General features: G+C 45.9%; 41 protein-coding genes and 1 tRNA gene. 13 read left to right on the plus strand and 29 right to left on the minus strand.

Features of this window, described 5'->3' with window-relative positions:
- Positions 1 to 453: 453 nt before the first annotated feature.
- Positions 454 to 897 carry a hypothetical protein gene (locus Q0393_RS02825; RefSeq protein WP_298782610.1) on the plus strand — a complete coding sequence of 148 codons (444 nt, stop codon included), beginning with the start codon at positions 454 to 456 and terminating at the stop codon, positions 895 to 897.
- Between the two features lie 115 nt (positions 898 to 1,012).
- Here Q0393_RS02825 and Q0393_RS02830 read toward each other — a convergent pair whose 3' ends face one another.
- The 6 genes from Q0393_RS02830 to Q0393_RS02855 form a co-directional block, all read right to left on the minus strand.
- Positions 1,013 to 1,294 (minus strand): barstar family protein, encoded by a 282-nt coding sequence (locus Q0393_RS02830; RefSeq protein WP_298977756.1) that lies wholly within the window; start codon positions 1,292 to 1,294, stop codon positions 1,013 to 1,015.
- On the minus strand, positions 1,291 to 2,088 hold the full coding sequence (locus tag Q0393_RS02835; protein WP_298977758.1) for a ribonuclease domain-containing protein: 798 nt from the start codon (positions 2,086 to 2,088) through the stop codon (positions 1,291 to 1,293). Before Q0393_RS02835 ends, Q0393_RS02830 begins: the two co-directional genes overlap by 4 nt.
- On the minus strand, positions 2,007 to 2,570 hold the full coding sequence (locus tag Q0393_RS02840) for a DedA family protein (protein ID WP_297914856.1): 564 nt from the start codon (positions 2,568 to 2,570) through the stop codon (positions 2,007 to 2,009). Before Q0393_RS02840 ends, Q0393_RS02835 begins: the two co-directional genes overlap by 82 nt.
- A gap of 404 nt (positions 2,571 to 2,974) precedes the next feature.
- On the minus strand, positions 2,975 to 3,562 hold the full coding sequence (locus tag Q0393_RS02845) for a lipid-binding SYLF domain-containing protein (protein ID WP_298977761.1): 588 nt from the start codon (positions 3,560 to 3,562) through the stop codon (positions 2,975 to 2,977).
- 10 nt (positions 3,563 to 3,572) lie between these two features.
- A complete protein-coding gene (rny, locus tag Q0393_RS02850) occupies positions 3,573 to 5,126 on the minus strand; it encodes a ribonuclease Y (RefSeq protein ID WP_298977764.1) in 1,554 nt (517 codons plus the stop codon).
- On the minus strand, positions 5,059 to 5,676 hold the full coding sequence (locus Q0393_RS02855) for a 5-formyltetrahydrofolate cyclo-ligase (protein WP_298977766.1): 618 nt from the start codon (positions 5,674 to 5,676) through the stop codon (positions 5,059 to 5,061). Before Q0393_RS02855 ends, rny begins: the two co-directional genes overlap by 68 nt.
- Positions 5,677 to 5,756: 80 nt before the next feature.
- Between Q0393_RS02855 and Q0393_RS02860 the strand changes: the two genes are divergently transcribed.
- Positions 5,757 to 6,338: a TlpA disulfide reductase family protein gene (locus Q0393_RS02860; protein WP_297949996.1), complete on the plus strand. Its 582-nt coding sequence runs from the start codon at positions 5,757 to 5,759 to the stop codon at positions 6,336 to 6,338.
- On the plus strand, positions 6,338 to 7,201 hold the full coding sequence (ftsY, locus tag Q0393_RS02865; protein WP_298977767.1) for a signal recognition particle-docking protein FtsY: 864 nt from the start codon (positions 6,338 to 6,340) through the stop codon (positions 7,199 to 7,201). The genes Q0393_RS02860 and ftsY overlap by 1 nt, the downstream gene beginning before the upstream one ends.
- Positions 7,202 to 7,434: 233 nt before the next feature.
- On the opposite strand, the gene Q0393_RS02870 is transcribed toward ftsY, so the two are convergent.
- The 3 genes from Q0393_RS02870 to brnQ form a co-directional block, all read right to left on the minus strand.
- Positions 7,435 to 7,875 carry a hypothetical protein gene (locus Q0393_RS02870; RefSeq protein ID WP_298099674.1) on the minus strand — a complete coding sequence of 147 codons (441 nt, stop codon included), beginning with the start codon at positions 7,873 to 7,875 and terminating at the stop codon, positions 7,435 to 7,437.
- A 34-nt stretch (positions 7,876 to 7,909) separates the two neighbouring features.
- The gene (locus tag Q0393_RS02875) at positions 7,910 to 9,520 is read right to left on the minus strand and encodes a hypothetical protein (RefSeq protein ID WP_298977769.1); all 1,611 of its coding nucleotides are present in this window, start codon (positions 9,518 to 9,520) and stop codon (positions 7,910 to 7,912) included.
- A gap of 187 nt (positions 9,521 to 9,707) precedes the next feature.
- Positions 9,708 to 11,039: a branched-chain amino acid transport system II carrier protein gene (gene brnQ / locus Q0393_RS02880; RefSeq protein ID WP_298977770.1), complete on the minus strand. Its 1,332-nt coding sequence runs from the start codon at positions 11,037 to 11,039 to the stop codon at positions 9,708 to 9,710.
- A 210-nt stretch (positions 11,040 to 11,249) separates the two neighbouring features.
- Between brnQ and radA the strand changes: the two genes are divergently transcribed.
- The 3 genes from radA to Q0393_RS02895 all read left to right on the plus strand — a co-directional run bounded on the left by radA (position 11,250) and on the right by Q0393_RS02895 (position 14,092).
- Positions 11,250 to 12,599: a DNA repair protein RadA gene (gene radA / locus Q0393_RS02885; RefSeq protein WP_298977771.1), complete on the plus strand. Its 1,350-nt coding sequence runs from the start codon at positions 11,250 to 11,252 to the stop codon at positions 12,597 to 12,599.
- A gap of 487 nt (positions 12,600 to 13,086) precedes the next feature.
- Positions 13,087 to 13,236, plus strand: a complete 150-nt coding sequence (locus Q0393_RS02890) for a hypothetical protein (protein ID WP_298977772.1) — start codon at positions 13,087 to 13,089, stop codon at positions 13,234 to 13,236.
- Between the two features lie 112 nt (positions 13,237 to 13,348).
- Positions 13,349 to 14,092, plus strand: a complete 744-nt coding sequence (locus Q0393_RS02895; protein ID WP_298977773.1) for a hypothetical protein — start codon at positions 13,349 to 13,351, stop codon at positions 14,090 to 14,092.
- A 233-nt stretch (positions 14,093 to 14,325) separates the two neighbouring features.
- Here the strand turns inward: Q0393_RS02895 and Q0393_RS02900 are convergent, their stop codons facing one another.
- The 10 genes from Q0393_RS02900 to Q0393_RS02945 all read right to left on the minus strand — a co-directional run bounded on the left by Q0393_RS02900 (position 14,326) and on the right by Q0393_RS02945 (position 21,945).
- Complete coding sequence (locus Q0393_RS02900; protein WP_298977775.1) at positions 14,326 to 15,132, minus strand: transporter substrate-binding domain-containing protein; 807 nt, start codon at positions 15,130 to 15,132, stop codon at positions 14,326 to 14,328.
- A 17-nt stretch (positions 15,133 to 15,149) separates the two neighbouring features.
- Complete coding sequence (locus tag Q0393_RS02905; protein WP_298977777.1) at positions 15,150 to 15,956, minus strand: transporter substrate-binding domain-containing protein; 807 nt, start codon at positions 15,954 to 15,956, stop codon at positions 15,150 to 15,152.
- A gap of 439 nt (positions 15,957 to 16,395) precedes the next feature.
- The gene (locus Q0393_RS02910) at positions 16,396 to 17,202 is read right to left on the minus strand and encodes a transporter substrate-binding domain-containing protein (RefSeq protein WP_298977779.1); all 807 of its coding nucleotides are present in this window, start codon (positions 17,200 to 17,202) and stop codon (positions 16,396 to 16,398) included.
- A gap of 171 nt (positions 17,203 to 17,373) precedes the next feature.
- Positions 17,374 to 18,069: a uracil-DNA glycosylase gene (gene ung, locus Q0393_RS02915; RefSeq protein ID WP_298977780.1), complete on the minus strand. Its 696-nt coding sequence runs from the start codon at positions 18,067 to 18,069 to the stop codon at positions 17,374 to 17,376.
- Between the two features lie 136 nt (positions 18,070 to 18,205).
- On the minus strand, positions 18,206 to 18,424 hold the full coding sequence (locus tag Q0393_RS02920) for a hypothetical protein (RefSeq protein WP_298977781.1): 219 nt from the start codon (positions 18,422 to 18,424) through the stop codon (positions 18,206 to 18,208).
- 180 nt (positions 18,425 to 18,604) lie between these two features.
- Positions 18,605 to 19,216 (minus strand): hypothetical protein, encoded by a 612-nt coding sequence (locus Q0393_RS02925; RefSeq protein WP_298977782.1) that lies wholly within the window; start codon positions 19,214 to 19,216, stop codon positions 18,605 to 18,607.
- 80 nt (positions 19,217 to 19,296) lie between these two features.
- Positions 19,297 to 19,893, minus strand: coding sequence for a DJ-1/PfpI family protein (locus Q0393_RS02930; RefSeq protein WP_298977784.1), 597 nt, complete (start codon positions 19,891 to 19,893; stop codon positions 19,297 to 19,299).
- A 222-nt stretch (positions 19,894 to 20,115) separates the two neighbouring features.
- A complete protein-coding gene (locus Q0393_RS02935; RefSeq protein ID WP_298977785.1) occupies positions 20,116 to 20,862 on the minus strand; it encodes a hypothetical protein in 747 nt (248 codons plus the stop codon).
- 33 nt (positions 20,863 to 20,895) lie between these two features.
- Positions 20,896 to 21,534, minus strand: coding sequence for an FAD-dependent thymidylate synthase (thyX, locus tag Q0393_RS02940; protein WP_298977786.1), 639 nt, complete (start codon positions 21,532 to 21,534; stop codon positions 20,896 to 20,898).
- 189 nt (positions 21,535 to 21,723) lie between these two features.
- Positions 21,724 to 21,945, minus strand: coding sequence for an EexN family lipoprotein (locus Q0393_RS02945; RefSeq protein ID WP_298977816.1), 222 nt, complete (start codon positions 21,943 to 21,945; stop codon positions 21,724 to 21,726).
- 193 nt (positions 21,946 to 22,138) lie between these two features.
- Here Q0393_RS02945 and Q0393_RS02950 point away from each other — a divergent pair, with 193 nt between their 5' ends.
- The 3 genes from Q0393_RS02950 to Q0393_RS02960 all read left to right on the plus strand — a co-directional run bounded on the left by Q0393_RS02950 (position 22,139) and on the right by Q0393_RS02960 (position 26,305).
- Positions 22,139 to 23,488 (plus strand): sodium-dependent transporter, encoded by a 1,350-nt coding sequence (locus Q0393_RS02950; protein WP_298977787.1) that lies wholly within the window; start codon positions 22,139 to 22,141, stop codon positions 23,486 to 23,488.
- 507 nt (positions 23,489 to 23,995) lie between these two features.
- Entirely contained in the window at positions 23,996 to 25,339 is a 1,344-nt protein-coding gene (locus tag Q0393_RS02955; RefSeq protein ID WP_298977794.1) for a sodium-dependent transporter, read from the plus strand.
- A gap of 138 nt (positions 25,340 to 25,477) precedes the next feature.
- Positions 25,478 to 26,305 (plus strand): hypothetical protein, encoded by an 828-nt coding sequence (locus Q0393_RS02960; protein ID WP_298977795.1) that lies wholly within the window; start codon positions 25,478 to 25,480, stop codon positions 26,303 to 26,305.
- A gap of 323 nt (positions 26,306 to 26,628) precedes the next feature.
- Here the strand turns inward: Q0393_RS02960 and rho are convergent, their stop codons facing one another.
- From rho to gpmI, 6 genes are all read right to left on the minus strand, one after another.
- Positions 26,629 to 27,975, minus strand: a complete 1,347-nt coding sequence (rho, locus tag Q0393_RS02965; protein WP_005873347.1) for a transcription termination factor Rho — start codon at positions 27,973 to 27,975, stop codon at positions 26,629 to 26,631.
- Positions 27,976 to 28,034: 59 nt separating this feature from the next.
- Complete coding sequence (accA, locus tag Q0393_RS02970; protein WP_298977796.1) at positions 28,035 to 28,973, minus strand: acetyl-CoA carboxylase carboxyl transferase subunit alpha; 939 nt, start codon at positions 28,971 to 28,973, stop codon at positions 28,035 to 28,037.
- Positions 28,973 to 30,190: a beta-ketoacyl-ACP synthase II gene (locus tag Q0393_RS02975; protein ID WP_297942612.1), complete on the minus strand. Its 1,218-nt coding sequence runs from the start codon at positions 30,188 to 30,190 to the stop codon at positions 28,973 to 28,975. The genes accA and Q0393_RS02975 overlap by 1 nt, the downstream gene beginning before the upstream one ends.
- Before the next feature lie 18 nt (positions 30,191 to 30,208).
- The gene (gene acpP, locus Q0393_RS02980) at positions 30,209 to 30,445 is read right to left on the minus strand and encodes an acyl carrier protein (RefSeq protein ID WP_005873350.1); all 237 of its coding nucleotides are present in this window, start codon (positions 30,443 to 30,445) and stop codon (positions 30,209 to 30,211) included.
- A 68-nt stretch (positions 30,446 to 30,513) separates the two neighbouring features.
- On the minus strand, positions 30,514 to 31,257 hold the full coding sequence (fabG, locus tag Q0393_RS02985) for a 3-oxoacyl-ACP reductase FabG (RefSeq protein WP_298977798.1): 744 nt from the start codon (positions 31,255 to 31,257) through the stop codon (positions 30,514 to 30,516).
- A gap of 100 nt (positions 31,258 to 31,357) precedes the next feature.
- Positions 31,358 to 32,824 (minus strand): 2,3-bisphosphoglycerate-independent phosphoglycerate mutase, encoded by a 1,467-nt coding sequence (gpmI, locus tag Q0393_RS02990; RefSeq protein WP_298977800.1) that lies wholly within the window; start codon positions 32,822 to 32,824, stop codon positions 31,358 to 31,360.
- A gap of 198 nt (positions 32,825 to 33,022) precedes the next feature.
- Between gpmI and mraY the strand changes: the two genes are divergently transcribed.
- From mraY to Q0393_RS03010, 4 genes are all read left to right on the plus strand, one after another.
- Positions 33,023 to 34,087: a phospho-N-acetylmuramoyl-pentapeptide-transferase gene (gene mraY, locus Q0393_RS02995; RefSeq protein ID WP_177386640.1), complete on the plus strand. Its 1,065-nt coding sequence runs from the start codon at positions 33,023 to 33,025 to the stop codon at positions 34,085 to 34,087.
- A gap of 113 nt (positions 34,088 to 34,200) precedes the next feature.
- The gene (gene murD, locus Q0393_RS03000; RefSeq protein WP_298977803.1) at positions 34,201 to 35,625 is read left to right on the plus strand and encodes a UDP-N-acetylmuramoyl-L-alanine--D-glutamate ligase; all 1,425 of its coding nucleotides are present in this window, start codon (positions 34,201 to 34,203) and stop codon (positions 35,623 to 35,625) included.
- 551 nt (positions 35,626 to 36,176) lie between these two features.
- A tRNA-Phe gene (locus Q0393_RS03005) sits at positions 36,177 to 36,252 on the plus strand.
- 117 nt (positions 36,253 to 36,369) lie between these two features.
- The gene (locus Q0393_RS03010; RefSeq protein ID WP_298977805.1) at positions 36,370 to 37,299 is read left to right on the plus strand and encodes a sugar transferase; all 930 of its coding nucleotides are present in this window, start codon (positions 36,370 to 36,372) and stop codon (positions 37,297 to 37,299) included.
- 3 nt (positions 37,300 to 37,302) lie between these two features.
- On the opposite strand, the gene Q0393_RS03015 is transcribed toward Q0393_RS03010, so the two are convergent.
- From Q0393_RS03015 to Q0393_RS03030, 4 genes are read right to left on the minus strand one after another with little or no spacing between them, the layout of a single operon-like run.
- Positions 37,303 to 38,436: a glycosyltransferase family 4 protein gene (locus Q0393_RS03015; protein WP_298977807.1), complete on the minus strand. Its 1,134-nt coding sequence runs from the start codon at positions 38,434 to 38,436 to the stop codon at positions 37,303 to 37,305.
- Complete coding sequence (locus Q0393_RS03020) at positions 38,433 to 39,497, minus strand: EpsG family protein (RefSeq protein WP_298977809.1); 1,065 nt, start codon at positions 39,495 to 39,497, stop codon at positions 38,433 to 38,435. Before Q0393_RS03020 ends, Q0393_RS03015 begins: the two co-directional genes overlap by 4 nt.
- Before the next feature lie 15 nt (positions 39,498 to 39,512).
- Complete coding sequence (locus tag Q0393_RS03025; RefSeq protein ID WP_298977812.1) at positions 39,513 to 40,511, minus strand: glycosyltransferase; 999 nt, start codon at positions 40,509 to 40,511, stop codon at positions 39,513 to 39,515.
- The gene (locus Q0393_RS03030) at positions 40,508 to 41,743 is read right to left on the minus strand and encodes an oligosaccharide flippase family protein (protein ID WP_298977814.1); all 1,236 of its coding nucleotides are present in this window, start codon (positions 41,741 to 41,743) and stop codon (positions 40,508 to 40,510) included. Before Q0393_RS03030 ends, Q0393_RS03025 begins: the two co-directional genes overlap by 4 nt.
- Positions 41,744 to 42,157: the final 414 nt, after the last annotated feature.

Here is a 42,157-nt window from a genome sequence, read left to right on the forward strand (position 1 = left end):
TGTATACACCGGGAAAAGGCAAGAAAGATATTCCGGTAACCTACACCGAGCACGAGCACAAAAGCGGCGAAATGATGTAGCCGCGGCAGGGTTAAATTTAAGCGCCCTAAAAAGCGAATTAAATTTAACCCCTCGTTTCTGCTTCTTTATCCGTAGCAAAATTTAACTCTCGTTTCGACCTCTTTGATCTGCGCTAAAATTTAACCTTTTATTTTCGCTTCTTTCATCTACACAAATTGAGCTTTTTTGCGAATTTAAGTTTGTGCTCACTGAAAGCAAGCTCCGCAAGCCCGAAATCCCTAAATTTTACAAAATACCCATTTGATCTGCGCTTTACCAGCGAATTTTTTTGATTTTCAACCGAATTTCACTTCAAATTCGCTAAACTGCGCTGAAATTTTAGCAGGCCGGTGCAAATACGGCGCAAAATAGATCATTTAGCGAGATTGCCGCATGGATAGCATTAAATTTTACCTAAACAATTACGAAATTGAGGGCGAAAGCTTTACCGAAGTCGTCGTTGCGATAAACGGCGAGCCTCTGCTCGAGCTGATTAAGAGGCGCGAGCAAAGCTTTGCCGCAAAGGACGGGCAGGCCAGCATCGCGGGAGACTACGCTTATTTGAGCTTGATTGATTTTGAGGAGCTATTTTTACGCGCGGCGCTTGAGGCTGATCTGGCGCAAGATGAGCAGGACGTCGTGCTACTTGGCTGTCCGTGCGGGATCTGGAGCTGCTGGTATCTCGCGCTCAGGATTAAATTTGAAACGGAGACGGTTAAGCTTTACGAGTTTAAAAACCTGCGCCGCAAAGATTGGCAATATGGGCTTGAGTTTAAATTTGACCGCGTGAGCTTTGTGAGCGAAATTTCTAAAATCGCCTCTTTTAATAAGCTCTAAAATTTAGATCTAAATTTAGGAAATTTTAACGGCGCGATCGAAACTGCGGCGAAATAAACTCGTCTTAGGCTCGGTAAAATTTGGCTTTGAAGCCATAATAAGCTGTCGCGAGAGCTTATAGTATTAAAATTTTCGCCTTGCCGCTTCGCAAAACCTCGAGCAAAATATCATAAAATTTGCCCAGTCTTAGCTTTAAAATTCCGCCCTTTTTAATGATCACGAAGACCTGTCCGCCTCGCTCGCCAAGCGCATCGTAAAGCGCGTCTAAATTTGCGATGTATTCGGGCTTGAAATCCAGCGCTGCGGCAAACAGCGCGAAAATTTGATCTTTGCGCCTAATCTTTGCGCCATCGATGATGATCTTTGCCGCGCTGCGCGTTTTAAAATTTAAACTCATTGCACGCGCTCGAAGCTTTCGTAATGATCGGCGGTATAGAAGATCAGCCCGTCGTTTGAAAATATCAGCCGCTTCGCGCCGCGCGGGCCGCCGCGATACTCGATGTCGCATTCGCGCCAAATCCGCCCCTTTTTATCAGGTAGCCTGCGCTCGAAATTGCCGAAACGATCGCCACCTATGCTCTTGCCGCGCGCATATCGCCACAGATCACCGCCCTGCCAGCCAAGCTCACCGGCCTGCTTTTTCGTGATGAAATTTTGCGGCAAAGACCCCGTACGGCGGATATGAGCGCTCACGCACTCCCTGCTTATGCAGGGCTCGTCCGCGAGCTGATTTTTAGAATTTGCAGCGGGATTTTGAGATTGCGAAGCTTCATAATCTGCGCTACGCCGCCTGTGGACGTCCGCCTCGTCTTTAGGATTTGCGGCGGCGGGCTCGTTTGCTTGCGGATGAGATTTTAAATCTCCTAGGTCTGCTCCGCCGTCTGCGCTTCTTGCACCGGCGCCGCTTGCGGGATTTTGCGAGCTTGAAATTTTACGATCGGTGCCGCTTTTGATATCTTGTGCGCTGTTTTTACGCGAGGCGGCATCCAGGGTTTTGGAAGTAAAAACGCTCTCATCTTTAGCCGCGGAGCCGCGCGAATTGGAGATAAAATTTAGCGTCAAAAGAAGTGCTGCGAAAATTGCGAGCGGGATCAGCTTTTTTGCCACCGCTAGCCTCTTTTGCGCGTGGCGAAGCGAAAATAGAGCACGATCGCCGCTACTATCGCGCCTAGAGCCAGCGGAGCAATCCACGGCGCGTCCTTGATATGCACATAGAGCTCGCGCACGAAATCACCCGCGTAGTAGCTCAGTAACCCCACCACAAGCGCCCAAATGAGCGAGCTTACGGCATTGATGACGCTAAATTTTAAAAATGAATATTTTGTGATACCGATCGCGATCGGCACGAGGGTTTTGAGGCCGTAGATAAATTTTTTGATTAAAATTATGCGGTCGCCGTATTTGCGAAACAAAATTTGCGCCAGAGCGAGATTTCGGCGCTGTTTGCGCAGATAGGGCATGATCTCTTTTTTATTGTAGCGGCTTACTAAAAATAACCCCGAATCGCCTATAAAGTTCGATATGCAGGCGATTACGATGCATAAGACGATATTGAGCTCGCCGGCCGAGCTTAGCACACCCGCTGCCGCAAGCGCCAAAAATCCCCCGCCCAGCGAATACAAAAACAGTATCAGATACCCCCACGTATGGAGGTTTTCAAACATCGACTCCATCAAATCCTTTCATAAAATTCTATTAAATTTTAGGTTTTAAATTTCAAAATTTCGAGGCTTTTATGCGCCGAAATTCCGCTGCAACGAAATTTCCTAGCATATGCTCTTTTGGTTTGCGGGCTTGCGATGCGGCAGCTAAATTTAAAGCTCTAAATTTACACATGACGAGCAGGCAAATTCCACGTTTTGCAATAGCCGCCACGTAAAGTCCTGAATACGCGATTTAAAAGCTCACGCGAAGCTAAATTTAGAAAAACGCTAAATTAAAATTTGCAAAGTTTCGCAAGCAAGCGGCGCTAAATTTCACAAACGCTTAAATTTAACCTGCGATCGTCGGACTAAATTTCGGCTAAATTCGGACTAAATTTAGCCACCAAAGCGCGCACAGGCTATATTCTTTGAAATCAATATCCGCCCTCCGCGCCGATTATACGCATCAAAAACGCGTAGCCGTCGCTGTTCGAATCGAAAGCGCGATCGCTTTTAGTCTCCAGTACCGAGCCGCCCAGGCTCACGCCCGCAAATAGCCCGCCTTTGTTCGTAAAGACGTACATATCCTGATTTAGCACGTCCAGTGCGCCCGAATCCGCGCTGTAATTGCCCGCAACCGCCGTCGCATCGCCCGATAGCGTGATTTGGGATTTTCGCATCTTTTCGATCACGTCGTCGTTCATCACGAAAATGACTAAATAATTATCCTCGTAACCGATCTGAAGTCCGATGCTGGCGCTGCTGATCTCTGCACCGCTTACGCTGTGCGCGCCGTCGTTATTGTAGACGATGATCCCCTCGCCATACATTCCGCCTATGATGAAGCCCAGCTTTTTGACGCTCGGAAAGATCACTATCGCGCGGGCTTGTTGCGCTAGATATTTGTACTGCGAGTTTGTGCGCATTACCGACGAATAGGCGCTTGCGCTGTTGATGATGAGCTCATCATCGGCAAATGCCGCGTTAAAAAGCAAAAATAAAGCGATTATAAATTTTTTCATTTCACACTCCTTATTTGGCTATCTCGACCGCGCGAAGCTCGCGTATGACGTTAACCTTGATCTCGCCCGGGAATTGAACCTTATCTTGGATCTCCGAAGCGATCTCTTTGGCGACCAAAACCGCCTCGTCGTCGTTCATAAGCTTGGCGTTTGCGATGACGCGGATCTCGCGACCTGCGTTGATCGCGTAGGCTTGCTTGACGCCCGTTTTGCTCATCGCGATCGCTTCGATGTCGCTAACGCGCTTTAGATAGCTCTCTAGCACCTCTCGTCTGGCGCCCGGGCGCGCGGCACTTAGCGCGTCTGCGGCACAGACTGCGGCGCTTTCTACGCTGGTGGCCTCCTCGTGGCCGTGGTGGGCGTAGATAGCGTTTATCACTACCGGGTGCTCTTTGTAGCGACGGCAAACTTCGGCGCCCAGATCCACGTGCGAGCCCTCGTACTCGTGAGTTAGCGCCTTGCCGATGTCGTGAAGTAGGCCCGCTCGCTTGGCTAGCTTTTGATCTCCGCCCGTTTCTGCGGCGATGATGCCCGCAAGATGTGCGACCTCAAGGCTGTGCGCAAGGGCGTTCTGTCCGTAGCTCGCGCGAAATTTAAGCTTGCCGATGAGTTTTAAAATTTCGGGGTGAATTTTACTAAGGCCTAGATCCATTACGATATTTTCGCCCTCTTCGGCGATACTAGCTTCAAATTCGTCGCTTACTTTTTTGTAGATGTCCTCGATGCGCGCAGGCTGAATTCTACCATCCTCGATAAGCGTTTCGATGACGCGAACGGCGATGGCGCGACGGTAGAGGTTGTGAGAGCTTACGATGATCGCATTCGGGGTATCGTCGATGATGACATCCACGCCAAGAGTCATCTCAAGCGCCTTTATGTTGCGCCCCTCCTTGCCGATGATGCGGCCTTTAAGTTCGTCATTTTTGATATTTACGACGTTGATAAGACGCTCTGCGGCAAACTCGCCCGCAAAGCGCGATGTAGCCTGCGCCAAAATATAATTCGCTTTTTTTCGCGCCTCTTTTTTGGCTTCCTCTTCATATTTTCGCACGATGTGAGCGATGTCGGTGCGGCTTTGCTCCTCGACTTTCTTAAGCACCTGCGCGCGCGCCTCATCCTGCGTAAAACCCGCCACGCGTTCAAGCACCTTAAGCGCCTCGGAGAGCTTCTCTTCATAGCTTTTCTTTAAATTAGAGCCCTCTTCGTAGAGGAATTTCGCCTCTTTTTTGGCGCTTTCGAGCTCTTTTTTGCTGTCTTTTAAAATCTCTTGCTCGGTTAGAAGCGCGTGCTCCTTTTTGCCGAGTTCGTCAAATTTAACGTTAAATTCTTTCTGCAGTTTGCTTGCTTTATCTTCGTATTTTTTCTTCGCTTCAAACTCAGCTTCCTGCACCGAAATTTTAGAATTTCGCAAGATGCCCTCAGCTTCAAATTCTATCGCTTTGGCTTTAGCTTTGGCTTGTTCGACGAAGAAATCGTAATTGGCGTTATTAATCTTTCTAGCTACTAAGTATCCTATGCCAGCGCCCACCGCAATAGCGCACAAGGCGATTAAAATCTCTATCATACTTTCCTCTTTTTAGGTAATTTTGGCTCGGAGTTATGTAAAAATCGCCCTTTACGTCGTGATCAAGTGATAAAATTTCGCTGCAAAAGCAGTCTTTTATACTCACGAACGCAATTGCGGGCTTAAGCTTCAGACCTGAAAAAAACATATCGTAAAATCCTTTCCCATGTCCTATTCTAGCCATTGCGCCATCCACTCCGATAGCTGGAACCACGGCTAGATCGACCTTTTTAAAATACCCGTTTTGCGGAAGTGTCTGGCGCAATCCAAAGCGTGAAATTTTAAAAGGCTGGCGCAATCTTACCATTTTTAAGCTAATATCCACCATAAACGGAACGTAAAATTCGCAGCTTTTTGATAGCTTTTTTCTTAAAATCAAAACGTTCGGCTCGTAGCTCATCGGCAAAAATATCAAAATTTTACGCGCTTTTAAAAATTTTATCAGCCGCTCCAGCCGCCATAAAAGTGCGTAATGCTCGCATCTAGCCGCGCGCGCGGCGTGAGATTTTAGACGCGATTTGCAAATTGCTCTAAATTCATTCTTTTGCATAGCTTAAGCCTTTTATAAAATTTTAACGCTTATTTTAGCTAGTTTTTGTATAATCTTGCGATTAAATTTTAAGGTTTATTATGAAATTTCGTTTTTTTCTAGCACTTTTTACGGCTGTTTTGTTTCTTGCGGGTTGCGGCGATGATGAGGATAAAAAATCAAGCGATACCCCGACCGAGGCCAACGCCACGCAGCCGCAGCCCGAAACCGAAGCCGTGATCCAGGTCGATTACACCGCACCATTTTCTCTTCAACTGAATAACGGCAAAATTTTAAATATGCAAAAGACAAAGCAGGGTTTTCGAATCGATAATAACTCCACCGTGACGCTATTTGCGTTTTTTACGCCGTGGTGCGACGCCTGCGCCGTGCAGGTAAGCGCGCTAAATGCCGCCAAACAAGCCTACTCCGGCAAGCTTGACATAATCGGCGTAATGATCGGTGACGCAAATTTAGACGATGCAAAAACCTATGCAAGCGCGCACGAGGTAAATTACGCGATCGCTTACGGCGAAGGAACGGATTTTTTTACAAAAGCGTTAGGCGGCATAAACGAAGTGCCGTATATGGCGATATACGACGAAAAGGGCGAGTTTAGCGCGCAGTATTTCGGGCTGATGCCGGAAGAAATTTTAATGACCGAATTGGAGAAAATTTTCTGATGTTCGAATTTTTTAAAAAAGGGCTTAGCAAGACCATAGACGCGATGCGGGGTGCGAAAAGCGAAGATAAAATTTCAAAAGAAATTCTAGAAGAGATGCTACTTGAAGCCGACGTAGGCTACGAGCTTGTAGAAGAGATTTTAGAAAAACTTCCCGCAAAAAAGCTAGTTGCCAAAGATGATCTTAAGGGCGTTTTGAAGAACTATTTCGATTACGAGATCGCTAAAGCCGCAGATGAGAAGCCCTTCGTAGAGCTCATCATCGGCGTAAACGGCGCGGGCAAAACTACAACAACCGCAAAGCTTGCAAATTTATATAAAAATAGCGGCGAAAGCGTGATTTTAGGCGCATGCGATACCTTTCGCGCGGGCGCGGTCGAGCAGCTGCGCAGATGGGCGCAGATTCTAAATTTACCGATCGTAGCGACCGCGCAGGGGCACGATCCCGCAGCCGTGGCGTTTGACACCGTAAGCTCGGCAAGTGCCAAAAATATCGATCGCGTCCTGATCGACACCGCCGGGCGCCTGCAAAATCAGAAAAATTTAGCCGCGGAGTTAGAGAAGATCGTGCGCATATGTGACCGCGCAAAAAGCGGCGCACCGCACCGCAAGATCATCGTGCTCGACGCCACTCAGGGCAATCACAGCGTCGCGCAAGCCAGAGCGTTCAACGAGATCGTAAAGCTCGACGGCATCATCATCACAAAGCTCGACGGCACGCCCAAAGGCGGCGCACTTTTCGCCATAGCGCGCGAGCTGCGGCTGCCGATACTTTTCGTCGGCGTGGGCGAGCGAATGGAGGATTTGGCGGAATTTAACTCGGATGAGTTCGTAGAGACGCTGGTGGATGGGATTTACGCCTAAGTCTCGCGTCTGCGTAAATTTACATATTCTCGCCGAACAAGCTTAAATTTTACGCGCCGAAATGCTCGGCAAATTTTGCCGCTCGATTATCTTAGAATAAATTTTTACTTATAATTTTACGATTTTCGTTTAGAATTTTGCAAAATTCTCGCTCACTGCATAAAAACGCGTCCGCCCGCGTCCATTCGCACCAAAATACGTAAAATCCCTCCGCCATCAGTAAAGCAGCGCGCTTATAAGAATTCCTCAATGATTTTGAGCTGTTTAAATTTTACGGTTATCCTCTGTCCGCTCGCAAAGATAAAATCATACTCGCAAACGCTTTCCCGCTTTAGCGAAAATTGATGAACTATCAGATCGTTGTTTTTAAAGCTCTTATCGTCCGTTTTAAAGCGGACGGCTAGGACGTTTTTGAAAATAAATTTAAAATTTCTATCTCGGTGGGGAGATAAAAATTTCATCGTTAATTTATCTTCGTTTTTTAAAATAGCGAATTTAAATTCAGTCAAAACGGCGTCGTGAAGGGTTTCTTTCGTATTAAATAGATACCTTTTTGGATCCAATATAAACTGCCTGATGGGCTTTGCTATTTCGTTTTCATTCTTGCGAAGCGACTTAAAATAATCGTCAAAATACCAAATACCGCCCTTTCTTTTTATTTTCGCCGTGATCATTCATCTGTCCATTTGCGTTTTTCTTAAATTTTACTCACGTGCACTGCATAAAAAACGCGCTCACCCGCGTCCGCTCGCACCAAAATACATATAAAATCCCGCCGCTGCCGAAATATACCTCGCCGCCTTGCTCGCGGCTCGGAAGCTCGCTATCAAGCTGCATCAAAAACTCCATTTTCTCGCCGCATATCGGACACGTCGGCACCAAGACACCCTGTATCCATGATGGCTCGCCGCCGATGCGCGCGAGGTTTTGCCTGCTGTTTGACATCCCCCAGTCCTGAGCCGCCCAGCGCGCCGGCGTAGGCGCAAGTACTACTTCGCACTCCTTTATCGGTTCGTCAAATGCGTATTCGACCTGCGTCCTTTCGCCGATACGCCGCGGCATACCCTGCGCGTCGTGTTCGTAAAAGACTATCTCGCCTTCGTTTACCTCTCTAACGTGAGCGGCGAGGATTAGGCGCGGCAGCGATCGCACGGGCAAGTCACGAGGTAGCGGATCAAGCATGATGAGATGAAATAGCGGATTTTGCGCATCGCCGTCCGCTTCATCCAAAACCCCGCCGAGCTTATATCCTGCCTCGCCGCCCTCAAACCGCCAGGTCGGATGGTACTTTGCCAGATGCGGCGCATAGGGCGCGCCGAAGTAGCCGCGCGGAAAGATTATGTGATACACGCGCTGCCCGCAGTATCTTTTGAGCCTGAATTTCTCGCCGCCAAAGCAAATTTCATCGTTCGGCGCTTTTTGTGATTTATCGGAGTCGGCTTCGTTTGCGTTAAATTTAGCGGTACATTCGGTCGTATCCGCTTTAAAATTTTCGCTCGTTTGGGTTTGTTTGGCGTTGCCGTGTTTGAGCGTATCTGTTTTTAAAATTTCATCCGCCACCGCTTGAGCTGCGCCGTCTGCGTCAAATTTAGATCGCTCAAAAGTAAATCCCACGGCCTCCAGCCAGTAGCCGATATATTCAAGTAGGTCGCACGGGCGATCGAAAAAATCCTCCGCAAGCGCGAGCTCGCAGGCAAATTTTATATTTTGCGGATCGCGGGTTTGCAGCAGGCAGCTAAAAATTTTTTGCCGCTCATCCCTGCTCGTCCGCGGATCCGCAAGCTTCTCACGCCAGATTTGTGAGCTATCGTAGCTAAGCTCGCGCCACGGATACTCCGCGTAATACGCGCTCTCGTTCGGCTGCAATTTAAAAAGCTCGCCAAGATACGGGTGCAAAAACGGCGCGAACTCAAGACTTGCCGCGGCGATGACCTCTTCGGCGTTTTTCCAGCGCGCGCTCTTTTCATCTCTGCCGCGTTGCCGCGCATTTTCGCTTGCGCTTTCGTCCGCCCGCGCATTCTCTCCCGTCTGTGCCGCGCTTTTGCTCTGCTGCGTTTCGCGCCCCTGCGCCGCCTCTTCGCGTAAAATTTCAACCGCCGTAGCGATCAAAGCTTTAAAATCCTCCTCGCCCACGTAGCCCATAGCGTCCTTTAGCAGCGTGCCGCCCTCTTGCCACCCGCACAGCAGGCTGTCCGCTAGCGTAAAATACGCCGCCGCATCACCTTGCAGCTGCCAAAACCGCTCGTATAAACCGGGCACCCTAAAGCCGTCACGTTCGAAATCTCGCGCCAGATTTAGCGCCTCATCCCGCTTATCCATCTTATTTCCTTTTGCAATTTTATTTTGATAATTTTATCGTAAATTTAAGTTAAATTTTGAAGGCGGCTTATTTTATATGTCGAAATTCTATGGAAAAATATGGGAGATTAAATTCGGCGGCGAATTAAATTTTAAAAGTACGCCGAGCCTCGTAGAGCCCGGCTAAATTTTAAAATAGCTCTTAAATTTAGAAGCTATCGTCTCTTTTTTCAAAGATCAGATGCAGCACGTAGGTCACGGCGAAGGTCACTGTGCTAGGCACTATCCAGCCGAGCATCGAGTCGTAAAACGGCATTTTCTTTACGATAAACGTAACAAGCGGCACCGAAATCCCCAAAATATCAAGCCCGTTTATGACGCCCTCGACTACGCAGACATAGACGCAGGCGCGGTAAATCAGCTTGCTTGAATCGATCCACGGGTTGATCAGCGAGAGGATTATCAGCATGATCGAGATCGGATAGATGGCGACGAGAACCGGGATGGAGCCTTTGATGATGGTCGTAAGGCCGAAATTTGCGACTCCAAAGCCGATCACGCACCAAGCGATCGCCCAAGTTTTGTATTTGATCTTACCTTTCGTAAGCTCCTCAAAGTATTCGCTAGCCGAGCTTATAAGACCCAGCGTCGTGGTGATGCAGGCTAGGAAAAATGCGCTGCCTAGGATCACTACGCCCACTCTTCCGAAGTAATGATCGCTTACTCGCGACAGAAGCTCCGCTCCGTTGATATTCGGCGTATCCTTGAAAAGCTCCGCAGAAGTCGCGCCCAGATAGCCCAGCATAAAATATATCGTCATCAGTATGACGCCCGACATCATTCCCGCCTTTATCGTAGAGGTGACGAGGTGCTTCTCGTCGCTAACGCCGGTTGCTTTAATGGCGTTAATTACGATGATGCCGAATGCTAGCGACGCAAGCGCGTCCATCGTCTGATAGCCCTCTACGAAGCCCTTTGCTGCGGCGTGATCAACGTACTCGCCGCTAGGGGCGACGAAGCTTCCGATCGGAAACAAAAATCCCGCGCCGAAAAGCAGCAAAATAAGCGCCAAAAGTATCGGCGTGAGGTATTTTCCGAGCAGATCGACGAGCTTTGAAGGGTTCATACAGATGTAATAGTTCAGCGCAAAATATGCGGCAGAATAAACAAATAGCCAAATTTGAAGGCGCTCTTCCGCAATAAAAGGCTTAATTGCGATATCAAAAGGCATATTCGCCGCGCGCGGTATCGCAAAAAGCGGCCCGATCGTAAGATATAAAAGTGCGGTAAAAACGATCGCAAACACCGGATCTATGCGGCGCACCAGGCTCTGAAGCCCCTTAGCGCGCGCAATGCCTGCGACGCCGAGAACCGGCAGAAGCACCGCCGTAGCGCAAAAAAACATTATCGCGACATAAAAATTCTGTCCGGAATCCTTGCCTAAGCCCGGCGGAAAAATAAAATTTCCCGCACCGAAAAACATCGCAAATAGCGTAAGCGATATCGTCAAAAACTGGCTTCTACTAAGCTTGCCCTTCATCTTAAACCTTCTTTAAATAAAGTGAAATTTGTATTATAGTTATAAATGTTTAAAACATATTTAAATTTAGCTCAAATTTAGCCACAAATCCTCCGTCTCGTGATTTTTGATCCCGCAAACAGCGCACGAGGCAGCTAAAATTTTAAAAATTTTAAGTATAATTTCGCGAAATTCAAGGCTAAATTTAGACAAAATGAGCGAGGGATAAAGATGGCGAAGATTAAAACTACGATTTTTGAGTGCCAGCACTGCGGCAATCAGCAAAGCAGATGGCTTGGCAGATGCCCCGACTGCGGCGCATTCGATAGCTTCGTCGAGCTCAAGCCCGCTCAGATCAAAGCGCTAAAAGAGATCGAGGGTGAGCTTGCCCGCGCCTCATCCGCAAGCGCCAAAGCGATCAGCGAGATAGAAATCGAGCAAATTTCGCGCATCGACACCAAGGATAGCGAGCTAAATTTAGTCCTCGGAGGCGGCGTCGTGGAGGGTTCGCTCGTGCTAATCGGCGGCAGCCCCGGCATCGGAAAATCCACGCTGCTGCTTAAGATCGCGGCAAATTTAGCAAGCGGCGGTCGCGCCGTGCTTTACGTAAGCGGCGAGGAAAGCGCCAGCCAGATCAAAATGCGCGCGCAGCGGCTGGGCGCGATAAGCGAGCAGCTGTTTCTACTCACCGAGATAAGCTTAAGCGCCGTGTTTGAAGAGGTCGAGCGCAGGGATTATAAGTTTATCGTCATCGACAGCATCCAGACGCTTTTTAGCGACAAGGCCCCCTCTGCGCCGGGCTCGATCACGCAGGTCCGCGAGATCACGTTTGAGCTGATGCGACTTGCCAAAGCGCGCGGGATTTCGATCTTCATCATCGGCCACATCACTAAAGAGGGCTCGATCGCAGGCCCGCGCATACTAGAGCATATGGTGGACGTGGTGCTGTATTTCGAGGGCGATGCGAGCAAGCAGCTTAGAATTTTGCGCGGTTTTAAAAACCGCTTCGGGGCTACGAGCGAGGTGGGGATTTTCGAGATGGGGCCGCACGGGCTCGTAAGCGCAAAGGACGTCGCGAGTAAATTTTTCACGCGCGGCAAGGCGGTAAGCGGCTCGGCGATCACGATCACGATGGAGGGTACGCGCGCGCTCGTCGTGGAGATCCAGGCGCTCGTGTGCGAGAGCGGCTACCCGAAGCGCAGCGCTACGGGCTTTGATAAAAACCGCCTGGATATGCTTCTGGCGCTGCTTGATCGCAAGCTTGAGATCGGGCTTGGCGGATACGACGTCTTCGTAAACGTAAGCGGCGGCGTAAAAATCACTGAAACTGCGTGCGATCTCGCCGTCGTTGCGGCGATCGTAAGCAGCTTCAAAAACCGCCCGATCAGTAAAGAGAGCGTCTTCATCGGCGAGGTGAGCCTAAACGGCGAGATTAGAGAGATCTTTAACCTCGATGCGCGCCTGAAAGAAGCCGCGATGCAGAAATTTAAAAACGCGATCGTCCCGATGAAGCCGCAAAACGCGCAGGGACTTAAAATTTTTCACGCTACTGAGATCACGCAAATTTTAGATTGGATGTGAAGCGGCGCGCTTCTTAGCTTCGGTTTAGCAGAGGGCGCGGGCAGGCGAAAATGAACTTTGAGCGGCAAATGGTGCGTTGCTTTTGCATGGGCGCGGCGAGGGGCGCAAGTGCGCCGCTTTTTGCATGGCTCACAAGCAAGCGCAAATGAGCTTGATCGCTAAGGCGCGATTTTTGGAATTTCACGTATCGTAGCGGCTCAAAAATTCGTTTGAGATTTAAAACAGCTCGGCGACGGTGCGGTTAAAATTTAATCATTCGCGGCGCATCCTAGTAAGCAAGATAGGCGCTTTGCAGCATAAATTTTAAAATTTTGCCACAATGCGGCGCAAAGCCGAGCGCGTCGGGCCCTTGCGTCGCACAAAATTCTATCGTGACGCACAGGACGTATCGCATAGGGCTAAGAGCCGGTAAAATTTTAGCAGTGCTAAGCTCTCATGCGCGGACGCGACGCGGATACCGCAAGCAAAGTATCGCGCGCCGAGCCGAATGGGCGCCGCCGTAGCACGTCGCAACCCGAAAAGGCTTGCTAGCAAGACGCTGTGCAAGCCAAAGCGCGCAGGTCCGCCTCACGTAGCCAAAAGACAAAGCCCGAGAGGCGGCAAGATAGCAACCAGCGAGAGCGCGATGAAATTTTAACGCAGACCGCATAAGCTGTCGGCAAAGCCTAATTCTACGGACAGGTTCCGCGGATAAAATTTTGCAAATCTAGCGTGGATAAAATTTTATAAATTTAAACGGAAAGGTGCGTATGAGCCCAAATGTAATCGTTAAATTCGTCATTTTGTTTTTCATCAGGGCGCAAAGCTTAAACGTCAAATTTAGCAGGCTCGACGCCGTCGTATCGCGCGCTTACGCCAAATACGGGGTGCTGTTTAAGCTAAGCGTGCCGCTACTTGCAGCAGCATCGGTATTTGCGCTGTTTAACCTATACGATTTTGCCAAAGCAAACTACGCGCTCACGATCTTTTTGCTCGCTTTAGGCGCGCCTCTGCTTACGTATAGCTTTTTTAAGGCGATAAAATCGGCGATGACCTTCGCGCTATTTGTGATCCCCTTTGCGGCGGTGTTTGCGATCATCGCGGTGACGGGCGCACAGAAGCTTGATAACTCGCTAAATTTCAACATCGTTTTTCCGCTATTTTTCACCCTCGTGTGGTTTGCGATGTCGGTGATCGCAGATGAGGACGTAGCGCAGATCATGAATAAGATCGTATCGAAGCTCTCGACGCTTTTCGTGACGATTTTCATCCTTTACAACTACGAGGCGTTGCATGGGATTTTAACCGCAAGTGCGGGAGGGTATCGAGCGAGCAGCGACGAGCTAAACGCGCTTGATCTTGTATTTATGACGATTAGATTTTTCACGCTGCCTTCGATTTTTACGTTGATGATTTTTGAGATTAAGGATTATCTTTTTACGAGATACGACGCGTTCGTGCAGGCTCAGCAGGAGCGCATGCAGGATTTAAAAAATTCCAAGGGCTCGGAGTAAAATTTAAAGCTTAGCTCGATCTAATTTTGCGCGCCTTAAATGCTCGCAAATACTAAATATTGCGACCGCCGTGTGAATACTGAGCTTCGGCGCGGCGGCGGGACTAATAAAATTTGAAATGAGATTTTTAGGACAAAATTTTGAGATGGAATTTTAATGATGCACCGGTTATGCGCGGGTTAGAATTTAAAGCCGAAAGCTTCAAATCCACGCCCTGCGTTAAATTTAAAATTCTAAAAGAAGCTGTATATGTCGTCTAAAAGGAAGTACTTTTTATCGACGGTACCTTTGTAGAAAGGCTCGAAAGTATCGTTATACGCTTTTTTGAAAAAGCCCTCTTTGCTAAGCGAAATGAGCGCTTGATTGACGGCTTCTGCGAGATCTGCGTTGCCTTTTTGCATCGCGATGCCTAAAAATACGTTCTCGCCAAGACTTTTGATATTAACCTCGACGCTAGGATCTGCGACCGGATAGACCATCACAAATAGATTATCGTCGCACGCGCCGTCGATCTCGCCGCTCTTTAACCGCTTGTAGCAATCGGAGGAATTTTTGCAATACACTAGATTGTAGCCGCCGTCCTTTTGCATAAACGCTTCGCCCGTCGAGCCGCGGATGACGCCTACTTTCCTACCTCGCAGATCGCTCATTTTTTGGATATTGTCGCTTTTTCTGGTTAAAACTCCGGAATTTACCGAAAGATAGGGCATCGAAAACTCATAATTTTTCTTTCTCTCCTCAGTAACGCTCGCAGCCGCGATAAGCATATCCGCCTGATTATTTTGAATGGACGGAAAGCGCGCTTGCGCTGATACCGGTATGAGCTCGATCCTGCCGCCGGTATCGCCTAAAATTTTGCCTCCGATTGCATTAGCAAGCTCTACGTCAAAGCCCTCAAATCCATTATCCGTAACTCTACTAAATGGAGGCTCATTTTCATAAACGGCGATACGAATGACTTTACTCTGCTTTATTTGGCTTAAAGAATTCGCAAGCGCAAAGATGCAAGATAAAACAATTAAAAACAGTGATTTTTTCATTTCAAATTCCTTTTTTATTAAAAAAAGCTGTAAAGATCGTCGAGTAAGAAGTATTTTTTATCGACGGTGCCTTTATAGAAGGATTCGAAAGTATCCTCGTAAGCCTTTTTGAAAAAGCCCTCTTTGCTGAGCGCAATCAAGCCTTTATTGATCGCTTCTAGCAGCTCCGCGTTACCCTTTTGCACCGCGACGCCTAAGAATACATTATCGCCTAAATTTTTGATATTGACTTCGACTGCAGGATCTACGATCGGATAGACCATAACAAAAAGGTTGTTGTTACAATATCCGTCGATCTCGCCACTTTTTAATCTCCTGTAGCAATCGACCGAATCGTTGCAGTAGGAAACATTATAACCGCCGTCTTTTTTGATATACGCCTCGCCGGTAGTCTTGCGGATGATACCGATCTTTTTACCCATCAGATCGCCTATTTTGTGAATATTTGAGTCTTTTTTCGTTAAAATTCCCAAATTCACCGTAAAATACGGCATCGAGAAATCCACGCTTCCCTTACGCTCTTCAGTGATACTTGCAGCCGCGATTATCATATCGGCTTGGTTGTTTTGCAGCATCGGAAAGCGCACTTCGTTCGTTACCGGGATGAGCTCGATGCGGCCGCCGGCGGAACCGAAAATTTTACTAGCCAAGGCGTTGGCAAGCTCGACTTCAAAGCCCTCGAAGCCCTTTTCAGCGGACTTACTAAAAGGCGGCTCGTTTTCATAAACGCCCACTCTGATAACCTTGCTTTGTTTGATCTCGCTTAAGGAATTCGCGAAAACAAAGATCGCCGACAATAGAATAAGAAAAAATGACTTTTTCATAATTTCCTCCTTGAATTTTAAATTTTTCGTAATTGTAATGTAAATTTTCTTAAAATTTCATTTTACCAGAACCGAAATTATTCCCTAAATTGCGAGCTTAGCGATAAAATCTCGCAACTAAAATTTCTAAGCATAATGATAGAGGCTTTTTAAATTTTGCTACCTTGCACCAAGCTCCGCCCGCTCTCATTAAATTTTAGCGCTTCGCTATAAAATTCTGTGCGTCTATTAGTGCCGCAAAAATAGCACGCCGCTGCGAAATTCTACGGAATTTCATAAATTTCATAACGGCGCGTTAGTAAAATTTACAATCCAAACCCAAGCTCGAAAAGTCGGACAAAATAGCAAGGCTATACGAGCCTTTTAAATTTTACCTGGCGAGAGCACACAGCTATGCTTACTGCAAGCAAATGCAGGCGAGCCGTACCGCTATGCCCGCCTAAAATAAGCTATAAAGATCATCCAACAAGAAATATTTTTTCTCCGCAGTGCCCTTATAATACGGCTCGATCACCTCATCATAGGTCTTTTTCATAAAGCCGTCTTTGCTAAGCTTGATTAACTCGCCGTTCAAGAACTCGAGCAGATCCTTATTGCCCTTAGAAACCGCAATACCCAAGAAATCTGAAACGCCTAAATTCTTAATATTTACTTCAGTATCGCTATCTACGACCGCGTAAGCAAGAACTAATAAATTATCGTGTGCAAAGCCCGCACCCTTGCCCTCTTTTAGAATTTTATAGCATTCGTGTGCGGTAGCACAATTTATGATTTCAAAACCTTCTTTTTTAAAATATGCCTCGCCCGTAGTTCCGCTTTCTGCAATGATCGGTTTACCGTGTAAATCAGACATAGTTTTGATCTTATCGCCCTTGCGGGTTAGCACGCCGATATTTACTGCGAAATACGGCGTCGTAAAATCAACCACCTGCTTACGCTCATTTGTGATCGTAAAAGTCGCAAGTACCATATCTACTTTATTCTCTTCCAACGCTTTTAAACGCTCACTAGCCTTTACGGGCACAAATTCCACCTTGCCCGCCTTGCCGCCAAATATATCTTTTGATAGCGCCTCGGCTAGGGTCACCTCAAATCCTTGAAATTTGCCGTCTTCAAATTTACTAAAAGGTGGTTGCGCCTCAAATACGCCTACGCGCACACTGCCCGATTGCCTAATCTCAGATAGGGTATTTGCCACTACACTACTTGTAAATAGCAATAAAATTCCCAAAATTATCTTTTTCATATCGTTCCTTTAATTACAATGATTAGCCTAGCCACGCATCTGCGTCGCTTCGGCAAGCCCTCTTAAGCCGGTCGTATATTATTCGCTCACTTCTCCTTTTGACATTTTTTAAAATTTCTTTACCTTTGAAATTTTGCGGCGCATTTTACGCAAATTTCATTTAAAATACATTTAACCTGCGCCGTGATTTAGATCCCAATCGATCTCTCCCAGACCGTGCGCGCGCAGATATTCGTTGCATCTGCTAAAATGCCTGCAGCCAAAAAACGCCCCTCCTGCAAGCGGGCTAGGATGCGCGGCGGTTAAAATGAGATGCCTCTGCGCATCGATCAGCGCCGATTTGGCTTTGGCGAAATTTCCCCACAGCATAAAGACCAAATTTTGCCGCCTCGCGCTTAAAATTTTAATCACGGCGTCGGTAAAAATTTGCCAGCCGAAGCCGCTGTGCGAGTTCGCGCGGTTCGCGCCCACGCTAAGGCTCGCATTAAGAAGCAGCACGCCCTGCTTCGCCCAGTAGCTCAGATCACCGCTTTCAGGCTCGCTGATACCCAGATCGCTCTTAATCTCTTTGTAGATATTTACGAGGCTGGGTGGAATTCGCACGCCGCGCGGCACCGAAAAGCTAAGCCCCATCGCCTGATGCGCGCCATGGTAGGGATCCTGCCCCAAAATCACCGCGCGCACCCGCTCAAACGGAGTGAGATTGAAGGCATTAAAGATCAAATTTCCCGGCGGATAGACGATCTCTCGCGCCTTTGCAGCGAGCAGGTTTTCTTTGATCTTCGCAAAATACTCGCTTAAAAATTCCTCCCTAAGCGCCTCTTTCCAGCCGCTCTCGATCCTCACGTCGTCTAAGTTTATCTGCATACCGGTCCTTTAAGCTTTAATGAATTAACGCCATGATTTTACAATAAATTTTAAAAATAGTCTCGCTCGCACGCGCCGCTGCAATCAAAGGCGGATCGCACGCGCCGCAACCGATCCCGCCAATCTATAGGCGCAGCTACACAATCACGATCAAAAGCGCCATAAATAGCAGCATGGCGATCGTTTTTTTATCATCGTTAAGCAAGCTCTGCGGATAAAAAGCAAACAAAATCGCGTAGGCAAAAAGCGCGATTGCGAACTCCCACGGGTTATTATCTCTAAATTTCAACCTATAAATGATCGCTGCTACAAAAGATATATGCGAAAGCAGCGATAAAATTTGAGCCGGTTTCATTCTGCCTTTGTGATCTCCTATTTTATGTAAAACCCATTATATCGTTATTTTATCTACTTCGATAAACGTCCGTAAGACTAAAGTCCAATCTTTCAAATCTTTAAATTTTATCCTAAAGGCTTTTAAATTTAGTTCGCAACGTTATATTAAATCGGTCGTAAGTAAATTTAGCGCGCACTATTAATACCCCATTTTATTTATTTGAATTATATTAAGTTCCGGATAAAAAATAACCTCGTGATCATAATCGCTCGGTTGTCCCGATTCGTGCTCTTTTTTGTGCCATATTCGCCTTTTATCATTCACTATTGCCGTTATATTTAAATTTTTGATTGAACCATATATCAAATACTCCCGACTGCCGGCATAATAATAAGACGGCATCGCCCACGATAGTTTAAATTCATGCAAATTTGTAGTTTCAGCTATGCAGTCAGACTCGGAAACAAACTCGTAGCCCTCTTGCAACATTTTTTGTTGCGTCAAAGTAAAGGGCTTATCCGCCTTTATAAAATGCGCGTAACAGATACAAGTCTGTATTTTTTCACTACACGATAAAGGAGGACTTTTTTTGCGATAAATGAGCAAAGTTTCTCCCTTCATATTTGTTAAGGCTTCAAATTTAGCCAAATTTTTATTTTCTATATATGAAAAATCCGTATTAAGGGGTGAAAATAGAAAGGCTATAAATAAAACAAACAATATCAATGCCGCAAACGATAATATCAATGATGCGAGTATGGCGATCTTGATGACTTTCCACAATGTTTTTAATATTTTTATTGCTTGCATTACATCCGCCCTCCTCTCTATTTTATAAATTTACTGCGGTATTTATAAACCGCACCGCCGATCTTAGCGGCTTTAAAATTTCATCGCACAGGCTTGCTTCTAAGGCCGTAATACGGATAATCCATCGCCGCAGCGGCAGCCTCTCGCGCAGAGGCGCCTGCGAATTTTTCGATCACGCAAAGTCCAAGCTCGATAGAGCTGCTCACGCCGCCAGCAGTGATGATCTCGCCTCCTTCTGGCAGGCTTTCGCGCACGAGCCGCTCGTGCACCACGTCCGCGCAGTAAGGCGCCAGCAGATCGTAGCAAAACGGATGCGTAGTCGCGCGTCTACCTCGCAAAAACCCCGCCGCGCCCAGAAGTAGCGAACCGGTGCAAACGCTAAACTTATACTTCGCATCGCGCGCGGTCGCGAGCCACGAGATGAAGCTCGCATCGTCTTTAAGGCGGCGCGTCGCCATACCGCCGGGCACAAAAACCGCATCAAAGCCGCCTAGATCCGTCGTGATCTCGCCCGCATCGATCGTAAGGCCGCCGCTGTCCGAAACCTGCCGCTCGCGCGAGCAAAACCTCATCTCAAACTGCGGGCGGACGGCTTTGAGCCTTAACATACAATCGTAAAATCCCACAAAATCGAGGTGCGTCTGTCCGTTAAACATCACAAGCGCTAGATTTTTCATGATCCATCCTTTAAAGTTATAGCTCACCGTAGCAGTTTTCGGCTCGTCGCCGTTAAAATTTTCAGCGCTGCAGCCGCAACGAGCGTCTGTTTAAAACGCCCGTTTAAATTTAGCGACCGAATGCCCGCTCGGCTAAAATTTTAAAATTTCATTCTGTCGGGCAGCAGAAATTTTACCGCCCGCGAATGAAATTTCAGAAGCGGTTTAAATTTTGCGCGCCTTTTATTCCGCTTTACTCAGACCTGCAAAAGCCCGCACGCCCGCATAATGCAGCCTTTTTGAAACATTCTCAAATTCTAAATTCCAAATCCCCTCGTCGTATTTCCATTCAAACGGCGTTTTGTAATTCGTCCAAATTTCATACGCGCGTTCGTTTAGCCGCTCAATCAACGCAGAAATCCCTAAATCGCCGCCCGCTATCTCCATCATCAAATGCCAGTTATCCAAATCGGCGGAGTTTTCGGTGTGGATAGATTTTTCGCGCGGCAGATAATACACAAAATCGCCCGTATCAAAGGGAAATAAAGTATGACACAGCGCAATGCCGTAAATTTTTTGGGCAAATACGGTCGGAAGCTGCTCGTCCGAATAGCCGAAAGTTGAAACGTATAAAAAGCTGCGCAAAATGCCCGATAAATTTCTGCAAACTGGCGCAAAGGCGTATCTGCATGCCTGCTGCGTTAAGGCGCCGTTTCGAATAAAACTTATGGCGCTATCTATCTCTTTTCTTCTTGCTTGCACGTATTTTATCTTTTTAAATCGCCAGGCCTGCAAAAGCTGCAAAGAATTGTCGATAGCTCGCAAATGCTTGTCTCTTTTTTCATCCGCCGTGCCGTTTAGCTCTGCAATCCTTGCAGCAGCCTGCCTCCAAAATGGGATCAGGGTTTTTACCCATCCTAGGTAGCTAAGATAAAGCGTGTTCGGCTCCTCTTTTTCAAAAGCCGCTCTCATCTGCGTAAGTTTTATCATCGCAGCCCTCTTATATCAGAATTTTACTCCGCTCTACTCCTCGCCAGGCGTCTTCTCCCCGCTCGCCATGCAGCTTTGGAATATAAATTTATGCTCCTGCGGCAGCGCTTCGTAAATTTTACCCGCAAGCTCGCGGATCTCCCAAAGCGCGGCCTTGCTAGAGCGCAGAGCGAGGAAGTTTTGCAAGCTGCGAGCGTTTATGCTCCAGCTAAGCTCGCTCTTGTAGCACTCGGGCAGGCAGTATTTGGCGATATCAAGGCTAATAGGGGTTTGTAAGATTACGCGCAGATTTTCAAGAGCCGCGATACTTGCGTTATCGACCGCTTCGTTGCCGGTAAGCACGATGTATCGCGCGGCGTTTTCGAAATCCCCTTGCGCAAAGCTGCTCTCGCCGCGCAATTCTTTAAGAGTGTAGCGCGTGGATTTTACGCTAAGGCTTGCGAGGCGGTGGCGCGCCAGCTCCTGAAGCAGAGCGCGGGAGATACCGCTTATGTAGAAGTTGTAGTAGAGATGCTCAAGCGTGCTTGAGTGCTTGAGCTGGTTGCCGACGCGGTCTATTAGCGCTAGGTCTTTGGCGCCGCCGCAATCGCCGCGCTCAAAGCTCTGCCAGCATGTGCGAATTGCATTTGAACAGACCCAAAGCGGAGTGAAATTTAGAAGTTTGACTTGCATGTTTTGCCTTTGGTTTTGAAATTTTTGGATGATTTTAGCGTTTCGGGACTTAAAATTTAGCAGGACTTAGCATTTGTATTTTAAAATTTACATTCATCAAATTTACCTTGCACCGAGATACAAGGTAAATAAAATGAACTTGAGTATAAGGCATAAGAGGTATTTTAATATTGAGTTAATACTAAAATACTATTTTGTTCCCGAGAAAAACTTTTTATCCTCATTGAACTTATAAAAATCTTTAGCATTTTTACAATTTTTGTAGGCGTTGCTATTTTCGTTTAATTTATCAAAATCGCATTGTTTGAAAACTTTTTCCGCTTCATCGAGGTGCTTTTCATAATATTCCATAGATTTAACCTCGGTATTATCGCAACCTACTAATAAAACAGCGAGTGCAAGCCCCCCCAGAGGAACATTTTAGGATTTTTCATTTCATTCTCCTTATTTGAAATTTTACCCCGTATTTTACTACCCGTTTACTTTAAAAATTTTGAATTACTGCAATCCTATCCTGCGCGGCAAATAAATTTAACGAAACCAAAATACCGCCTTTAAGCTGGAATTTGCTAATATTGCGGCTAAAATTTTACAAAGGGCGGAAATGAACGATAAATTTACGCGCATCGGCTTCATCCTCGCAGTCGCAGGCAGTGCCGTGGGGCTCGGCAACGCGTGGAAATTCCCCACTTTAGTAGGCACCAACGGCGGCAGCGCATTTATCTTGCTATATCTTTTGCTGACGCTTTTGGTTAGCTTCGTGATTTTTTTAGCCGAGATCGTCATCGGCAGGCTAAGCGAAAGTGATCCGGTGCGCGCATTTGAAAAGCTCGCACCCTCATACAAAGGCGCATGGAAATACGCGGGATTTTTTATGATTAGTGCGCTTTTGATCTATGCTTTTTACAGCGTCGTAATGGGTTGGATCCTAAAATACGTGGTCTCAAGCGCTTTTTATCTGCCAAAAAGTATAGATGAAAGCGGCGCAGCGTTTAACGCACTTTTAGGTAGCGACTTTTTAAGCGTGGCGGTGTGCTTTACCATAGCGTCGGCGTTTTGCTTTTTCATCGTATCTAAAGGTGTCAAAAGCGGCATCGAGCGGCTGAATGTCTGGATGATGCCCGCGCTATTTATTTTGCTGGTTTTGATGCTAATTTACGCCGCGAGTTTCGATGGATTCGGACGTAGCGCAAAATTCTTGCTAGTGCCAGATTTTTCCAAGCTTAATAAGGATAGCGTTCTTTCGGCGCTAGGACTTGCGTTTTTTACGCTTTCGCTTGGCGTTACTACGATTATGACCTATGCTGCAAGCCTGCCTGCGCGCACTAATATCCTAACCTCAAGCATAAATATCGTCTGCATTAATGTCCTAATCGGCGTGATGATGGGACTTATCGTCTTTACTTTCATCTTTGAATTCGGCGGCGATCCCAAAGCGCAAGGCCCAGGGCTAGTGTTTGTCTCGCTGGTGGTACTTTTTTCAAAGCTCGGTGCGATCGGAAACATCCTAGCCTTTTTATTTTTCACCTCGCTATTATTTGCGGCGATTACTTCTGCAATTTCGATGCTGGAGCCTACGATTTATTATCTCGTAAACTCCCGCAAGCTAAGCCGCAAGCGCGCTTCGCTTTTAGTTTTTACCGTGACGTATGTTTTAGGGATATGCTGCATTTTGGGTTATTATGGGGACACGAGCGAGTATTTTAGCCTAGGTGGCAAGAGCTTTTTTGACGTGCTTGATTACCTGACCTCGAATATCTTAATGCCTCTTAGCGGCATAATTGTGGCGATTTTCGTAGGGTTCGTGATAAAAAAACGAGCCGTCGAAATTCTACTGCGCCCATATATGGGACGAATGGGCTTTAAGCTGTGGTATTTCGTGCTGCTGCGCTTCGTGGCGCCAGTCGCGATCGTAGTGATAGCGCTCAATCAGCTAAAAATTTTAAATTTTTAAATTTTGCAAAGCAGATGGATAACATGGATTTAAAATTTGGCGCTAAAGCAGTCCAAAAGCGACGGACAAAATTTCATAGCGAGATTACGACGATCCGTTAGTCTTGCGGCGATAGTTTAAAATTTTATGTTTAGATAGAGGAAGGTCAAAGTATATAGCGACAATCAACTTTCGGCGTGACCGCGCTAACCCGCGCGGCAACCTGCGCAAGACCGCGGCAAAGACGCCGTAGCGCAGCCGTGTCTAATCACGCTGTGGAATTTTAAAATTCTAAACCTAGACGGTCGGTGCGTAGCCGCCGCGATAGTTTATGACGTGGTCTATGCAATCTGCCGCAGAAGCGGCGCGTAAAATTTTGTGGTGACCCGCGCGAAATTGCGCTTGGAATTTTAAAATTTAGCACTAAAGCGGTCCAAAAATAGCGCGCCAAATTTCATAGCGAACTTGCGGCGATAGTTTGGAATTTTAAAATTCCGCGGCTTTAAAATTTAAAAAATCGGAGCGAAAATGAACGATAAATTTAGCAAAATCGGCTTCATACTTGCCGTCGCAGGCGGCGCGGTGGGGCTTGGCAACGCATGGAAATTCCCTACTCTCGTGGGTCAAAACGGCGGCAGCGCCTTCGTGCTTTTATACCTCGCACTCACGCTGGGCGTGGGCTTTAGCATATTCCTAGCCGAGATGGCGCTGGGCAGGCTAAGCGGGAGGGATCTGCCGAGCGCGTACGAGACGCTGGCGCCGCGCGGCGGACGAAAATGGCGCGCGGGAGGCGTTTTCATCGCGGGCGGCATGCTGGTACTGTCGTTTTACCTCGTGATCCTCGGCTGGGTGATCCGCTATATCTTTTTGGGCTTTTCTCCGCTGCCCGCAACCGCCGAGGAAGCGGGCGCCGTCTTTGACGATCTCATCTCGCATTCGCTAACCACGAGCCTAGGCTTTTACGCGCTTGCGCTCGTGCTGACGCTATCCGTCGTCGCGCGCGGCATCAAAAGCGGTATCGAGCGGCTAAACGTCGTGATGATGCCGCTGCTTTTCGTGCTGCTGCTCGCGATGCTTGCGTATGCGTGCACGATGCAGGGCTTCGGCGCGGCGGCGAAATTTCTTTTCTACCCAGACTTCGGTAAAATCACCGTTAACTCCGTCCTCGCCGCGCTCGGACTCGCGCTCTTTACCCTATGCGTAGGCGTCGGCTGTATCGCGGCATACGCGGCGTCGCTTAGCGAGGGGGTGCGGCTCGTGCGAAGCTCGGTAAACATCGTATTTATCAACATCGCGATCGGGCTGATGATGGGGCTCATCGTATTTACTTTCATCTTCGAATTCCGCGCCGATCCCGCGCAGGGTGCGGGGCTTGTATTCGTATCGCTCACTACGATGTTTGCAAAAATGGGGCTAGCGGGACAGGTGCTTGAAGTTGCGTTTTTCGTCTCGCTCTTTTTCGCAGGGATCACGAGCGCGGTTTCGATGATCGAGCCCTTCGTCTTCTATCTCATCGGCAGGTTTAAAATTTCGCGCCTGCGCGCAGTCTGCATCTCGGGGTGCGTCATAGCGGTACTAGGCGCATGCTCGCTGCTATCGATGCACGCGGATTATGCGAGCAAGCTTAAGTTTTTCGGCGCGAGCTTTTTTGACTGTTTGGACTTCGTAAGCTCAAATGTCATGCTGCCCCTCGGCGCGCTGACCTCGGCGATATTTGTGGGCTTTGTGATGGATGCGCAGCGCCTGCGCGGGCTTTTCGGCGCCGATATGGGCGAACTGGGATTTAAAATTTGGTACTTTTCGCTGCGCTTCGTAGCGCCCGTCGCGATCGTGATCATAATGACAAATCTGCTATTTTTCGGCGGGAAGTAGGAAGCGATTTTATTAAATTTAAAGGCGGAAGAGTTTAAATTTAGACTCGTTTCGGGCAAGTTTAAATTTAAAGGGCCGCTTAATATTGTAGCCCGTTAGGCTCGTATTTTAACTAGTGTTTTGCTAAAGGAGCAAATTTTGAAAGCGCTTAAATTTCTATCCAAAGCCCTAATCGCCGCGCTCGGCGTTTGTGTAATCGTCGGCGCGCTTAATTACAGCGGGTTTAGCTTCAGCGATCTAAAATGGCTTAGTAAAGATGAGATGGTACAAAATTTCGTACAGGAAGAATTTAATGATTGCGTATATTACCATTATGATACATTTTATGCTCCTGATAAAAATTTAAGCTTCAATGAACTTATTTATACATTAGACAAAATATTTAAAAAGCATATGGATACTAAGACTTTTAGCCTATTTGATGATTTAAACTCAACTATTGGTTTAAATAAAATTACGAATAAAATAATATCAAATAAAACCGCTCCTTGGAATTTTGTCGATTTTGTCCATCATCATACAGATAGAAATGTTGATATAAATGGCAACTACTCATATACGCCATTTGAAGGTAATAAAAAGATAAACTATGATCTCAATCAAACCCTTATATTTACTTGCAAAGGTGGTATGTATGGTTCCGATAGCTTTAGTATAAAAGAATGCAAAAATATTACCTTTTTTGAAAGAGCGCTAGGAAAGAATAGATATTGCATATATTATGAGGGGATTAAGTATATGAGCTATAAGTTTCAACCATCTGAAAAGACAAAAAATCCAGATTACGAATTTGATATGGTTCATAACCGCATAAACCAATATTTGCAAGGCGTTAAAGAATGTGTGCCGTATAGTAATACCAACTTTATACACTCGTGCGAATTTTATATAGATAACCACGGAAACAGGTATTACGGGAATTTTTATCTGATATATAGTTTAATAAAAACGATGTTTTTATCTTAACCGATAATTTAGAAATAATAAAACATCCCAGCTCCGTGCATAGCAAAGCGCAAAATTCCTCATAAAATTTTACGCTTTACATCTTGCGAATGGATTTTTACCAAAGTAAAATTCTGTCGAGCGGCGCCGCACCTCGTGCTACGAGCGCAAAACGTTTAGTAAATATCGCAATAAATTTAAACTTGTCATGATGAAATTTGAAAGAAAAGACGCGGCGCCTTCAAAGCGTATACGAAGCTACGTGGCGGTACTTGCGGCAAGCGGTGTAAGCCATGCCGCTAAATTTGAAGCGAAATTTCAGAATAAGGCTAAATTTAAGAAATTTAGCCGTTCATTATCGATAGCAGCTCGGTGTTGTCTTTGGTTTTTAGCATCTTGGCGTATAAAAATTTCAGCGCCTCGACGTCGTCCATCGTCGAGATCGCCGAGCGCAACGCCCAGATCTTTTGCAAATTTTCGCTACCTTGTAAAAGCTCCTCTTTGCGCGTGCCGGACTTGGTGATATTGATCGCGGGGTAAATTCTGCGATCCGAGATATTGCGATCGAGGATGATCTCGCTGTTGCCCGTGCCTTTGAACTCCTCGAAGATCACGTCATCCATACGCGAGCCGGTCTCGATGAGCGCGGTAGCGACGATGGTGAGCGAGCCGCCGTTTTCGATGTTTCGCGCTGCACCGAAGAAGCGCTTCGGCTTGTGCAGGGCGTTTGCGTCCACGCCGCCGCTTAGGACTTTGCCGCTGCTAGGCGTGACGGTGTTGTAAGCGCGCGCAAGGCGGGTGATGCTATCAAGCAGGATGACGACGTCCTTGCCGTTTTCGACAGCGCGTTTTGCCTTTTCAATGACGAGCTCGGCGACGCGAACGTGGTTAAACGCAGGCTGATCGAAGGTCGAGCTAAACACCTCGCCGCGCACGCTGCGCTCCATATCGGTGACCTCCTCGGGGCGCTCGTCGACTAGCAGTACCAAAAGCTCGACCTCGGGGTGATTGCGCGTAATGCCGTTGGCAAGCTCCTTCATAAGCTCCGTCTTACCGCTACGCGGAGGCGCCGTGATGAGCCCGCGCTGCCCCTTGCCGATCGGGGTGAAAAGATCGAGTACGCGACCGGTAAGGCGCATAGGATCATATTCGAGCTTGAGCTTTTCGGTCGGAAAAAGCGGTGTGAGATTGTCAAATAGCGGACGCTCTCTGGCCTCTTGGATCGATTTATAATTGATCGCCTCGATCTTTAAAAGCGCGTAATACTTCTCCTGATCCTTCGGCTCGCGTACCTGGCCCGTGACAATGTCGCCGACGCGCAGGGCAAATTTGCGGATCTGGCTTAGGCTCACGTAGGCGTCGTTGGCGCTGTCGCTTAAATTTGAATCTATGCCGCGCAAAAAGCCGTAACCCTCGGCGGTAACCTCCAAAATCCCCGTAAAAAGTATGAAGCCGCCTTGCTTCGTCTGCATGCGTAAAATTTCAAAAACGAGCGCTTGGCGGCGGAATTCGCGCGGGTTTTCGACGCCAAGTTCGTCTGCTATGGCGATGAGATTTTCAAGATCCATCGAGCGGAGCTCCTCGATCTGGTAGCCCTCGACGGGAACGTGCGTTTTAGCGTAAGTTTTTCTGCCGTTTTGATTAGAATTTGAAACGGCGGTCTGAGCGGAATTTTGATTTGTATTTTCCATTTGTCCTCTTAGAGTGTGAAGTTATTAAATTTAGTTTTAAAAAGTGCTGAATTTAAAATTTAGTTCTCTTTGTAAGCACCGAACCTTAAAATTTTTTGTTGTCTTCTGCTGATGAGCTCGTCTATGCTAAGATCGTCTAGCTTGTGCAGCTCGGTTAAGACGTAGTTTCCAAGCGCTTTTATCGCGCCGTCTTTATCTCTGTGAGCGCCCGTTTTAGGCTCTTTGATCACATCATCGACCAAGCCCAGCTCTTTTAGCTCCTCGGCGGTGATCTTTAGCGCCTTCGTAGCAGCCTCGCTCTTGCTCGGATCGTTCCACAAAATCGCGGCACAGCCCTCGGGAGAGATGACCGAAAAGATTGAGTTTTGAAGCATCGCCAAACGATCGGCCACGCCGATAGCTAAAGCTCCGCCGCTGCCGCCCTCGCCGATAACGATGGCGATCGTAGGGGTTTTAAGATCGCTAAGCTCATATAGATTTCGCGCGATAGCCTCGCTCTGACCGCGCTCTTCGGCGCCAAGTCCCGGATATGCGCCCGGAGTATCAATCAAAAACAAAATAGGAAGGTTAAATTTCTCGGCAAGTTTTGCTACGCGCAGTGCCTTGCGATAGCCCTCCGGATGCGGCATACCGAAATTTCGCTTCAGCTTGTTTTTGGTGCCGCGACCCTTCTGCTCGGCGATCACGGCGATTTTGCGATTACCCATAATGCCCAGATAGCACACGATCGAAGGATCGTCTCTAAAGGCGCGGTCGCCGTGAAGCTCCCTGGCGTCTTGCAAAAGCGCGCGAATATAATCGATCGCGTAAGGGCGATCCGGATGACGCGCAAGCTGAAGTCTTTGGTATTCGTTTAAATTCTTATAAACTTTAGAAATTTCTTTTTCGAGGTTCTTATTTAAAATTTCGACCGCGTCCTCATCGCCGCGAATTTTTGCAGCGGTGATGTCCTCGTCGATCTGCTTTATAGACTTTTCAAAGTCCAAATAACTCGCCATTAATCTACTCTTTTGAAAATAAGCGACGCGTTTGTGCCGCCGAAACCGAAATTATTGCTCATAACGCAATCGAGTTTGGCTTTTCTAGCGACGTTTGGCACGTAATCCAAATCGCAATCGGGATCTTTTGAAATTTGATTTATCGTAGGCGGTATGATGCCGTTTTGCATCGCTAAAAGACTGATCGCAGCCTCTACTGCTCCGGCAGCGCCCAGGCAATGTCCTAGCTGGCCCTTGGTGGAGCTGACCGCAGGCACCTTCCCCTCGCCGAAAAGCTCTTTTAAAGCCGCGGTTTCGTTTTTATCGTTTATCGCGGTGGACGTTCCGTGAGCGTTGATATAATCAATCTTCGGGCGTCCCGCCATTTCGTAGGCCTTTTTCATAGCGCGGATCGGGCCGTCTAGGCTAGGCGAAGTGATATGATAAGCATCGCCGCTAGCGCCGAATCCTACGAGCTCGCCGTAAATTTTAGCGCCGCGCGCTTTTGCGTCCTCTAGCTCTTCTAAAACTAAAGCCGCCGCGCCTTCACCCATCACAAAGCCGTTTCGTTCCGCATCAAACGGACGCGAAGCATGCGCGGGATCGTCGTTTCTAGCGCAAAGCGCCTTCATCGCAGCAAATCCGCCGATACCCACGGGACAAACCGCAGCCTCGGCTCCCACTGCAAGCATCTTTTTCGCTTCGCCGATCATAATAACTCTCGCAGCGTCCATAATCGCATGCGCAGAAGCCGCACAAGCCGTAACGCTGGATAAATTCGGACCTTTTAATTTATAATATATAGAAACAAAGCCGCCGAGCATATTTACTAACGCAGAGGGGATAAAAAACGGAGAAATTCGCCTAGGGCCGCGCTGCAAGCAGGTATTGGCATTTATCTCGATATTCGGCAAACCGCCGATACCGCTAGCGGAGCTAACGCCGAATTCGTCGCTATCGAAACCGCTAAATTTAGCGTCCTCTATGGCTTCGCCCGCGGCTTTAAGCCCGAGTTGGATAAATCTATCCATCTTTTTTATCTCTTTTCCATCCTCGATTATGCTCGAAGGATCGAAACCTTTTACTTCAGCTGCAATTTGAACCGGAAATTCGCTAGCGTCAAAGAGCGAAATTTTATCAACCCCGGTTTTTCCGTTACAGATATTTTCAAAACTGCTCTGTTTGTCAAGCCCGAGAGAGGTTATCATCCCGATGCCCGTTACTACGACTCGTTTCAAAACCGCTTCCTTAAAATTTTATTTCTTAGGCAAATTTTCTATATAATCTACTACGTCTTTAATGCTTACTAATTTTTCGGACTCGCTATCAGGGATCTCGATACCGAATTTCTCCTCTAAAGCCATTACTAGCTCAACTACGTCAAGAGAGTCCGCGCCCAAATCTTCGATAATTTTAGAGTCAAGTTTAACCTGATCCGGGCTAACGCTGAGTTGCTCTACAACTACGTCTCTTACATCTTCAAATACTGCCATTTTAGCACTCCTTTAAAAAAATACCGCGTAATTCTATAATATTTAACCTTAAATTCCGCTATTTAACGCTACATATAGAGCCCGCCGTTGATCTTAAGCGTCTCTCCAGTAATGTAGCCCGCGCCGTCGCTGAGTAAAAACGCAACTCCTTCGGCAACGTCGCTCGTGCTTCCGAGGCGCTTAAGCGGGATGCTCGCTTCGTAGCTTGCTTTTACGTCGTCGCTTAGCGCGTCCGTCATATCCGTAGCGATGAAGCCCGGAGTTATGCAATTAAAGCGGATTCCGCGCGCTGCGCCCTCTTTTGCAAAGCTCTTGCTCATCGCGATCATTCCGCCCTTGCTCGCGCTGTAATTGACCTGCCCGGCGTTGCCCATTTCGCCTACGATCGAGGCGATGTTTACGACGGCGCCGAAGCGCTTTTTGCTCATTAATTTTAGAGCTTCGCGGCAGCCGATAAAGGCGCTGCTTAAATTTGCTTCGATCACGCCCATGAAGTCTTCCAGCTTCATCCTAAGCGCGAGCTTGTCGTTCGTGACGCCCGCGTTATTTACGAGATAGCTTAGCTCGCCGTCGCTTTGCGCGATCAGGGCAATCGCCTCGCTAAATTCCGCCTCGTTCGTCGCGTCAAATTTAATCACGGCGCCCTCTCCGCCGTTTGCGCGGATCTCCTCTAGCAGTGCGTCGGCAGGCTCTGGGCTTGAGCGATAATTGATCCACGCCTTAAGCCCGTAGCCCGCCAAAGTCCTTGCGATCTGCGCGCCGATACCGCGGCTCGCGCCCGTGATTAAAACGTTTTTTCCACTAAATTTCATACTTGTCCTTTTATTAAAATTTTAATCTCTAGCGTAAATTTATCCAAATTTACCTAAATTTTAGCCGTTAAAATTTGGCTACAAGCGCGCCGTTGAAATTTCAAAATAGCGCCTTGTCCATCTCCGCGGGCTTTGGTAACCCCATTAGTTTTAGTACGGTAGCTGCGACGTTGCTAAGCCCAAGTCCGCTTTTTAGCTCGCGCACGCCCTCGCCCGCGACGAAACAAAACACGTCAAAGATCGTGTGGTTGGTTAAAATTTCGCCGCCCTCGTCTCGCATCGCCTCGCAATTACCGTGGTCGCTAATCTGGACATAGGCGTAATCGTGCGCCTTCGCCGCGTTTAAAATTTTACCGATGCATTCATCCACCGCCTCTACCGCCTTCACCGCGGCGTCATAATTGCCCGTGTGGCCGACCATATCGCCGTTTGCGAAATTTACGACGATGAAATCGATCCCCGCTTCGATGCCGCGGATCACCGCGTCGCACACCGCTGGCGCGCTCATCTGCGGCTGCTCGTCGTAGGTTTTTACTTTGGGGCTTGGGATCAGCACGCGAGTTTCGTTTGGCAGCGGCTCCTCGACGCCGCCGTTAAAGAAAAACGTCACGTGTGCGTATTTTTCGGTCTCAGCGGTGTGAAGCTGCGTAAGACCGGCTTCTGCGACCACTTCGCAAAGCGTGTTTTTAAGCACGGGCTTCTCAAATAGCAGAGGAAATTTAAAGCTCGCGTCGTATTCGCTCATCGTGATTAAATTTTGTACGACGAACTTCCGCTTGAATTCACTAAAGCTCTCATCACCCAAAGCCGCGCAAAGCTCTCTAGCGCGGTCGTTTCTAAAATTTACAAAAATCACTCCGTCATCCGCACCGATACCGCTAAAGCCGTTAAAGCTCGCAGGCTCGATAAATTCGTCGCTCACGCCGCGCTCGTAGCTTTGCAGTATATATTCGCTAGGCGAAATTTCAAGCGGAGCCGTTTCGCCCATAAGCACGTCGTAAGCGCGCTTCACGCGATCAAAGCGCTTGTCGCGATCCATCGCGTAAAAGCGCCCGCAAACGCTGCCGACTTTAAATTTAGCCTGTAGGTGCTTTAAAAATTCCGCTCCGCTGCTCGGCGAAACGTCGCGCCCGTCGGTGATAGCGTGCGCCCATGTCTCGCAACCCGCATTCTGCGCTATCTCGCAGATCGCGTCGAAATGGCGCAGATGCGAATGCACGCCGCCATCGCTGTAAAGCCCTATGACGTGCACCCTGCGACACTTTGAAAGCAGGCTTTGCAGCGCTTCGTTTTTCTCAAGCGAGCCCTCATCGATCGCGCGATCGATTTTGACTAGGTTTTGATACAAAATTCTACCGCTTCCGATCGTCATGTGCCCTACTTCGCTATTTCCCATCTGCCCCTGCGGCAAGCCCACGGCAAGCCCGGAGGTGCGTAGCAGCGTATTGGGCACGTTTTTAAAAAGATAATCGTAGGCGGGCTTTTTTGCGTTTGCAAACGCGTTAAATTTATCGCTCGCGTTAAAGCCGATGCCGTCGGTGATAAGTAAAATCGTCTTTTGCCCCATTTTGGCTCCTAAATTTCGTCTAAATTTCGCCGCACAGGTCTTTTGAAACGGATCTGCGGCGCTGTTTTTACGAGCGGCATTATACTTTCTTTTGGCAAATGCGGCAAAATTTCATCCGCCCTAAAAGCTAAATTTTACCTCTTTTATACTAAAATGCGCGTTTTCATATAAAATTTCATAAAATTTAAAAGGTAAACTTTGTTTTATTATCTCTATCATCTTACGAATATAAATTTTTTCCAATACATCACCGCGCGCGCAGGGCTTGCGTTTTTTATCGCTTTTTGTTTTTCGGTCTGGGCTATGCCGCGGTTTATCCGCTGGGCGCAAAATAGACACGCCGCGCAGCCCATCTACGAGCTCGCGCCACAAAACCATCAGAAAAAGAGCAAAACCCCCACGATGGGCGGGCTCGTTTTCGTTACCGCCGCGGTGCTCGCAAGCCTGCTGTGCGCCAAGCTAAACAACGTCTTCGTGCTCTGCGGGCTGCTTTGTTTGGTGGGCTTTGGATACATAGGCTTTAAGGATGATATCTCTAAAATTTTAGGCCGCCAAAACCATGCGGGCCTTAGCGCGCGGGCTAAATTTGCACTACAAAATTTCTTGGCCTTTCTGATCGGGGCTACGCTTTATGCTTTTAGCGATCTGGGTGGGGAATTTTTCGTGCCGTTTTTCAAATACCCTCTGCTAAATTTATGGATCTTCGCGCCGCTGTTTTGGACGATCGTGATAAGCGCGAGCTCAAATGCGGTAAATTTAACCGACGGATTAGACGGGCTAGCGACCATTCCGTCGGTATTTTCGCTCTGCAGCTTGGGCGTATTTGCCTATCTTTGCGGGCATGCGATCTACTCGCAATATCTCTTGCTACCGCGCGTCGCAGGCGCAGGCGAGGTTTGCATCATCGTCTCGGCACTCATCGGCGCGCTGCTTGGGTTTTTGTGGTTTAACTGCTACCCCGCCGAAGTCTTTATGGGCGATAGCGGCAGTCTCAGCGTGGGCGCGTTTTTAGGATACTGCGCGGTCATCACGAAAAATGAAATTTTACTTATAATGATCGGCTTCGTCTTCGTCATCGAGACGCTCAGCGTGATCTTGCAGGTGGGCAGCTTTAAAATTTTCAAGCGCAGAATTTTCCTTATGGCGCCGATACACCACCATTTCGAGCTTAAAGGCTGGGTCGAAAACAAAATCATCATCCGCTTTTGGATCATCGCGCTGATCGCAAATATCATAGCGCTGACGTCGCTGAAACTGAGATAAAATGCGAGCGCAGATCAAATGTGGCTTTTTGAAAGATGCGATAGAAGCGGCGAAATGAGCGAGCTTAGCGCCGATGAGATAACTCAAATTTTATGGGGCAAAAGAGGAGAAAAATGAAAAAATCGCTATTTGGCTACGGGCTTACGACCAGAGCGATCGCCGAGCACTGCCGCGACGAAGGCGGCTGGGAGATCTATGACGATAAATTTGAAATTTCTTCGGGCGCGCCGAAGCTGGATGAGTTCGGTAACGCGCTTTTAAACCCGAGCGAGTTCGATCCCGCCGCAAGCGAACTTGAAATCCCAAGCCCAGGCTTTCCGCCGCATCACGAGCTGGTGCGAAAGTCACGAAATTTAATCAGCGAATACGATTATTTTGGCGATTACAAAGGCCTCAAAATTTGGATCAGCGGCACGAACGGCAAGACCACGACGACGAAGATGATGCAGTATCTGCTCGAGAGATACGGCTCGCAAATGGGCGGCAACGTGGGCGTCCCGCTTGCAAAACTTGATAAAAGCGCCAAAATTTGGGTGCTGGAGACGAGCTCGTTTACGCTGCACTACACCAAACACGCGCGCCCCGACATCTACGTGCTGCTTGCGATCACGCCCGATCATCTCAGCTGGCACGGAGATTTTGCAGAGTATGAGCGCGCTAAACTCTCGCCGCTACTAGCGATGCGCGAAGGCTCCGTAGCGCTGATCCCGCGCGCCTACGAAAGTTCCGCCGCCGCGCAAAACAGCCTAGCTCGCGTGATCTGCTACGAAGACGAAGCGGATCTGGCGCAAAAATTCGGCATCGATTTGGGCGAGATAAAATTCCGCACTCCGTTTTTGATAGACGCGCTTTTGGCGCTGTGCGTGGAGAAAATTTTATTCGACAGATGCGACGCCATGCGACTAAACGACTTCGTGATCGAGGGCAATAAGCTCGAAGAGCTTACCGACGCGCGCGGCAGGGTCTGGGTCAATGACACGAAGGCCACCAACATCGATGCGTGCTCGCAGGCGCTGAAGCGATACGCGGGGCGCAAAATACATCTGATCCTCGGCGGCGACGATAAAGGCGTGGATCTGCACCCGCTTTTTGCGGAGTTTAAAAAATACGATCTGCAAATTTACGCAATCGGCTCAAATACTGATAAAATCGTGCTTTTGTGCAATGAATACAGTCTTCCTTGCGTGCGCTGCGAAATTTTACAAACGGCGGTGAGCGAAATTTCGAAGCGGTATTTAAGCGGAGAAATTTTTTGCGAAAATGAAATTTCAAAAGGACGGTTAGGCGGCGAGAATTCCGCAGCAAATTTAATGCGGGATGAAATTTCCGCTACCGAAGGCGCAAGCCCTTGCATAGACGCGAGCGGCGGTGAAACTTTAGGTTCGCAAAATTCTAAAAATTCTGCGGATTTTAAAAATTCCGTAAATTTCGCTAGTGAAATAGCGCTGCTAAGCCCCGCATGTGCAAGCTTGGATCAATTTAAAAGTTACGCCGAACGCGGCGAATTATTTAAAAAACAGGTTGCACAGCTAGGATAAATAGGCCTATCGAGGTTAGCCAGATCGAGCTGAGATTTTATTTAACACAGCATGCAATCGCATTATAAAATTTCAACGCTTCTGCTGCACGGATATCTAAATAAATTCAACCCCGAAGCAAACATCCCTATGTCACATTATTAGCCCGAGCACAATGTTTATAAAGATGCTTCGCCAAGTCCAAATTAAAGCCAATTTTCGATGCTAAATTTAACCAATAACAGCTATCGCCCGTTATGCGCGCAAATTTAAAACGATGCCGCGATCCTTTGGCGCAAATTTATCTACCTTGCACAGTTTAAAACCAAGCATACAATTTGCAGAATCAGCTAAATAGTAAAATTTTATATCACTTTGCTTTTTAGATCGATAGCCCGTTTTGATTATTGCAAATTGCTGCATAAGCAATATTTTTCGCTACTGAAATTTAGAAAATTTTAACTGAGTAAATTTGACCGTTTTCGAGCATAACGTGCAAAAATATAGCGAGAATCGAGGATTTTAACCGAGATTTAAGTATTGCATGGCTAAAATTACTTTTCTTTTTCGGTGGTTGGATAGCTCAGTCGGTAGAGCAGCAGACTGAAAATCTGCGTGTCGGCAGTTCGATTCTGCCTCTAACCACCACCTCATATGCCTTCAATGAACCTACACTTAGATAAAAAGCGATCGCTGAATTAAATATCTTTTAACACAACAATGCTAAAATAATGAAATTTTACGAAAGGCAAAAGAGCTAAAAGCATGCTGATTCTTGGCGAAAAATATAAATTTACCAATATAGAATTAAAAAAGCTTAATAAAAAATTCGACAAAGTCGACATCGTAAAATACGCCTCTCGCCCCTTTGCAGAGGTTCGGCTACAGATCGAAAGCCTACTTAAAAATCACAATTATAAATTTTTGATCATAAACACCAAAGAATTTATCGATCCTAAAATGATAAAATTCCTCACGCTTTTGCAGTTTCGTTTCAATCATAAGCGGCTCAAAATTCTAACTATCGAAAAATTTTTAGAAAAATTCTTTCATAAATGCTATATCCCTGACGACGATAGGGATTTGGAATTTTTAAGCAACATTAGGCCGTATAACGACTTCGAGTACGCTACAAAGCGCGTCATAGACTACATAGGCGGAGCGATCCTGTATGTTATATTTTTTGCGATCAAATTTCACGTAAAAAAGAAAATAGACGAACAGTCGCCGGGGAAATTATACTTCATACAAAATCGTGTAGGATTAAATTTGAAAAATTTCAGATGTTATAAATTTCGAACCATGCACGAGCATTGCGTTCATAATCCATACACAAAAAAAAACGATAGCAGGGTGTTCGAGTTCGGCAAATTTATGAGAAAGACCAGGATAGACGAGCTGCCGCAATGCATCAACGTACTGCGTGGAGATATGCACCTAATCGGGCCTCGGGCGGAATGGGACATTTTGGTTAGAAACTACGAAAAAGCAATCCCTTATTACAACGAACGCCATCTGGTCCGCCCTGGTATCACCGGCTGGGCGCAGGTTAATTACCCCTATGGAGAAAACATCGATGATGCCAAGCAAAAGCTAATGTATGATCTCTATTACATCAAATACTGGTCGCTGTGGCTAGAGATCAAGACGATCTTTGCGACGATCAACGTTATGATCAGAAAAAAGGGTTTATAAAATTTAATCTCCCAAAACCATCTTTAAAAGCCTGTAGTTTGCTTTATGAACATCAAATTTTTCCTCCGCGACCCTTCTGCTCTCTAGCCCCATTGTATCGATCGCTTCAGGATTTTGTATAAAATACTCCATCTTCTGCACCAGGGCTTCATATTCGTACGGCGGCACCAAAAAGCCGTTCAGTCCGTCCGTGACCGTCTCTTTGCAGCCCACGCTATCAGTCGTGATCACCGCCCTGCCTATCGCCATCGCCTCCTGCGTGCTTCTAGGAACGCCTTCTCTGTAATACGACGGCAGTACGAACACGCTAGAGCCTGCGATCCACTCATCCACATTGTCCACGAAGCCTGGATATATCACGATATCGTCGTTTAGATACATATCTAGGTGTCGTTTTTTCAGACCGAAAGGATTTGTCTCGTCAAAGGAGCCCAAAATATAAAATTTCACCTCTTTGTGCTTTTTCTTTATGATCTTTGCAGCCCGTAGATACTCAAACACCCCCTTCTCCGCCAAAAGTCTAGCTACAAATATAAAACTCACGGGCTTTGCGGGCGCTTGGGAGTATTTAAATTTAGCCAGATCGACCCCGATACCGCCTAAAATTTCAACACTTTTTACGCCGATTTTATATCTACCAACAAGGTCTTTTTTATCGTCGCTATTTAGCAAGATGAGTTTATCGAGCAGAGGGAGGCTAAACTTATAAAGTAAAATTTGAATAAATTTTATAAATTTCGTCTTGGCCGAAGGTCCGTTTTTATGCAAAGTAAAAGCCCCGCCTAGCCCCTCAAGCATACCGACGATACGCGGTACCCCCGCTAATTTTGCCGCTATGGTGCCAAAAATTACGGGCTTTACAAAAAAGCTAAATACTATATCCGGCTGATATTTTTTAATGAGCCTTATCAAATCATATACCGCAAGAGCATCACCAAGCGGATTTAATCCTTTAGAATTTAGCTTGTAATCCAAAGCCGTCGCGCCGAGCTCCTCGACCCTGCTGCGAGAGACATCGTCGTAGTCGCCGGCTAGGCAATAAATTTTAAAATTTTGCCCGGCGAGCTTTATGATAAATTCCTTCCTGAAATTTATCATCATAGAAGCAGCGCCGCCTATAATAAAAATTTTTTTCAAAACGAAACTCTGTTATTAAATAATAGATATTTTATCACGGTGATAAAAAAAGCTATCAGGATAAAATACCCCAAGTAGAAGGTCTTTTTTGTGTTTAAATTTTTAAATAAAACGTAGGGGATAAAAAATTCAAAAACGCTAAATAGCAGATAAACTCTGCCTAAAATAGGGATGCCGTAAAATAAAATCCGCAGCAGCGCCGCAAAATACGCGAGATTGTATAAAAATATGCTCTTTTTATCCGTCTCTTTTTTATAAAACAGCACAGACAGCATATTTGTAAAAAGAATAAAATAGATGCCCAAATAGCTAAAAATGCTTTCGCTATACGGCTTCATATGATAAGAGACAAGATAGTCCGTGTAGATATTAGCAGGGATGTGATCGTAGATAAATTCCGCAACTATCTGAATAATCCCGACCCTATTAAATACAAAAAGTAGCATAAATACAAAAATCATCAAAGTGGTTTTATAGTGCTTTTTAAATAAATTAAATATTAAAAATAAAGGTATTATAATGATAATAGTCGGATGAAAAAGCGCCCCTATGGCGGTAAGCACAAAAGATTTTAAAATTTTACGCTCATAGTATAAAATAAAAACTATCGGTATAAGGGTCGTAGCGATAACCGATCTAAGGGCATTGAATGACATGGCGAAAAACGACAATGTAAATAGAATATATGTAATAATTTGAAGCTTGTCGTCAAAATAATAAAATTTTTTATAAGTTTTGACCATATAATTCAAAGCAATAGTTTGTATTAAAGACCAAATGACAAAAAGTAATCCATAATTAATAGTTAAAGGGTTTAAATATTTTATCAAAAGATACATAATTATCCCTTTGTATAGGGAATATAATCTTTCTGTTTCTAAAAATAAAAATTTATACATTATATAATCGGTCCCGTAATTATCCTGAAACGCTACTAAAATAAAGAATATAGATAAAAAAGCGTAATATAGCAACGGTCGGATTTCTCTGTGTCTTATAGAAAAACCATATGCTAAAGCAGCGAAAAAATAAAATATAAAAATTGCGTATAAAGTGTGCATATTTTAACTCATTGTCTATTTAGAGGTATTTTTCCTAACCCAAAGAGCTATCTCTCTAAATTTTAGATAGGCTTTTAATCCTAATAAATTATATATAATAACCCCGATCCTATCCTGCGTCTTAGAATTTTTATCTTTCAGCGCGATCGCGGAATTGTTTTTTATTATCTTATCCATTTTTATTAGAGTACCCCTGTCTAAATCGTCTAAATTATCCTTAAATTTATAAAAGGTCATAAATGCGTCTCTGAGCTTTCTGATCTCTATGGATTTTACAATATCTTTGTAATCACAGAAATATTTTTCTAGCTCGTCTAGGATATTAAATATAATTAAATCTTCAATATCGCCTTTGCTCGTCATGATAGAATTATCTCTTATAAAGTAAAAATAATCCTTCAGGTCGCAAAAAGCTATTTTGTCTGCTTTTGAAGCTATTATGGGCGTGGTCGCAAGGTCTTCGTATATCTGACCTTTTGGAAACCTAATGCCTGCAAATAACTCTTTTTTATAAATTTTAGCAACCGCACCGACATTATAAAATTTACCGCAAAATAGACTTTCTATACATTCCTTAGCTGTATGGATTAAAATAGGCTCATCATTTATACTTTTTTCATAAATTTTATCCTCACTGTCTTCATAAGCGCGCTTGATTGAGGTGATAGCCATATCCACATCGCATCTATCTATCAAGCAATATAAATTTTGTATATAAAATTTACTTACCCAGTCGTCGCTATCTATAAAAGTTAAATATTCACCGCTTGCAATATCGATACCTGCGTTTCTAGCATCGCTAAGACCGCCGTTTTCTTTATGGATTACTTTTATGCGGCTGTCTTTTAGTGCATATTCATCGCAAATTTTAGAACAACCATCAGTACTTCCGTCATCAACCAATATTATCTCTAAATTTTTATAAGTTTGATTTATGATGCTGTCGATACATTTTCCAAGATACTTTTCGACATTATATATAGGTACTATTGCGGATATCAAAACCTCCTTCATAAATCCCCTTTATCATTTAAAATTATCGCAGCGCCCAGTATACATACTACAAAATATCCTACTCCAAGCCCAACTACCGTTCCTACGGCACCATAAACAGGAATAAAATATAAATAAGCTACAACGGCGCCACCTAGGGCAAGCCCCCATTTATAAATAAGGAGTTTACCTAACTTCATTTTAATTATATATAAATTTAACGCCTCATTTAAAAATATAAACGGCAAAATAAATAATAGATACCTAAAAATTTCTACTGCGTCGTGAAATTTAGCTCCGAATATTAAGCTTATTAAAATTGGCGATAAAAAATACATCGCCATAGACGTAAAAAGCGCAATAGTAATCATACCGCAAGCAAGCAGCCATATATTTTTCTTTATGGTGTATAGTTCGTCAAATTTATAAACAAATAAAGGTGCAAATGATACCGCTATAATTGGCGCGATAGCAGTCACGCTACCAAAAAGCTGAATCGCCGAGGCATATAACCCCAAAGTCATGCCATCGCTTAGATAACGCGTCGCAACGATGTCCGCCCTCAAAAATATACACATGAAGCAGATACCTAGAAAAAATGGCAACCCATCTTTAAGAAGAGACAAAATTTTATTAAAATCAAATGTAAAAAATAGCTCTTTATTTAAAAATTTATAGATCCAAAGTAAACCTAACGCCATGTAAATACTCTCCAATATATACACAAGAGCATAAAGATAGATATTCGTGACTTCCAGCCAAAATAGTAATGCCAAAATAGTAATCTTGATGATCGTAAAGTAGATATATAGCACGCTTCTATATTTTATCATCGTCTGAGATTGTAAAAAAGCCGTGACTATACCAAATGCCTCGTCTATCAAAATACAAAATCCGAGAATTAGAGCTAGATTAAACACTTTTACATCATCACCAAAATATACGAATGCCAAAAAAGCAATATATGCCACTATGCAGAAAAACGTTCTTATAAAAAAGCCGCCTCCCATTAAATATCTGCGCTGCATGGCATCCGCGTTCGTAAGCCTAGGCACCATAATCTCTGCCGGATTGACATATGAAAGCGATTTAAAAATAACTATAAGCCCCAATAAATATTGAAAAATTCCATATTTTTCAACCCCTAAAACTCTGGCTAAAATAGACGCCGTCACAATACTGCCGCCGATCCTAATACCATGTTCGAACAGAAGCCAGAAAATATTTTTGATAAATTTTATTTTGTTGCTCATAGTCTTAAGCTCAAAATCCTTTAAAAATTTATATAGTATGATTGTATCCAGCAAAAATTTAAAAGCAAATAAACAATATAAATAAATTATGCGGATTTAAATTTGTCTACGAATAAATTATTCAAAATCTGAAGCAATTGTAAAAGCAATAAAGCAATTAGGTAAAATAACAGAGAAGTAAATAAAGTTAATATGCTTAGACATAACAATTGCTGCCAAAACCCAGACAAAACAATAGCTAAAATTTACAATCTTATCTACCTCCGAAAAGTATAGAGTCATACCCTTTATAAATTTTTATAAAAACAAAGAGGGAAGTCCAATTTACGCCCTCTCCCTATTTTATATATTCTTTCTTATTACTCTCCCTTACCCTTTTTGCCCCTCTTACCTTTAGCTTTAGATGGTCCCTCT

It is taken from the genome of uncultured Campylobacter sp. (assembly GCF_938015785.1).
Lineage (GTDB): Bacteria > Campylobacterota > Campylobacteria > Campylobacterales > Campylobacteraceae > Campylobacter_B.

Bases quoted from the DNA above. Each gene is read 5' to 3' on its own strand.
- ung (WP_298977780.1), bottom strand. From the start codon at position 18,069: ATGCAGATAAACTTAGACGACGTGAGGATCGAGAGCGGCTGGAAAGAG.
- Q0393_RS02950 (WP_298977787.1), top strand. From the start codon at position 22,139: ATGAACGATAAATTTACGCGCATCGGCTTCATCCTCGCAGTCGCAGGC.
- murD (WP_298977803.1), top strand. From the start codon at position 34,201: ATGAAAAAATCGCTATTTGGCTACGGGCTTACGACCAGAGCGATCGCC.
- Q0393_RS03010 (WP_298977805.1), top strand. From the start codon at position 36,370: ATGCTGATTCTTGGCGAAAAATATAAATTTACCAATATAGAATTAAAA.
- Q0393_RS03025 (WP_298977812.1), bottom strand. From the start codon at position 40,511: ATGAAGGAGGTTTTGATATCCGCAATAGTACCTATATATAATGTCGAA.
- Q0393_RS02890 (WP_298977772.1), top strand. From the start codon at position 13,087: ATGGGCGCCGCCGTAGCACGTCGCAACCCGAAAAGGCTTGCTAGCAAG.
- Q0393_RS02870 (WP_298099674.1), bottom strand. From the start codon at position 7,875: ATGATCACGGCGAAAATAAAAAGAAAGGGCGGTATTTGGTATTTTGAC.
- Q0393_RS02900 (WP_298977775.1), bottom strand. From the start codon at position 15,132: ATGAAAAAATCACTGTTTTTAATTGTTTTATCTTGCATCTTTGCGCTT.
- Q0393_RS02905 (WP_298977777.1), bottom strand. From the start codon at position 15,956: ATGAAAAAGTCATTTTTTCTTATTCTATTGTCGGCGATCTTTGTTTTC.
- Q0393_RS02930 (WP_298977784.1), bottom strand. From the start codon at position 19,893: ATGAAAAATCTAGCGCTTGTGATGTTTAACGGACAGACGCACCTCGAT.
- thyX (WP_298977786.1), bottom strand. From the start codon at position 21,534: ATGCAAGTCAAACTTCTAAATTTCACTCCGCTTTGGGTCTGTTCAAAT.
- Q0393_RS02955 (WP_298977794.1), top strand. From the start codon at position 23,996: ATGAACGATAAATTTAGCAAAATCGGCTTCATACTTGCCGTCGCAGGC.
- ftsY (WP_298977767.1), top strand. From the start codon at position 6,338: ATGTTCGAATTTTTTAAAAAAGGGCTTAGCAAGACCATAGACGCGATG.
- fabG (WP_298977798.1), bottom strand. From the start codon at position 31,257: ATGAAATTTAGTGGAAAAAACGTTTTAATCACGGGCGCGAGCCGCGGT.
- Q0393_RS02860 (WP_297949996.1), top strand. From the start codon at position 5,757: ATGAAATTTCGTTTTTTTCTAGCACTTTTTACGGCTGTTTTGTTTCTT.
- Q0393_RS02845 (WP_298977761.1), bottom strand. From the start codon at position 3,562: ATGAAAAAATTTATAATCGCTTTATTTTTGCTTTTTAACGCGGCATTT.
- gpmI (WP_298977800.1), bottom strand. From the start codon at position 32,824: ATGGGGCAAAAGACGATTTTACTTATCACCGACGGCATCGGCTTTAAC.
- Q0393_RS02910 (WP_298977779.1), bottom strand. From the start codon at position 17,202: ATGAAAAAGATAATTTTGGGAATTTTATTGCTATTTACAAGTAGTGTA.
- Q0393_RS02875 (WP_298977769.1), bottom strand. From the start codon at position 9,520: ATGGATAAGCGGGATGAGGCGCTAAATCTGGCGCGAGATTTCGAACGT.
- radA (WP_298977771.1), top strand. From the start codon at position 11,250: ATGGCGAAGATTAAAACTACGATTTTTGAGTGCCAGCACTGCGGCAAT.
- Q0393_RS02830 (WP_298977756.1), bottom strand. From the start codon at position 1,294: ATGAGTTTAAATTTTAAAACGCGCAGCGCGGCAAAGATCATCATCGAT.
- Q0393_RS02895 (WP_298977773.1), top strand. From the start codon at position 13,349: ATGAGCCCAAATGTAATCGTTAAATTCGTCATTTTGTTTTTCATCAGG.
- Q0393_RS02840 (WP_297914856.1), bottom strand. From the start codon at position 2,570: ATGGAGTCGATGTTTGAAAACCTCCATACGTGGGGGTATCTGATACTG.
- Q0393_RS02925 (WP_298977782.1), bottom strand. From the start codon at position 19,216: ATGCAAGCAATAAAAATATTAAAAACATTGTGGAAAGTCATCAAGATC.
- accA (WP_298977796.1), bottom strand. From the start codon at position 28,973: ATGGCGAGTTATTTGGACTTTGAAAAGTCTATAAAGCAGATCGACGAG.
- Q0393_RS03020 (WP_298977809.1), bottom strand. From the start codon at position 39,497: ATGCACACTTTATACGCAATTTTTATATTTTATTTTTTCGCTGCTTTA.
- rny (WP_298977764.1), bottom strand. From the start codon at position 5,126: ATGATAGAGATTTTAATCGCCTTGTGCGCTATTGCGGTGGGCGCTGGC.
- rho (WP_005873347.1), bottom strand. From the start codon at position 27,975: ATGGAAAATACAAATCAAAATTCCGCTCAGACCGCCGTTTCAAATTCT.
- Q0393_RS02920 (WP_298977781.1), bottom strand. From the start codon at position 18,424: ATGAAACCGGCTCAAATTTTATCGCTGCTTTCGCATATATCTTTTGTA.
- brnQ (WP_298977770.1), bottom strand. From the start codon at position 11,039: ATGAAGGGCAAGCTTAGTAGAAGCCAGTTTTTGACGATATCGCTTACG.
- Q0393_RS02825 (WP_298782610.1), top strand. From the start codon at position 454: ATGGATAGCATTAAATTTTACCTAAACAATTACGAAATTGAGGGCGAA.
- Q0393_RS02855 (WP_298977766.1), bottom strand. From the start codon at position 5,676: ATGCAAAAGAATGAATTTAGAGCAATTTGCAAATCGCGTCTAAAATCT.
- acpP (WP_005873350.1), bottom strand. From the start codon at position 30,445: ATGGCAGTATTTGAAGATGTAAGAGACGTAGTTGTAGAGCAACTCAGC.
- Q0393_RS03030 (WP_298977814.1), bottom strand. From the start codon at position 41,743: ATGAGCAACAAAATAAAATTTATCAAAAATATTTTCTGGCTTCTGTTC.
- Q0393_RS02935 (WP_298977785.1), bottom strand. From the start codon at position 20,862: ATGATAAAACTTACGCAGATGAGAGCGGCTTTTGAAAAAGAGGAGCCG.